This window comes from Pseudoxanthomonas sp. 22568, from assembly GCF_052044485.1.
GTDB classification, from domain to species: domain Bacteria; phylum Pseudomonadota; class Gammaproteobacteria; order Xanthomonadales; family Xanthomonadaceae; genus Pseudoxanthomonas_A; species Pseudoxanthomonas_A beigongshangi.
The window spans coordinates 1-57,671 of the sequence record NZ_JBQENC010000018.1 but is presented as its reverse complement, the minus strand read 5'-3'; the positions used below and the strand labels follow the sequence as shown (position 1 = coordinate 57,671).

At 68.4% G+C, this 57,671-nt stretch carries 43 protein-coding genes and 1 tRNA gene (1 of these 44 running past the window's edge); 21 read left to right on the top strand and 23 right to left on the bottom strand.

Annotation, left to right across the window (positions count from 1 at the left end; translation table 11 throughout):
* The 3 genes in view from ACTJI2_RS18190 to ACTJI2_RS18180 are tightly spaced (at most 25 nt apart) and all read right to left on the bottom strand, a layout consistent with a single transcriptional unit that may run on beyond the window.
* On the bottom strand, positions 1-828 hold the 5' portion of the coding sequence (locus tag ACTJI2_RS18190; RefSeq protein WP_440842945.1) for a D-tagatose-bisphosphate aldolase, class II, non-catalytic subunit. Its footprint begins 507 nt before the window's first position; 828 of the gene's 1,335 nt are visible here — the first part of the coding sequence; its start codon is at positions 826-828; the stop codon falls past the left edge of the window.
* Positions 829-853: 25 nt separating this feature from the next.
* Positions 854-1,780: an ROK family protein gene (locus ACTJI2_RS18185; RefSeq protein ID WP_440842944.1), complete on the bottom strand. Its 927-nt coding sequence runs from the start codon at positions 1,778-1,780 to the stop codon at positions 854-856.
* Positions 1,781-1,795: 15 nt separating this feature from the next.
* The gene (locus ACTJI2_RS18180; RefSeq protein WP_440842943.1) at positions 1,796-2,971 is read right to left on the bottom strand and encodes an SIS domain-containing protein; all 1,176 of its coding nucleotides are present in this window, start codon (positions 2,969-2,971) and stop codon (positions 1,796-1,798) included.
* A 378-nt stretch (positions 2,972-3,349) separates the two neighbouring features.
* Here ACTJI2_RS18180 and ACTJI2_RS18175 point away from each other — a divergent pair, with 378 nt between their 5' ends.
* The 3 genes from ACTJI2_RS18175 to ACTJI2_RS18165 all read left to right on the top strand — a co-directional run bounded on the left by ACTJI2_RS18175 (position 3,350) and on the right by ACTJI2_RS18165 (position 11,192).
* On the top strand, positions 3,350-6,658 hold the full coding sequence (locus ACTJI2_RS18175) for a TIM-barrel domain-containing protein (protein WP_440842942.1): 3,309 nt from the start codon (positions 3,350-3,352) through the stop codon (positions 6,656-6,658).
* Between the two features lie 146 nt (positions 6,659-6,804).
* A complete protein-coding gene (locus ACTJI2_RS18170) occupies positions 6,805-9,783 on the top strand; it encodes a TonB-dependent receptor plug domain-containing protein (protein ID WP_183640115.1) in 2,979 nt (992 codons plus the stop codon).
* 53 nt (positions 9,784-9,836) lie between these two features.
* A complete protein-coding gene (locus ACTJI2_RS18165; RefSeq protein ID WP_440842941.1) occupies positions 9,837-11,192 on the top strand; it encodes a Gfo/Idh/MocA family protein in 1,356 nt (451 codons plus the stop codon).
* 118 nt (positions 11,193-11,310) lie between these two features.
* On the opposite strand, the gene ACTJI2_RS18160 is transcribed toward ACTJI2_RS18165, so the two are convergent.
* Together ACTJI2_RS18160 and ACTJI2_RS18155 are read right to left on the bottom strand one after the other, a co-directional pair.
* On the bottom strand, positions 11,311-12,105 hold the full coding sequence (locus tag ACTJI2_RS18160; RefSeq protein WP_440842940.1) for a transporter: 795 nt from the start codon (positions 12,103-12,105) through the stop codon (positions 11,311-11,313).
* 77 nt (positions 12,106-12,182) lie between these two features.
* Positions 12,183-12,851 carry a TetR family transcriptional regulator gene (locus ACTJI2_RS18155; RefSeq protein ID WP_440842939.1) on the bottom strand — a complete coding sequence of 223 codons (669 nt, stop codon included), beginning with the start codon at positions 12,849-12,851 and terminating at the stop codon, positions 12,183-12,185.
* 225 nt (positions 12,852-13,076) lie between these two features.
* Between ACTJI2_RS18155 and smeD the strand changes: the two genes are divergently transcribed.
* Genes smeD through ACTJI2_RS18140 form a run of 3 tightly spaced genes read left to right on the top strand, consistent with a single transcriptional unit; the run spans position 13,077 to position 18,861 of the window.
* The gene (gene smeD, locus ACTJI2_RS18150) at positions 13,077-14,261 is read left to right on the top strand and encodes a multidrug efflux RND transporter periplasmic adaptor subunit SmeD (protein ID WP_203322221.1); all 1,185 of its coding nucleotides are present in this window, start codon (positions 13,077-13,079) and stop codon (positions 14,259-14,261) included.
* 12 nt (positions 14,262-14,273) lie between these two features.
* A complete protein-coding gene (gene smeE / locus ACTJI2_RS18145; RefSeq protein WP_440842938.1) occupies positions 14,274-17,438 on the top strand; it encodes a multidrug efflux RND transporter permease subunit SmeE in 3,165 nt (1,054 codons plus the stop codon).
* A complete protein-coding gene (locus ACTJI2_RS18140) occupies positions 17,431-18,861 on the top strand; it encodes an efflux transporter outer membrane subunit (RefSeq protein WP_440842937.1) in 1,431 nt (476 codons plus the stop codon). Before smeE ends, ACTJI2_RS18140 begins: the two co-directional genes overlap by 8 nt.
* Positions 18,862-18,910: 49 nt before the next feature.
* Here ACTJI2_RS18140 and ACTJI2_RS18135 read toward each other — a convergent pair whose 3' ends face one another.
* A complete protein-coding gene (locus ACTJI2_RS18135) occupies positions 18,911-20,587 on the bottom strand; it encodes a tetratricopeptide repeat protein (RefSeq protein WP_440842936.1) in 1,677 nt (558 codons plus the stop codon).
* A 192-nt stretch (positions 20,588-20,779) separates the two neighbouring features.
* A tRNA-Arg gene (locus tag ACTJI2_RS18130) sits at positions 20,780-20,856 on the bottom strand.
* A gap of 186 nt (positions 20,857-21,042) precedes the next feature.
* On the opposite strand from ACTJI2_RS18130, the gene ubiA reads away from it, so the two are divergent.
* The gene (ubiA, locus tag ACTJI2_RS18125; RefSeq protein WP_440842952.1) at positions 21,043-21,945 is read left to right on the top strand and encodes a 4-hydroxybenzoate octaprenyltransferase; all 903 of its coding nucleotides are present in this window, start codon (positions 21,043-21,045) and stop codon (positions 21,943-21,945) included.
* Between the two features lie 49 nt (positions 21,946-21,994).
* Here the strand turns inward: ubiA and ACTJI2_RS18120 are convergent, their stop codons facing one another.
* From ACTJI2_RS18120 to ACTJI2_RS18110, 3 genes are all read right to left on the bottom strand, one after another.
* A complete protein-coding gene (locus ACTJI2_RS18120) occupies positions 21,995-22,546 on the bottom strand; it encodes an HdeD family acid-resistance protein (RefSeq protein ID WP_318288201.1) in 552 nt (183 codons plus the stop codon).
* 106 nt (positions 22,547-22,652) lie between these two features.
* Entirely contained in the window at positions 22,653-23,117 is a 465-nt protein-coding gene (locus ACTJI2_RS18115; protein ID WP_440842935.1) for a nuclear transport factor 2 family protein, read from the bottom strand.
* Between the two features lie 73 nt (positions 23,118-23,190).
* Entirely contained in the window at positions 23,191-23,886 is a 696-nt protein-coding gene (locus tag ACTJI2_RS18110) for a ComF family protein (protein ID WP_440842934.1), read from the bottom strand.
* Positions 23,887-23,955: 69 nt separating this feature from the next.
* On the opposite strand from ACTJI2_RS18110, the gene bioB reads away from it, so the two are divergent.
* The 4 genes from bioB (at position 23,956) to bioC (ending at position 28,174) form a co-directional block, all read left to right on the top strand.
* Positions 23,956-25,026, top strand: coding sequence for a biotin synthase BioB (gene bioB, locus ACTJI2_RS18105; RefSeq protein ID WP_203322227.1), 1,071 nt, complete (start codon positions 23,956-23,958; stop codon positions 25,024-25,026).
* Positions 25,027-25,160: 134 nt separating this feature from the next.
* Positions 25,161-26,360 (top strand): 8-amino-7-oxononanoate synthase, encoded by a 1,200-nt coding sequence (gene bioF, locus ACTJI2_RS18100; RefSeq protein ID WP_440842933.1) that lies wholly within the window; start codon positions 25,161-25,163, stop codon positions 26,358-26,360.
* A 100-nt stretch (positions 26,361-26,460) separates the two neighbouring features.
* A complete protein-coding gene (gene bioH, locus ACTJI2_RS18095; protein ID WP_440842932.1) occupies positions 26,461-27,246 on the top strand; it encodes a pimeloyl-ACP methyl ester esterase BioH in 786 nt (261 codons plus the stop codon).
* A 40-nt stretch (positions 27,247-27,286) separates the two neighbouring features.
* Positions 27,287-28,174, top strand: a complete 888-nt coding sequence (bioC, locus tag ACTJI2_RS18090) for a malonyl-ACP O-methyltransferase BioC (RefSeq protein WP_440842931.1) — start codon at positions 27,287-27,289, stop codon at positions 28,172-28,174.
* Between the two features lie 274 nt (positions 28,175-28,448).
* Here bioC and ACTJI2_RS18085 read toward each other — a convergent pair whose 3' ends face one another.
* Genes ACTJI2_RS18085 through ACTJI2_RS18075 form a run of 3 tightly spaced genes read right to left on the bottom strand, consistent with a single transcriptional unit; the run spans position 28,449 to position 30,512 of the window.
* A complete protein-coding gene (locus ACTJI2_RS18085) occupies positions 28,449-28,877 on the bottom strand; it encodes a ketosteroid isomerase-related protein (RefSeq protein ID WP_440842930.1) in 429 nt (142 codons plus the stop codon).
* A 58-nt stretch (positions 28,878-28,935) separates the two neighbouring features.
* Complete coding sequence (locus ACTJI2_RS18080) at positions 28,936-29,550, bottom strand: YdcF family protein (RefSeq protein ID WP_440842951.1); 615 nt, start codon at positions 29,548-29,550, stop codon at positions 28,936-28,938.
* Between the two features lie 2 nt (positions 29,551-29,552).
* The gene (locus ACTJI2_RS18075) at positions 29,553-30,512 is read right to left on the bottom strand and encodes a pyridoxal-phosphate dependent enzyme (RefSeq protein WP_440842929.1); all 960 of its coding nucleotides are present in this window, start codon (positions 30,510-30,512) and stop codon (positions 29,553-29,555) included.
* Between the two features lie 149 nt (positions 30,513-30,661).
* On the opposite strand from ACTJI2_RS18075, the gene ACTJI2_RS18070 reads away from it, so the two are divergent.
* The 3 genes from ACTJI2_RS18070 (at position 30,662) to ACTJI2_RS18060 (ending at position 34,417) form a co-directional block, all read left to right on the top strand.
* Complete coding sequence (locus tag ACTJI2_RS18070; protein ID WP_181444180.1) at positions 30,662-31,237, top strand: hypothetical protein; 576 nt, start codon at positions 30,662-30,664, stop codon at positions 31,235-31,237.
* A 416-nt stretch (positions 31,238-31,653) separates the two neighbouring features.
* A complete protein-coding gene (mnmG, locus tag ACTJI2_RS18065) occupies positions 31,654-33,543 on the top strand; it encodes a tRNA uridine-5-carboxymethylaminomethyl(34) synthesis enzyme MnmG (RefSeq protein ID WP_440842928.1) in 1,890 nt (629 codons plus the stop codon).
* A gap of 43 nt (positions 33,544-33,586) precedes the next feature.
* The gene (locus ACTJI2_RS18060; RefSeq protein ID WP_183640163.1) at positions 33,587-34,417 is read left to right on the top strand and encodes a nucleotidyltransferase domain-containing protein; all 831 of its coding nucleotides are present in this window, start codon (positions 33,587-33,589) and stop codon (positions 34,415-34,417) included.
* Positions 34,418-34,454: 37 nt separating this feature from the next.
* Here the strand turns inward: ACTJI2_RS18060 and ACTJI2_RS18055 are convergent, their stop codons facing one another.
* The 7 genes from ACTJI2_RS18055 to glyQ form a co-directional block, all read right to left on the bottom strand.
* Positions 34,455-36,617: a S46 family peptidase gene (locus ACTJI2_RS18055; RefSeq protein ID WP_192198171.1), complete on the bottom strand. Its 2,163-nt coding sequence runs from the start codon at positions 36,615-36,617 to the stop codon at positions 34,455-34,457.
* An 82-nt stretch (positions 36,618-36,699) separates the two neighbouring features.
* Complete coding sequence (locus ACTJI2_RS18050) at positions 36,700-37,785, bottom strand: winged helix DNA-binding domain-containing protein (RefSeq protein ID WP_440842927.1); 1,086 nt, start codon at positions 37,783-37,785, stop codon at positions 36,700-36,702.
* Between the two features lies 1 nt (position 37,786).
* Positions 37,787-38,491, bottom strand: a complete 705-nt coding sequence (locus ACTJI2_RS18045) for an SIMPL domain-containing protein (RefSeq protein WP_440842926.1) — start codon at positions 38,489-38,491, stop codon at positions 37,787-37,789.
* A 36-nt stretch (positions 38,492-38,527) separates the two neighbouring features.
* Complete coding sequence (locus ACTJI2_RS18040; RefSeq protein WP_440842950.1) at positions 38,528-42,250, bottom strand: translocation/assembly module TamB domain-containing protein; 3,723 nt, start codon at positions 42,248-42,250, stop codon at positions 38,528-38,530.
* Positions 42,251-42,327: 77 nt separating this feature from the next.
* Entirely contained in the window at positions 42,328-44,112 is a 1,785-nt protein-coding gene (locus tag ACTJI2_RS18035) for an autotransporter assembly complex protein TamA (RefSeq protein WP_183640174.1), read from the bottom strand.
* A 220-nt stretch (positions 44,113-44,332) separates the two neighbouring features.
* Positions 44,333-46,408 (bottom strand): glycine--tRNA ligase subunit beta, encoded by a 2,076-nt coding sequence (gene glyS / locus ACTJI2_RS18030; RefSeq protein ID WP_440842925.1) that lies wholly within the window; start codon positions 46,406-46,408, stop codon positions 44,333-44,335.
* Between the two features lie 113 nt (positions 46,409-46,521).
* The gene (gene glyQ / locus ACTJI2_RS18025) at positions 46,522-47,436 is read right to left on the bottom strand and encodes a glycine--tRNA ligase subunit alpha (protein WP_183640179.1); all 915 of its coding nucleotides are present in this window, start codon (positions 47,434-47,436) and stop codon (positions 46,522-46,524) included.
* A gap of 84 nt (positions 47,437-47,520) precedes the next feature.
* On the opposite strand from glyQ, the gene ACTJI2_RS18020 reads away from it, so the two are divergent.
* On the top strand, positions 47,521-48,246 hold the full coding sequence (locus tag ACTJI2_RS18020; RefSeq protein WP_192198387.1) for a glutamine amidotransferase: 726 nt from the start codon (positions 47,521-47,523) through the stop codon (positions 48,244-48,246).
* A 22-nt stretch (positions 48,247-48,268) separates the two neighbouring features.
* Complete coding sequence (locus ACTJI2_RS18015; protein WP_318288213.1) at positions 48,269-49,159, top strand: BPSS1780 family membrane protein; 891 nt, start codon at positions 48,269-48,271, stop codon at positions 49,157-49,159.
* Positions 49,160-49,178: 19 nt separating this feature from the next.
* Here ACTJI2_RS18015 and zapE read toward each other — a convergent pair whose 3' ends face one another.
* Both zapE and ACTJI2_RS18005 read right to left on the bottom strand, forming a co-directional pair.
* Positions 49,179-50,324, bottom strand: a complete 1,146-nt coding sequence (gene zapE, locus ACTJI2_RS18010) for a cell division protein ZapE (protein ID WP_203322238.1) — start codon at positions 50,322-50,324, stop codon at positions 49,179-49,181.
* The gene (locus ACTJI2_RS18005; RefSeq protein WP_192198163.1) at positions 50,324-50,986 is read right to left on the bottom strand and encodes an alpha/beta hydrolase; all 663 of its coding nucleotides are present in this window, start codon (positions 50,984-50,986) and stop codon (positions 50,324-50,326) included. Before ACTJI2_RS18005 ends, zapE begins: the two co-directional genes overlap by 1 nt.
* Positions 50,987-51,158: 172 nt before the next feature.
* Here ACTJI2_RS18005 and ACTJI2_RS18000 point away from each other — a divergent pair, with 172 nt between their 5' ends.
* Positions 51,159-52,349 carry an MFS transporter gene (locus tag ACTJI2_RS18000; protein ID WP_440842924.1) on the top strand — a complete coding sequence of 397 codons (1,191 nt, stop codon included), beginning with the start codon at positions 51,159-51,161 and terminating at the stop codon, positions 52,347-52,349.
* Positions 52,350-52,403: 54 nt separating this feature from the next.
* Here the strand turns inward: ACTJI2_RS18000 and ACTJI2_RS17995 are convergent, their stop codons facing one another.
* Positions 52,404-53,882, bottom strand: a complete 1,479-nt coding sequence (locus tag ACTJI2_RS17995) for an AAA family ATPase (RefSeq protein ID WP_203322241.1) — start codon at positions 53,880-53,882, stop codon at positions 52,404-52,406.
* Between the two features lie 126 nt (positions 53,883-54,008).
* On the opposite strand from ACTJI2_RS17995, the gene ACTJI2_RS17990 reads away from it, so the two are divergent.
* The 4 genes from ACTJI2_RS17990 to ACTJI2_RS17975 all read left to right on the top strand — a co-directional run.
* The gene (locus tag ACTJI2_RS17990) at positions 54,009-54,641 is read left to right on the top strand and encodes a ParA family protein (RefSeq protein WP_183640194.1); all 633 of its coding nucleotides are present in this window, start codon (positions 54,009-54,011) and stop codon (positions 54,639-54,641) included.
* Positions 54,642-54,662: 21 nt separating this feature from the next.
* Entirely contained in the window at positions 54,663-55,139 is a 477-nt protein-coding gene (locus ACTJI2_RS17985; protein WP_141454659.1) for a SixA phosphatase family protein, read from the top strand.
* Positions 55,136-55,717, top strand: a complete 582-nt coding sequence (locus ACTJI2_RS17980; protein ID WP_183640196.1) for a YceI family protein — start codon at positions 55,136-55,138, stop codon at positions 55,715-55,717. Before ACTJI2_RS17985 ends, ACTJI2_RS17980 begins: the two co-directional genes overlap by 4 nt.
* Before the next feature lie 2 nt (positions 55,718-55,719).
* Positions 55,720-57,671 (top strand): phospholipase D family protein (locus ACTJI2_RS17975; protein WP_440842949.1); only part of this gene is annotated, 1,952 nt, incomplete at its 3' end.

The following is a 57,671-nucleotide window of genomic DNA, read 5'->3' as shown; positions in this document are numbered from 1 at the left end:
CCGCACCAGCGCATGCAGCGCGGCTTCGGTCTGGTAGTCGGTGGAGTGCGCCTCGAACACGATGCGTGGCTGGGTCTGGACGAAGTCCGACAGCGCGGTGGCGGCGACCGGGTCGTAACCATGCACCTGGCTGTGATCGAAATCCACGCCCGGCTGCACCACCATCGCGATGACCCGTTCCCAGGCCGGGGTCAGTTCCGGCGTGGAAAATGCCTGGCGATGGATTTCCAGCGTGCGCGCGGCGGCAGCCGGCGTGGTGACCGCCAGACCGCCTTCCAGCGAAGCCTCGCCGCCCGGCACCGGCACTTCCGTGCCGATCACGTAGACCGGCGGCGGCAGCCCGGCGTCGGCGGCGGTGCGCTCGGCGATGACGGCCAGCTCGGCCGAGCGCGCGGCGACGATTTCGTCCGGCAGCGGATGCGGATCGCCGGCGCAGGACATGCTGCAATCCAGGTGGATCTTGTGGAAGCCGGCGGCGACGTAGGCCGCGATCAGATCGCGCGCATGCGCCATCGCCTGTTCGGCCGGGAGCTTCTGCCAGGCGTTGGGCCCCAGGTGATCGCCGCCGAGGATCAGGCGATCGGCGGGAAAGCCCTGCTGGCGTGCCAGCGCTTCCACGTAGGCGCGGAACTGCACCGGATTCATGCCGGTGTAGCCGCCGAACTGATCAACCTGGTTGGAGGTGGCTTCGACCAGCAGCATCGTGTCGTACCGCCGCGCGACCTGCATCGACGCCAGCAAGACCTGCTCGTTGCTGGAGCAGATGCTGTACAGGCCGACGTTCTCGCCTTCGCGATGGGCGGCAATCAGGGATTGGACAGCGGACACGGAACGGCCTCCGGGAAAGGAAGAATCAGGAAATGGGGCAGTGCTGGCGAGCCAACAGCGCCGCGCCGCGCGCACCGCCCGCATCGCCGAACACCGGCGGCAGGATCGGTGGCACGCGCACGCCCTTGAACAGGTGCGTGGCGATCGCCTGCGGCAGATCGCGGTACAGGCGTTCGGCCTTGGACAAGCCGCCGCCGAGCACGATGACGTGCGGATCCACCGCCATGATCAGGCTGGCCAGGCTGTGGCCGAGCAGATCCCGATGCACGTCGAGCGCGCGGTTGGCGGTTTCATCCTGTTGCTGCGCACGCGCGATGATCGCGGCCGCGTCGAGATCGGCGCCGCCGAGCTGGCGATGGATCAGCGCCAGCCCGCCGCCGGACACGTAGCGTTCGATGCAGCCGCGCAGGCCGCAGGGACAGTCGAGCACCGGCAGCGCGTGTTTCACCAGCAGGTGCGCGGCGACGCTCCAGTGGCCCCACTCGCCGGCGATGCCGTTGTAGCCGCCCACCAGCCGGCCCTCGATGCAGTAACCGCCGCCCGCGCCGGTGCCGAGGATGGCGCCGAACATGCTGGGCTGGCCGTCTGCCGCGCCGCCATGCGCCTCGGACAGCGCGAAGCACTGCAGATCGTTGCCCAGGTGCAGCGGAGGCCCGATTCGCGCCCGCAGATCCTGTCCCACCGTCTGCCCGGTCAACGCGGGCACGTTGGCGCTGAGCTGGCGGCCGCTGACGCGATCGCGCACGCCGGGCAGGCCGATGCCGATCGCCTGCGCCGGCTGGCCGAGCGTCTCGTCCGCGTCACGGATCAGCGTGGTGACCGCTTCCAGGAACGCCGGATAGTCGCGCGTCGGGGTGTCGATGCGATGGCGATGCAGCACTTCCAGGCGCGCATCGCAGGCGACCAGTTCGATCTTGGTACCGCCGATGTCGATGCCGTAGTAGCGCTGCATGGCGTGGCTCCCGGCTCAGCCGTGGCGGTGGATGATCACGCCCTGCACGACCCGGTTGACAGTGCCGTCGGGGAAGGGATTGTCGGGGGTGAGGCCGAGTCCGGCGGAGCGCCGCAGCGCATAGCGCTGGGCCAGGGTCAGCCATACCGGCGCCAGCCATGGATCCGGCAGCGCCGGCACGTCCAGCGCGAGATCGTCCGGCGCATCGGCGCCGTCGCCGGCACCGGGGCCGGGGCCGGGGCCGATCGACAGCACGCGTCCGGCCACGCCGTCGCGGCGCAGTTCGTCCAGCAGATCCTGTTCGTAGCGGCGGGCGAGCGGCAACGCGCTGCGCAGCACCACCACCAGGGTGTCCGCATCCAGGGTGGACTTGGGACCATGACGGAAACCGAGCGGGGTGTTGGCCAGCGCCAGCACGCGGCCGGCGGTCAGTTCTAGCACCTTGAGCGCGGCTTCGCGCGCCAGCGCTTCCAGCGGACCGCTGCCCAGGTAGATCACGCGCGAGAACGCGGTTTCCGCCAGCGTGGCAGCGGCGCCTTCCCAGTCGGCGAGTGCGCGCCGGCCCAGCGCGGCGACCGTGCGCAGGCGCTCCAGCCGCTGTTCCCACGGCGCGCTGTCGAACACCGCCAGCGCCGCCAGTTGCATGCAGGTCAGGCTGCTGGTCATCGCGAAGGCGCGATCGCAGCTGGCCGGCGGCATCAGCAGCGTGAGGGTGTCGTCGCGGCCGCGGCCACGGCGCGCCAGTTCGCCTTCGCCATTGCAGGTGATGTCGAGGAAGCGCGATTTGGCCACGTATTCGCGCACCAGATCGACCGCGGCGACGCTCTCCGGACTGGAACCGCTGCGCCCGAACGACACCAGCAGGGTCGGCCGTTCGCGCTCCAGGTACAGCGAAGGATGGGTCAGCAGGCTGGTGGTGTGCACGGCGCGCGCTTCGGCGGGCCATTGCGAATTGATCGTGTCGGCGACCATCTCGGCGATGAAGCCGGAACTGCCGGCGCCGGTGAAGATCACCCGGTGGCCGGGCTGGCGCAGCCAATCGCCGAGGAATTCGTCGATGGCGGCATGGGTGTCCGCCAGCGCTTCCGCCAGCGCGTCCCACAGGGCGGGCTGCTGGGCGATTTCTTCGGCGGTGTATTGCCCGCCAAGGTGCTGCCAGGCGGACAAATCGGAAAGCGTAGGAGCGTCCATTCATTGTTCCTGTTGGGCCTGCGCACGATCTGTGTTTTCTTTCGAAATGTCAAATATCGAAAGATATTGGAAAGTTTGATGCGGCTTCCATTTTCCGACTTTCGGGATCGAAATCGCCCTACGGATGCGATCGGAGATCGGCCTGTTAAGCCTTTTGAAGGAGCTCTGGCGAAGATGAATAGCGGGTTCTGAAAGTATTGCTTCGCAGCAACTTTCGATATCGAGAAAATATCCTTCTTTTTTCTTTGCAATTTATTGACATATTTCGAGACGCTGTCCTAGAGTCGGCCGCAATGGTTTCGTATTCCCGCTCACGCGGGCTTGGGGAGCAAGTTGGAAACCCACGTTAGGCATCGCCGCAATCGCTACGCCGCGCTCATGGCCCTGGCATTGGCCGTGTCCGCGCCGGCGTTCGCCGAAAGCGTGGGCAACCTGCGCGAAGTCCGGGCCGCGCCTTCACGCGAAGGCGTCGCCGGCTGGGACATCACCACCGACAACGGCACCCGCGTGCGGGTGGAACTGCTGCGCGCCGATACGCTGCGCGTGCAGGCCGGCCGCAAGGGCAAGCTGGGTCCGTCCGGTGACAAGGCCGCACCGATCGTGTTGCCGCAGGTCGCGGGCAAGGTGGTCTCCAGCTTCGAGGAGGACGCGCAGGAAGTGCGCATCCGTACCGAGGCGCTGGTGCTGCGCATCCAGCGCCAGCCATTGCGCATGAGCCTGGAACGGGTGGAGGGCGATCGCACCAGCGTGCTGTGGCGCGAACTGCAACCGCTGGATCTGGACGCGCAGCAGAGCGTGCAGGTGCTGTCCAGCGATGCCGCCGAGCATTTCTACGGCGGCGGACAACAGAACGGCCGCTTCGAATTCAAGGGCCGCGAACTGGAAATCGCCTACTCCGGCGGCTGGGAGGAAGGCGACCGCCCCAGTCCCGCGCCGATGCTGCTGAGCTCGCGCGGCTGGGGCATGCTGCGCAACACCTGGAGCGACGGCAATTACGATCTGCGCCAGGCCGACCAGTCCACCCTGCTGCATCGCGAGGATCGCTTCGACGCCTACTACTTCGTCGGCGCCGGCCTGCGCGAACTGCTGGATCGCTACACCGCGCTGACCGGCCGTCCCGGCCTGCTGCCGCGCTGGGCGCTGTCCTACGGCGACGCCGATTGCTACAACGACGGCGACAACAAGAAGAAGCCCGGTACCGTGCCCGAAGGCTGGAGCGACGGCCCGACCGGCACCACGCCGGACGTGATCGACAGTGTCGCGCGCAAGTATCGCGAACACGACATGCCGGGCGGCTGGATCCTGCCCAACGACGGCTACGGCTGCGGCTACACCGATCTGCCCAAGGTCGTGCAGGGCCTGGCGCGCTACGGCTTCCGGACCGGGCTGTGGACCGAGAACGGCGTCGACAAGATTGCGTGGGAAGTCGGCAAGGCCGGCAGCCGCGTGCAGAAGCTGGACGTCGCCTGGACCGGCAAGGGCTACCAGTTCGCGATGGACGCCAACCAGTCCGCCTACAACGGCATCCTCGACAACTCCGACTCGCGCCCGTTCCTGTGGACGGTGATGGGCTGGGCCGGCATCCAGCGCTACGCCGTGGCCTGGACCGGCGACCAGAGCGCCAGCTGGGACTACATCCGCTGGCATATCCCGACCCTGATCGGTTCCGGCCTGTCGGGCATGGCCTACGCCACCGGCGATGTGGATGCGATCTTCGGCGGCAGCGCCGAGACCTACACCCGCGATCTGCAATGGAAGAGCTTCACCCCGGTGCTGATGGGCATGTCCGGCTGGTCGTCGGGCGCGCGCAAGCATCCGTGGTGGTTCGACGAGCCGTATCGCAGCATCAATCGCGACTACCTCAAGTTGAAGATGCGCCTGACCCCGTACATGTACGGGCTGGCGCGCGACGCGGAAACCACCGGCGCGCCGATCGTGCGCGGCCTGATGTGGGATTACCCGGCCGATCCGCAAGCGTGGACCGAGGCGCACAAGTACCAGTTCCTGCTCGGCCGCGAACTGCTGGTCGCGCCGGTCTATCGCAGCCAGGCCGCCAGCCGCGGCTGGCGCCGCGACATCCATCTGCCGCAAGGCCGCTGGATCGACTACTGGGATGGCCGCCAACTGCAAGCCGACGCGAACGGCCGACGCATCGATCGCCAGGTGGAACTGGCGACCCTGCCGCTGTTCGTGCGCGCCGGCGCGATCCTGCCGATGTATCCGGAGATGCTGTACGACGGCGAGAAGCCGCTGGACGAACTGACCCTGGATCTGTATCCGCAGGGCGAGTCGAGCTACACCTTGTACGAGGACGACGGCAACACCCGCCGCTACGCCAAGGGCGAGTTCAGCGAACAGGCCATCCGCATGCGCGCGCCCGCGCAGGGCAGCGGCGAGGTGCGCGTCGAAATCGATCCGGTGCGTGGCCAGTACGCCGGCCAGCTGCCGCAGCGCCGCTATGCGCTGCGCGTGCTGAGCCGGACGAAGCCGAACGCGGTGGAACTGGACGGCCGCGCGCTCCCGCCACTGGCCGATCGCGCCGCCTTCGACGTCGGCGCCGAAGGTTGGTACTTCGATGCGAAGGAGCGTCGCGGCACCGTGCATGTGCGTAGCGCGCCCACCGACATCCGCCGCGCGCTGGCGTTCCGGCTGGACATCCCGGTCGCCGCGGCGCCGGCCGACGATGCCTTCCCGGCCGCGCCGGAACTGGGCCGCGCGTTGCCGGCCGACAGCCTGCTGGTGGTCAATCGTCCCGCCGAGGAACCCGGGCATCCGCTGGAGAATGCCTTCGACGAGGATCCCGCCACCTGGTTCCGCACCGTGCGCAACCAGGCCGTGCGCACCGGCGCGCACGAATGGGTGATCGGCTTCGGCGAACGCCGCCTGGTTGATGGCATCGAACTGGCGCCGCGCACCGATCAGCACTGGAAGCATGGCCAGATCCGCGATTACGAAATCTACCTGGCCGACAGCAATGGCGAATGGGGCGAACCGATCGCGCGTGGTCGCCTGAAGCTGGAGCAGGGCACGCAGACGATCAGCTTCGCGCCGCGCGCCGGCCGCCTGCTGCGCTTCCGCGCGTTGAGCACACAGAACCCCGATGGCGATGGCGCCGCCGGCAACGATCCGATGGTGACGGCGACGCAGGCCGGCACCGCGCGCGCGTTCGATGCCTTGCAGCCGCGCGAAGTCGGGCCGATCACGCTGTCCACGTTCCGCGTGCTGGAACACCAGGCACCCGAGCGCCCGGCGCAGCAGCGCTATCTGTCCGAACTCGATCCGCCGGCCGGCGTCGCCCGGGATCGCGCGTTCGGCGGCCAGGCCGAGATGCGCATGAACGGCCTGCACTTCCGTCGTGGCCTGGGCGTGGGCGCGGACAGCCGCATCGATATCGAACTGAAGGGCGACTGGCGCCTGCTGCGTGCCGACCTCGGCATCGACGACAGCTGCCGCGAGGCCGGCGGCATGCAGTTCCAGGTCTGGGGCGACGACCGCCTGCTGTACGACAGCGGCATGGTGCGCGCGCCGGGCGTGGTCAAACCCGAACTCGACATCCGCGGCCTGCACCGCCTGAGCCTGCGCACCCTCGGCGCGCAGGGTGCGCGGCCGGCGCAGGTCTGCGGCAACTGGGCCAATGCTGTCCTGATGGGACAGGAGGGCGATACCGCCACCATTTCCCCGCCATAACCCGCTCCACAAAAAAGTTTCACGTCGTCTCCCCCGCCTAGTGACTGCGGCCCGTTGGCCGTGGCCCGGGACCGCTGTTGCCTCACGCAAGCCCATCCACCACAGCAGCGCCGCGCGCTGCACCCCCGAAACGAGGAGAGAACCCGATGTCGTCCGCAAGCCGCCGCCAACGCTGTATATCCATCACGCCACTGGCCCTAGCGCTGGGCACGGCGCTCGCCATGACCGGCACGGTCGCGGCGCAGACCGCCGAGACGCCGAAGGAAGACGGCAAGGCCACCGAACTGGCCCGCATCGAGGTCACCGGTTCCAACATCAAGCGCACCGACGTCGAGACCGCTTCGCCGGTGCAGATCATCAGCCGCCAGGACATCGAGAACATGGGTGCGCGCACCCTGTTGCAGGTGCTGGACAACCTGCCGGCCGCGCGCCCGGCGCAGCAGGACTTCAAGTCGCTGTTCACCGGCTCGGACGGCGCATCGCAGGCCAACCTGCGCGGCATGGGCGCGCAGGGCACGCTGGTGCTGCTCAATGGCCGCCGCCTGTCGTACTACGGCGCGCCGGCGGGTTTCCAGACCCAATTCGTCAACATCGACGCGATTCCCGCCGCGGCGATCGAGCGGATGGAAGTGCTGACCGACGGCGCCTCGGCCGTGTACGGCACCGATGCAATCGCCGGCGTGATCAACGTCATCACCAAGAAGTCCTACCAGGGCCTCGAGGTCAACCTGACCACCGACAGCTCCTCCCGCATCACCAGCTATGGCGAACACCAGGCCAGCATCACCGGCGGCTTCGGCAACCTCGACGAGGATCGCTACAACGTCTACGCCTCGCTGAACCTGTATCGGCGCGACCCGATCCCGCTGAGCGACTGGTACGACAAGAAGCCCGGCCAGTACTACGTCAATAATCCGAACTACATCAACAATTTCCGCCTGGGTACCGGCAGTGCGCCGGGCACGTTCAATCCCGGCAGCTACTTCGCCTTCGATCCGGTCACCGGCCGGCGCGTGCAGGAAGCCGCACCGGGTTGCCAGAACGTGGTCGTCGAGGCCGCCGGTCCCCGTTGCATCTGGCAGACCTGGATGAACAACGAGATTGACGCGGGCGCGAAGTCCGAGCGCATCACCGCCTACGTCAATGCCCACTTCCTGATCGGCGAAACCACCGAGGCCTTCGCCGAGGCGACCTACACCGACATCGATCTGCGCGCCAACGGCGGCACGCCGCGTGCATTCGGCACCACCACCGGCAATCCGACCAGCTGGTTCGCCCGCAATACCGGCACCAACGTCAACCAGTTCTTCTACCCCTACCTGGGCCCGAACAACGTCTACAACCACGCCAGTCCCGAACTGCGCGCGCTGATGGGCGGCGTGGTCGGCCTGCAGTACCTGATGCAGGACGTGGGCAAGAACCACTTCGGCCAGCGCAACACCGACAAGAGCTACCGAGGCCTGGCCGGCCTGCGCGGCAGCTTTGGTGACTGGAACTGGGAAACCGCGTTCGCCACCGCCGGCACGCATTCGGTCACCTACCAGACCGTCAACGTCAACCTGGACGGTTTCGCCCGGGCGTTCGGTCCGTTCACCGTCGATCCGGGCACCGGCCGCGTGATCATCTCGGACAATCCCGCCTACCGGTTCGGCGAGATCAGCGAGGCCAACGCGAAGCTGCTGCGCGAGGCCTACCCGACCTTCGACATCCAGTCCTGGACCCGCCTGCACACCCTGGACGGCAAGGTCGAAGGCCCGCTGTTCAACCTGCCCGCCGGCGAAGTACGCGCGGCCTTCGGCTTCAACGTCAGCCGCGAGACCTTCTATACGCCGGGCAATACGGATGCGGCCAACGGCAAGATCACCCAGCAGGGCGGTTCGTGGTTCGACGGCAAGCGCACCACCAGCGCGCTGTTCGCCGAAGTCGTGGCCCCGCTCACCGAGAAGCTGGAACTGGATGCGGCGCTGCGCGTGGACAAGTACCCGAACTTCGACGCCAACATCGCGCCGAAGATCGGCCTGAAGTACCAGGCGCTGCCGACGGTGATGCTGCGCGGCACCTACTCGGAAGGCTTCCGCGCACCGAGCCTGGCTGAAGCCGGCACCGGCGGCGTGTTCGCCCAGCTGGGCGGATTCGAGGACGACATCCGCTGCGACGAGACCAACGCGATCGCCAACCTGCTGTTGCAGTCGAATCGCCCGGGCGACGTCGATCTCGGCAATTCGCTGCTCAACGCCGACTGCAGCCGCACCGTGGCGCGCATGACCCAGCCGAACCAGAACCTGCAGCCGGAGAAAGCCAAGATCGCCACCCTGGGCGTGGTGCTGGAGCCGTTCGACTGGCTGTCGGTGTCGGCCGACTACTGGTTCATCTACCGCCGCAACCAGATCGCCGCGCCGGACTACAGCAAGGAAACCGACATCGTGTCGATGACCCGCAATCCGATCACCGACAGCGACCGCGCCGCGGAAGCCGCGGTGGCGGCGATGTGCGCGGATCCGGCCAGCGGCGTGACCTGCCCGGGCACGCTGCCCACCTACAGCGTGGGCAACGTGGCCAGCGTGGTAGGCCAGTACAAGAACCAGGGCCGCACCCTGATCGATGGTTTCGATGTCGATGCGCGCGGTCATTTCCCGCTGGGCCAGTGGGGCGAGCTGAACGTCGGCGTGGCCGCGACCATCGCGCGCCGCAACGAGGCTTACCTGGATGATGAAACCCGCTGGTACTACGGCAACACGATCGGCTACTACGGCAACCCGCGTCTTCGCGCCACCTTGAATGCCGACTGGACCTACGGCGAGGTGACCACCAGCTTCTTCGTCAACTACGTCGGCAAGACCAAGTGGGCATGGGACCGGGTCGACGCGCAGGACAACTCGCCGGAAACCTGCACCGCCGGATCGCTGCCGGTGGATCCGGACAACTGCAATGGCGTGCCGGCCTGGTGGACCGCCAACCTGGGCCTGTCCTGGCGGCCGGATGACCACTGGCACGCCGGCTTCACCATCAAGAACCTGTTCAACCGGATGCCGTTCTACGATCCGAACAGCTTCCTGGGTGATTCCAGCGACTATGCCAGCATCTTCGGCCGCAGCTACAGCTTTACCGTAGGCTACAAGTTCTGACGAAACAAACGCGCCGGTCCGCCGGCGCCCTGTCACAGGGAGTCCCACTGCAAATGAAACGTAGAGAGTTCATCCTCGCGGGAGCCGCGCTCGGCGCGGCCACCCTGCTGCCGAACACGCCGGCCTGGGCCAGCAAGCGCAAGATCCGGCTGGGCATGATCGGCACCGGCATGCGCGGCCAGGTCCTGCTGAAGGAGCTGCTGCGCCGCGAGGACGTGGAAGTGGCCGCGCTGTGCGACATCGAGCCGATCATGCTCAAGCAGGCGCTGGACATGGCCGCCAAGGCGGGCAAGCCGGCGCCGAAGGCATACGGACAGGACGGCGACACGCATGCCTACCGTCGCCTGCTCCAGCAGCGCGGCCTGGACGGCGTGATCATCGCCACGCCGTGGGAATGGCACGCGCCGATGGCGATCGAGGCGATGGAAGCCAAGGTGGCGGTCGGCTGCGAAGTCGTCGCCGGCATCACCCTGCAGGATCACTGGGACGTGCTGGCCGCGCAGCAGCGCACCGGCACGCCCTACATGCTGCTGGAAAACGTGTGCTACCGCCGCGATGTGATGGCGGCGCTGCAGATGGTGCGGGCCGGCCTGTTCGGCGAACTGGTCCACCTGCAGGGCGGCTACCAGCACGATCTGCGCGCGGTGAAATTCAACTCCGGCAATCCGGCCGAACCCTATGGCAGCGGCGTGGAATTCGGTCCCAAGGGCTGGTCGGAGGCACGCTGGCGCACCGAGCATTCGGTCCGCCGCAACGGCGAGCTGTATCCCAGCCATGGCATCGGCCCGTGCGCCATGTACACCGGCATCAACCGCGGCAACCGCTTCACCCACATCAACAGTTTCGCCACCAAGGCGCGTGGCCTGCACGAGTACACCGTGGCCAAGAGCGGCGGCACGATCCATCCCAGCACGCAGGCGAAATTCAAGCTCGGCGACGTGGTCACCACCACCCTGGCCTGCGAGAACGGCGAGACCATCCTCCTCCAGCACGACACCTCGCTGCCGCGTCCGTACTCGCTGGGGTTCCGCGTGCAGGGCACCAGGGGCTTGTGGATGGATCTCAACCAGTCCATCCACATCGAGGGCCGCAGTCCGGGGCACAAGTGGGAACCGTTCCAGGCCTACCAGGACGAGTTCGACCATCCGTTGTGGCGCAAGTACGCGCAGGATGCGGAAGGTGCCGGCCACGGCGGCATGGACTACTTCGTCATCCACGCCTTCGTCGAGGCGGTGAAGGCCGAGGCGCCGATGCCGATCGACATCTACGACGCGCTTGCCTGGAGCGCGATCACGCCGTTGTCGGAGCAGTCCATCGCCGAAGGCTTCAAGACCCTGGAATTCCCGGATTTCACCCAGGGCCTGTGGAAGTCCCGCAAGCCGATCTTCGCCTTCGACGCGAAGTATTGATGTAGAGCCGAGCTCGCTCGGCTCCACACAAGGATGGATCGCACCCAGGTAGAGCCGAGCTTGCTCGGCTCCCCGGGAAAGATGGATCGCGCGCAGCCGAGCAAGCTCGGCTCTACGATCAGCGGAAGCGCCGCGCGTAACCGACGTAGATTTGCACGTCGGGACTGTCGTCGTTGAGTCCGGTGTTGACGCCCGCGTCCCATTGGGTGTCTTCGCCGTGCTGCCAGCCGAACGACAACCCCGCCAGCGCCTCGGTAACGTGGCCTGCGCGATCGCGATCCCGGATCAGCGAGACTTCGAACGATCCGGACACCGTATCGCTCACCCCGAATCCCAGCCCGGCCACGGATCCATAGCTCAGGTGGCGGCCATCGCCGTCGCCGTCCACGGCGGCTTCGATCTGCGGGGTGAAACCCAGCGAGACCGCGCCCAGTTCGATGCTCATTGGCAGCCGCAGGCCGGCGCTCCAGTCTTCCGCGCCCACCGGCGTGCGGCCGCTGGGCAGGTTCACGTAGGGCATCAGCGCCAGCGAGAAGCCGCCGCCGTCGGGATTGCGCAGGTTCTGGCGCAGGGCGAGGCTGACATCGCCGAAACGCGAGGTCCGCGTGGTCGCGCCGGACAACGTGTCGCGTTCGCGCACACGGCCGTAGGCGGTCCAGCCCACCTGCGCCTCCAGCGTGTCGTTCAGGCCGAAGCGCAACAGCGCGTCGCCGATCAGGAATTGTTCGCTGCGCAGGCCGGGTGAACTGTCGCGGGTCCAGTCGGCCAGGCCGATCTCGAACACCGTGTCGCCGCGTTCCACCGTGCAGGCCGGCGTGCCAAGGCCCGGACGATCGGGACACAGGTCACGGGGTTCCGACGCCAGCACAGGCGCGGTCGCCAGCCATGCGGCGGCGAAAAGAAAACCACGCATCCTTTTCTCCCTCGATCTCCGGTCCAGGCATTGAACCGGGGCGGGCGACGAGAATCAATGCCGCGGCGATCGCGCCATCACTCGTCGTCGTGATCGGGCAACGGCGATGCAGGAGCGCCTGGCGTGAACTCGCCTGGTTTGACGTAGGCGGCGAAGACGATGTCGATGACTTCGGCGCCATCGCGCATCAGATCGAACAGCTCCGGTTCCAGCATCGCGCTGTAGAGCACGCCGGACAGGCTGGCGTGCAGGACGCGCGATGCCGTGGCCGCATCCGCGTCGTCGCGGAGCTGGCCCAGATCCCGGGCGCGCTGGAAGGCGAGGGTGATGATCTCCAGTTCCTCGAGCGTGCTTTCGTGCTGCAGGTCCTGCATGGCCTGGCTTTCGGCCGACAGGTCATTGCGCAACATGATCTCCATCATGTTGCGTGCGCGCTCGTCCTCCGCCAATTCCTGGATGGACACCAGCAATGCCGAACGCAGATCCAGCACCGGCGTGGTGCGCTTGGGAGAGTAGGTGCGGCGCAGGCGCTGGATGAAGGTGACGCGCTCGCGGTTGATCATCGCCTCGAGCACCTCGGTCTTGTTCTTGAAATGCCAGTAGACCGCGCCGCGGGTATAGCCCGCGCGGGCGCCGATCATCGCCAGGGTGGTGCCGGCGACCCCGTGTTCGTGGAAACAGGCCTGGGCGGCGTCGAGGATGCCTTCCCGCGTCGCCTGCGCTTCTTCTTTGGTTTTTCTGGCCATCTGCCTTGCGCATTCGCTGGGTGAAACCGGGCTGAATTGTACCGGTTTACAAACAAACATTCATGCATGTATATTTCTCGCCCTGCACTGGACCCAGCCGGATGCCGCGCTCCGCGAGTAGCCAGGCCGGTGCTTCGTTTCCCGCTTTTTGACAGCCACTTGGCGCCGATAAGGCGCCTTTTAGCCGCCAATTGGCGCCCGAATCCCTACTTCGACCCCACCGCCATGTCCCGAATCCCGCTCCCCTTCCTCGCCCTGTCGCTGGCGATCGGCCTGTCCCTGTCCGCCTGTGGCGGTGGTGAACCGGAGGCGCCCCAGGGCGGCCCCGGCCAGGTCACCGTGACCACCTTGAAGACCGAACAGGTCGGCCTGACCCGGGAACTCCCCGGCCGCACCCAGGCGTTCCTGGTCGCCGAAGTCCGCCCGCAGGTCAACGGCATCGTTGCCCGCCGGCTGTTCACCGAAGGCGGCGTGGTCAAGGCCGGGCAGGCGCTGTACCAGCTCGACGACGCCAGCTATCGCGCCCAGGCCAACACCGCCCGCGCGCAGCTGGCGCGCGCCGAGGCCACCGCCCACGCAGCCCGCCTGAGCGCGCGCCGCATCGGCGAGCTGGCGAAGATCGACGCGGTCAGCCAGCAGGATCTGGAGAACGCGGTCGCCGCGCAGCAGCAGGCCGACGCCGACGTCGGCGCTGCCCGCGCCTCGCTGGACGCGGCCAACGTGACCCTGGGCTATGCGCGGATCACCGCGCCCATCAGCGGCCGCATCGGCAAGTCCACGGTCACCCAGGGCGCGCTGGTCAATGCCGGCCAGGCCGAAGCGCTGGCCACGGTGCAGCAACTGGATCCGATCTACGTCGACCTCAGCCAGTCCTCGGCCGAATTGCTGCAACTGCGCCGCGAACTGGCGGCCGGGCGATTGCAGGACAACCAGCAACTGCCGGTGAGCATCCTGCTCGAAGACGGCAGCACCTTCGATCACAAGGGCACGCTGGAGTTTTCCGAAGTCAGCGTCGACCCCGGCACCGGCAGCTTCGGCCTGCGGGTGAAGGTCGACAATCCCGAGGGCGTGCTGATGCCCGGCATGTATGTGCGCGCGGTGATCGGCGGTGGCGTGCGCAATGACGCGCTGCTGGTGCCGATGCAGGGTATCGCCCGCGACCCGAAGGGCGATACCACCGCGATGGTGGTCGGCAAGGACGGCAAGGTCGAAGTGCGGCCGGTCAAGGTCAGTCGCGCGCTGGGCGACAAGTGGCTGGTCGAGGACGGCCTCAAGGCCGGGGACAAGGTCATCGTCGAAGGCCTGCAGAAGATCGGTCCCGGCATGCCCGTGCAAGCCACCGAGCGGGATGCCAAGCCGGCAAGGACCGCGACGTCCACGGCGCCGGCCGCCGCCCACGGCGCGCGGTAAGCGGAGAATCCCATGGCACGCTTCTTCATCGACCGACCCATCTTCGCGTGGGTCATCGCCATCATCATCATGCTCGCCGGCGGCCTGGCCCTGTTCAAGCTGCCGGTCTCGATGTATCCCAACGTCGCGCCGCCGGCGGTGGAAATCAGCGCGACCTATCCGGGCGCCTCGGCCAAGGTGGTCGAGGATTCGGTGACCCAGATCATCGAGCAGAACATGAAGGGCCTGGACGGGCTGATCTATTTCTCGTCCAACAGCTCCGCCAACGGCATGGCGACGATTACCCTGACCTTCGAGAGCGGGACCAACCCGGACATCGCCCAGGTGCAGGTGCAGAACAAGCTGCAGCTGGCGATGCCGCTGCTGCCGCAGGAAGTGCAGCGGCAGGGCATCAACGTGGCCAAGTCCAGCTCGGGCTTCCTCAACGTGCTGGCCTTCGTCTCCGAAGACGGCAGCATGGACGAGAACGACATCGCCGACTATGTCGGCTCCAATGTCGTCGACCAGCTCAGCCGCGTGCCGGGCGTCGGCAACATCCAGGTGTTCGGCGGCAAGTACGCCATGCGCATCTGGCTGGACCCGAACAAGCTGCACACCTACAACCTCTCGGTACCGGAGGTGGTCGCCGCGATCCGGGCGCAGAACGCACAGGTCGCCATCGGCCAGCTCGGCGGCGCGCCGGCGGTGAAGGGCCAGCAGCTCAACGCCACCATCAACGCGCAGTCGCGCCTGCAGACGCCCGAACAGTTCCGCGACATCGTCGTGCGCAGCGCGCAGGATGGCTCGGAACTGCGCCTGAGCGACGTGGCCCGGGTCGAGCTGGGCGCCGAGTCCTACGACTTCATCACCCGCTACAACGGCCAGCCGGCCAGCGGTCTGGCGATCACCCTGGCCACCGGCGCCAACGCGCTGGACACCGCCGCCGGCGTGCAGAAGACCCTCGACGAACTCACCCCGTTCTTCCCGGCGGGCCTGAAGGCCGAGACGCCGTACGACACCACGCCGTTCGTGCGGGTGTCCATCAAGGGCGTGGTGAAGACCCTGCTCGAAGCGATCGTGCTGGTGTTCGTGGTGATGTACCTGTTCCTGCAGAACTTCCGCGCCACCCTGATTCCCACCATCGCCGTGCCGGTGGTGCTGCTGGGTACCTTCGGCGTGCTGGCCGCGCTGGGCTTCTCGGTGAACATGCTGACGATGTTCGCGATGGTGCTGGCAATCGGCCTGCTGGTCGACGATGCCATCGTGGTGGTGGAGAACGTCGAGCGCATCATGTCCGAGGAGGGACTGTCGCCGCTGGAGGCCACCCGCAAGTCGATGGGCCAGATCACCGGCGCGCTGGTCGGCATCGGCCTGGTGCTGTCGGCGGTGTTCGTGCCGATGGCGTTCATGAGCGGCTCCACCGGCGTGATCTACCGCCAGTTCTCCGCCACCATCGTGTCGGCGATGGCATTGTCGGTGCTGGTCGCGATCGTGCTGACCCCGGCGCTGTGCGCGACCCTGCTCAAGCCGCTGAAGAAGGGCGAGCATCATGTCGCCCACCGCGGACCGGCCGGTCGCTTCTTCAACGCATTCAACCGCGGCTTCGATCGTTCCAGCGAAAGCTACCAGCGCGGCGTGCGTGGCATCCTGGCGCGGCCGTGGCGCTTCATGGGCATCGTGCTGGGCATGTTCGTGCTGATGGGCGTGCTGTTCGTGCGACTGCCCAGCGCATTCCTGCCCAACGAGGACCAGGGCGTGCTGATGGCGCTGGTGCAGGCGCCGGTCGGCGCCACCCAGGAACGCACGATGGAATCGATCCAGGCGCTGGAGAACCACTTCCTGGAAAACGAGAAGGGCGCGGTGGAGTCGGTGTTCTCGGTGCAGGGCTTCAGCTTCGCCGGCATGGGCCAGAACGCGGGCATGGCCTTCGTCAAGCTCAAGGATTGGGGCGAGCGCGGCACCGAGGAGGGCGTGATGCCGGTGACCGGCCGTGCGATGGCCGCGCTCGGCGGGATCAAGGACGCCTTCATCTTCGCGTTCCCGCCGCCGGCGATTCCGGAACTGGGCACCGCCTCGGGTTACACCTTCTTCCTGAAGGACAACGGCGGGCAGGGCCACGAAGCCCTGCTGGCCGCGCGCAACCAATTGCTCGGCATGGCCGCCGAAAGCGGCAAGCTGGCCAACGTGCGTCCGAACGGACAGGAGGACACGCCGCAGTTCCGCATCGACATCGATGTGGCCAAGGCCAGCGCGCAGGGCCTGTCGATCGAGCAGATCAACAGCACCCTGGCGACCGCCTGGGGCAGCCAGTACATCGACGACTTCGTCGACCGCGGCCGGGTCAAGCGCGTGTTCGTGCAGGCCGACCAGCCGTTCCGCATGGTGCCGGAGGATTTCGATCTGTGGTCGGTGAAGAATGCAGAGGGCCGGATGGTGCCGTTCAGCGCGTTCGCCTCCAAGCACTGGGACTACGGCTCGCCGCGCCTGGAACGCTACAACGGCGTGTCGGCGATGGAAATCCAGGGTGAACCGGCGCCCGGCGTGGCCTCGGGCGACGCGATGGCCGAAATAGAACGCCTGGCCGCGCAATTGCCACCGGGCTTCGGCATCGAATGGACCGCGCTGTCGTACCAGGAGCGCCAGGCCGGCGCGCAGACGCCGCTGCTGTACACGCTGTCGCTGATGATCGTGTTCCTGTGCCTGGCCGCCATGTACGAGAGCTGGAGCGTGCCGACCGCGGTGTTGCTGGTCGCCCCGCTGGGCATCCTCGGCGCGGTGCTGGCCAACACCTTCCGTGGTATGGAGCGCGACGTCTACTTCCAGGTGGCGATGCTGACCACGGTGGGCCTGACCAGCAAGAACGCCATCCTGATCGTGGAGTTCGCCAAGGAGAACCTGGAGCGGGGCATCGGCCTCATCGAAGCCACCATGAACGCGGTCCGCGATCGCCTGCGCCCGATCATCATGACTTCGCTGGCGTTCGGCCTTGGCGTGCTGCCGCTGGCCATCGCGGCGGGCGCGGGCTCCGGCGCACAGCGGGCGATCGGCACCGGTGTGCTCGGCGGCATGATCGTGGGCACCGTGCTGGGCGTGTTCTTCGTGCCGCTGTTCTTCGTGGTGGTGCAGCGCGTCTTCAGTCGCAGGAAGGCCGCCGCGAATGTCGGAAACGGGGAGATCCAGGGAGAAACCCATGCATAAGCATTCGACCGCCGGCCTGGCGCTGGCGATGATCCTGGTGCTGTCCGGCTGCGCGACGCTCGCGCCGCGCGGCAGCGAAGTGACCCCGTCGATTCCGTCGCAATGGCCGGCGTCGCTCGCGGCCGGCGATGCCTCGCCGGCCCGGGCCGTGGCCGATGTCGCCGACATCGGCTGGCGCGAGTTCTTCCCGGACCCGCGCCTGCAAACGCTGATCACCCAGTCGCTGGACAACAACCGCGACCTGCGCGTGGCCGCGTTGAACGTGGTGCGCGCCCGCGCGCAGTACCGCATCCAGCGCGCCGACCGCCTGCCTTCGTTCAACGTGCAGGGACAGATGACCCGCAGCGGCGGCGACGTCCCGGTCAGCGAACAGTTCAGCGCCAATCTCGGCGTGGCCGAGTTCGAGCTGGATCTGTTCGGCCGCGTGCGCAACCTGAGCGACGCCGCGCTGCAGAAGTATTTCGCCGAGACCGAGAACCGGCGCGGGGCGCAGCTGACGCTGGTGGCGGAAGTCGCCAACGCCTGGCTGACCCTGGGCGCGGATCGGGAACAACTGCGGATCGCCCGGGCCACCCTGGCCGCGCATGAGGACTCGTTGCGCCTGATCGAGGCACGCCACCAGCGCGGCGGTTCGTCCGCGCTCGACGTGAGCCAGGCCCGCACCCTGGTCGAAACCGCGCGCACCGACGTGGCGCGCTTCACCGGCCAGGTCGCGCAGGATCGCAACGCGCTGGTGCTGCTGGCGGGTGGCCCGGTCGAGGAAGATCTGCTCCCGCAGGACAATCTCGCCGACATCGCCGCACTGCGGCCGCTGCCGGCCGGCCTGCCGGGCGACGTGCTGCTGCGGCGCCCGGACGTGATGGCCGCCGAGCATGTGTTGCTGTCGGCGAACGCGAATGTCGGCGCCGCGCGTGCGGCGTTCTTTCCTTCCATCCAGCTGACCGGCGCCATCGGCTCGGCCTCGACCGAATTGTCCGGCCTGTTCGATGGCGGCACCCGCGCGTGGAGTTTCATCCCCCGGATCACCCTGCCGATCTTCCAGGGCGGGCGGCTGCGCGCGAACCTGGGCATGGCCACGGCCGATCAGGACATCGCGCTGGCCCAGTACGAAAAGGCGATCCAGTCCGGTTTCCGCGAAGTCGCCGACGCGCTGGCGCTGAGCGACAGCCTGGACGGGCAACTGGCCTCGCAGCGTGCGCTGGTGTCCGCCACCGAACAGGCCGAACGCCTGTCGCAGGCCCGCTACGACGCCGGCCTGGACAGCTTCCTCACCCTGCTCGACGCGCGCCGCGCCGCCTACGGTGCCCGCCAGACGCTGGTGAACACCCGGCTGGCCCAGCAATCCAATCAGGTCGCGCTGTACAAGGTGCTGGGTGGTGGCTGGCGCGAGGGCGGCCTGGCGCACATCCGACCGCAGCAGTGAGTCGAAAGCGGCCTGACAGGCGCCAGCCTGATCCTCCCGCGGAAGGCGTTCAGTAGCGCGCCGCGCTCAGCGGCGCATCCGCCCACTGCCAGGCCGCGGCTTGCCGGCGCGAAGTCTCGCGCGCGGCATCGGCCTGGCCGAGTTTGGCCTGCGCCTGTGCCAGGCCGAACAGCGACCAGCCATTATCGGGATAGGTCTTCAGATCCTGGCCGAAGGCTTCCGCGGCACCTTGGGCGTCGCCGGTTTCGAGCAGTGCGGCGCCCAGATAGAGCCGTGCCGGCAGTGGCCAGTCGGCAGGTTCGTTGTAGGCCAGGGCGTCCTCGGCGGCGACAGCCTCGCGCAACGCGGCGATGCCATCCGCCGTCTTGCCCTGTGCACGCAGCAGCTCCCCGCGCAGCAGGGCGTCAGCGACCCGCAACACGCCATCGGCGTGGTTGATGTCGAAGAAGCTCACCTTCGTCATTGCCGGATCGATGGCGAGCGCGTGCAGGGCATCGGCCTCGCGCACGGCATCGGCCGGCGCGCCCTTGCGCAGGTGCGCCATGCCGCGCGCGAAGTGCCGGATGGCGGCCAGGTAGGGTGGCTCCGGCGATGCGCTGGTGTCGGCCAGGATTGCATCCCAGTCACCGAAACGGACCCGGGTGAGCAAGGGCGTGGCCACGAACTGCTGCATGAACTCCATCGGCGCCTGTCCCATCGCGGCGCGATCCGCGCGACTGGCGGTCTGTTCCGCCGCCTGCAGCGCCAGGGTGCGGGATCCGGTCAGGCCCGTGGTCATGGTGGCGAAATGCCAGTTGTGCGGCACATAGCCCAACGGGTAGACGCCGTTGCTGCCGCGGCACACCGCCAGGAAATCCTTGTCCGCGGTGGTCGCGGCGAAATTGGTCAGGGTCGCATCGTGGTAGCGGCCGACGCGGATGTAGATGTGCGCGGGCATGTGCACCAGGTGGCCCGATCCGGGCGCCAGCGCGGCCAGCGCATCGGCGTAGCGTTCGGCGCGCTGCGGCGCGGGCGAGGCCTCGACGGCGTGGATGTAGTAGTGCATCGCGCCGATGTGGCGTGGATTGCGCGCCAGTACCCGTTCCAGTTCGCCGAGCAGGCGCGGGGTGAATTCCGCGGGTGTGCCGTCGGTGTTCCAGTATGCCCAGGGCGACAGATCCATCAGCGCTTCCGCGTACAGGGTCGCCGCGTCGTCGTCATCGGGAAACTGCGCGACCACGCGCGCCATCGCGTCGGCATAGGCGCGATCCAGCGGCTTGCGGTCCTCCGGCGCCGGATCGGCATAGCGTGCCTGCAAGGCCTGGATCAGCGCGCGGTCGACCGGGCGCGCCGATTGCACGAGACTCGCGGCACGCGTGGCCAGGGCGGTGGCGTCTCTCGCCTGCGCCGGATCCATCGGCAGGTTGATGTTCGGTCCCAGCACCAGCGCCTGGCCCCACACGCACATCGCGCATTGCGGATCGAGCCGCGCCGCTTCGGCGAATGCACGTCCGGCCGCTTCGTGGTTGAAGCCGTAGGCCATGCGCAGACCCTGGTCGAAGTAGCGTTGCGCCGCGGGCACGCGGGTGGCCACGTCGCGATGCAGGTCGCCGAAGGTGTCGAACAGGGGCAGGGCTGCGGAGGCGCGGGGCGCGGGCGCGGCCTCGGTGGCCGCCTTGCGGGTTGAATCGCAGCCGGCCAGCAACAGCGTCGCCAGCAGCGGCAGGAGCAAGGAACGACGGATCATCGCGGTCTCCCTGGGCGGTGTACTCGTCACCAACGGCGTCAGCGAGCCGAAAGCGGACAGGACAGCCATGCAGGTCGAGGGAACCAGGAGAAGATGGGTTGCGCCAAGGGTGCTGCCAGAGTCCGCAGGCATTGCCACAGGCTGGGCGTTTGCGTCCGGTCGGCGTCCCTGCCGCCGAGGGCTGGGAGAAAATGGCGCGCCCGGAGGGATTCGAACCCCCGACCAATGGCTTCGGAAGCCACTACTCTATCCGGCTGAGCTACGGGCGCGCGGACGGCATAGCTTACCCGAAGCCGGCGCGCAGCCCAATGGGCGTTCTCAGAGCGCGTGAAATCCGGGGGATGGCATGGGCGGCGTGCGACTGCCCGCTGTCGCCGGGGCGGTAAGATCGGCCGGTGGTGCCGCCGGGTGGGATGCAGGCGGGCGCCATCGCCTCCACCCGATATGCGCCGAAGATGGGCTACGAACGTTTTGAAGCTTCCCCGACGCCGCGCTGGCGCGAGCGTCTGGGCCAATACTGGAAACTGACCCGCGGCGATCGGCCGATCGGCGTGCTGTTGCTGCTGTGGCCGACCTGGTGGGCGCTGTGGCTGGCGGCCGGCGGCACGCCGCCGTGGTGGATCCTGTTCGTGTTCACCGCCGGCGTCTGGCTCACCCGTTCGGCCGGTTGCGTGATCAACGACTACGCCGACCGCTGGCTGGATCCGCATGTCGAGCGCACCAAGGGGCGACCGCTGGCGACCGGTGCGGTGAGCGGTCGCGAGGCGCTGATGGTGTTCGCGGTGCTGATGATCGCCGCATTCGCGCTGGTGCTGACGATGAACGCGCTGACCATCGGCATGAGCGTCGTCGGGCTGTTCCTGGCGGCCAGCTATCCCTATCTCAAGCGCTACACGCATCTGCCGCAGGTGTACCTGGGCATGGCGTTCGGCTGGGGCATCCCGATGGCGTTCGCGGCCGTACAGGGGGAAGTGCCGCCGATTGGCTGGGTGCTGTATGGCGCGAACATCCTGTGGTCCACCGCCTACGACACCTGGTACGCGATGGTCGATCGCGACGACGACATCCGCATGGGTTCCAGATCCACCGCGATCCTGTTCGGCGATCTGGATCTGGTCATCCAGGGCGTGCTGTACGCGCTGGTGTTCCTGGCATTGGCGCTGGTCGGCCGACAGGCGGATCTGGGACTCTGGTACTGGGCCGGGCTGGGCGTGGCGGTCTTGCTGGTGGCCTACGAATTCCTCATCGCGCGCCACCGCGAGCGCGGGCCGTGTTTCCGCGCGTTCCTGCACAACAATTGGGTGGGCGCGGCGGTGTTCGCGGGCATCGCGCTGCACTTCGCGCTAGGCAGCGGCTAGGGCGACGCGTCGAAGGTGGGGTCACCGCCTCCAGCGCGCGCGGTCGGGATCAGCCCACGGATTGGAGGCGCTTGAGCCGGAACGCGACGATCAGCTGCAATACGCCGTAGATCAACGCACCCACGGCGATCCACACCGCGATGGTGATCATTCCGATGCCCGGGCGCGCCAGGAAAAGCACGCCCAGCAGCATCGCCAGCACGCCGCTGAGCGCCAGCAACCACTCGCCATTGATCAGCTTGCGTACCTGGATGGCGAACACGATGCGGGCGATGCCGGCGATGATCAGCCAGATGGCCAGCAGCCACAGCATCGCTTCGGCCATCTGCGCCGGCTGGGTGAGGGCCAGCACGCCGAAGCCGATGGATACCAGTGCATAGAGAATCAGCAGCCAGTTCGGCAATGCGATGTCCTTGCGGAAAATGCTGAGCAGGCTGACGATGCCATCGGCCAGCGACAGCACGCCGAACGCCAGCACCAATGCCAGCACCGAGCGGCCGGGCCACAACAAGGTGACCACGCCGAATACCAGCGCCAGCACGCCATAGAGCAGGAACACCCACCAGCCACGTGCGGCATTCGCCAACAGATTGCTGCCCATTTCCTTCTCCTTTCCGGGAAAGCCGGGCCACGAATACGCCCGGTGCGGGAAGGCGTCAAGTCGTGGCTTCCGTCCCGCAGGGAAACTGTGGGCGGCCCGGTCCGGATCAGGGCTTGGCGCGATACGGCACGTAGGTTGCGCTGGCGAGCTTCCAGTGGCCGCCGTCGCGGCGGAATTCGAATACCGTGCGCAACTGCTTCTGCTGCTCGGCGCCCTGGATGCGCAGCTTCGCGGTGTTCAAGGCGATGAGTCGCGCGTGATCGCCGTCAACGTGGACCTGTGGTTCGCCCAGGCTCGCCGACACCGGCTCCACGCCCTTGGCCAGCATCTGTTCGCGGGCCTGCGGCGCATAGAAGCCAAGTACCTCGTCGCGCGTATCGACATCGCCCACCGGCGAGATCTCGATGTAGTCCGATGCCAGCACCCTGTCCAGCGCGGGAACGTCGAAACGAATCTGGGCATCGAGCACCGACTGGGCCAATGCGCGCAACGTGGCGTCGTCATCGGCGGCGAAGGCGGCGGTGGATATCACGCACAGCGACAGGCCAAGCAACAGCGGGCGAACCTTCATGGAGGGAAACTCCCGGGGATATCCCGCGGAATGTGCGCCACCGCGTGCGTCCGCGCACCTGCCGGAAGTCCGGTCACGGCACGCGCGCGCAGACCCAGGCATCGACCCGCGCGACCCCGGCTCGCCGCAGCGCGGTGGCGGCGGCATGCAGGGTCTGTCCGGTCGTCATCACGTCATCGACCAGGGCCACGTGGTCCGGCAGCTTCGCGGCGTCTGCCGCGTGGAAGGCCCCGCGCAGGTTACGGCAACGCCCGTGGACATCCAATTCGGACTGCGGCGCGGTATTGCGAACCCGCCGCAGCGCCCCGGGCAGCAGCGGCAGATCCAGCCGCCGCGCCAGCGGCCGGGCCAACTCCAGCGCCTGGTCATAGCCCCGTTGGCGCAGGCGATCGCGGTGCAGTGGCACCGGCACCAGCGCGTCCGGCCTGGGCTGTGCGGCCAGCGACGCGGCCATCAGCCCGGCCAGCAGTCGCCCCGCCGCCAGATCGCGGTGGAATTTCAGCCGGGGCAGCAGCCGGTCGAGCGGAGCCGCGTACAGGAATACCGCGTGGGTCGCTTCCAGCGGCAGTGGCCGACGCAGGCATTGGCCGCACCGGCCGGGTGTCGGCAACGGCAGCGCGCAACGGTCGCATGCGGCTTGGTTCCAGGGAAGGGAATCGAGGCAGATGGGGCACAAATCCATGCCGTTGCCGCCATTTTCGCGGCAAACGAGGCAGCGAGGAGGAAGCAGGGCATGGCCCAGCGAGGTCAGCCAGTTGTCAACTTTCATCGCGTCCTTGCGGTTGACAGGGTGGGGCGGGATTTCCAGACTGACCGACTTTATCCCCGCGAGCCTGCGATGTCCGCTCACATTGAAACGCCCGAACTCCGCCATGACTGGCAGCGCGAAGAGCTGCTGGCCCTGTTCGACCTGCCCTTCCCGGAACTGTTGTTCCGGGCGGCGACGGTGCATCGCGCCCATTTCGACCCGGCCGAGGTGCAGGTCTCGACCCTGCTGTCGGTGAAGACCGGCGGTTGCCCGGAGGATTGCGCCTACTGTCCGCAGGCGCAGCGCTACGATACCGGCGTGAACGCGCAGAAGCTGATGGAAACCGATGAGGTGCTCGCCAGGGCGCGCCAGGCCAAGGCCGCCGGCGCCTCGCGGTTCTGCATGGGCGCGGCCTGGCGTTCGCCGAAGGATCGCGACATCCCGAAGGTCGCCGAGATGATCCGCGAGGTGAAAGCGCTGGGACTGGAGACCTGCGCGACCCTGGGCATGCTCAGCGGCCCGCAGGCCAGCGCGCTGAGGGACGCCGGGCTGGACTACTACAACCACAACCTGGATACCGCGCCGGAGTTCTACGGCGACATCATCCGCACCCGCGAATACCAGGATCGCCTGGACACCCTGGCGCACGTGCGCGATGCCGGCATGAAGACCTGCTGCGGCGGCATCGTCGGCATGGGCGAATCGCGCGACCAGCGCGCCGGCCTGCTGCAGGCGCTGGCCAACCTGCCGGCGCATCCGGATTCGGTGCCTATCAACCGGCTGGTGCAGGTGGCAGGTACGCCGCTGCACGGCACGGCGGAACTGGACCCGTTCGAGTTCGTGCGCACGATCGCGGTCGCGCGCATCGTGATGCCGCGTTCGATGGTGCGGCTGTCGGCGGGTCGCGAGGCGATGAGCGACGAGTTGCAGGCGCTGTGCTTCAGCGCTGGCGCCAACTCGATCTTCTATGGCGAGAAACTGCTGACCACCGGCAACCCCGATACGGAGCGCGACCTTGCCCTGTTTGCCCGGCTGGGCCTGCGGCCGATGGCGGTACAGGTGGAAAATTTTGACGACAGTCACAGAAGTAATGTTACCGGCGGCGCTACGGTGCACGCCGACATCACCGCGCCGGCCGCCTGCTGCGACCACGCGGCGTAGTCGGTTGTGCTCAGGGGGAATCTGGCAGACAGGCACGGCGCCGCAACGGCGTCGTCGGCGTGCGTCGTGTTTCCGGCCGTGCGGCGCAATTGAGGAAATCCCTTCGCCGTTCCGATGCCAGGCTGCCGTCCGCCATGACCCGTCCCGATCTGCTTGAACGCGTCCAGAACCAGCGCAAGCTCCGCGCCGCGCAGGGACGCTCGCGCGTGCGCCGTACCGTCACCCGCCGCGACGGCGTGCGGGTGGAGGTCAATGGCCGCTGGCTGACCGAATTCGCCGGCAACGACTATCTGGGCCTGTCGCGGCAGTTCGAGGTGCAGAGCGCACTGCAGGATGCGGCCGGCCGCGAAGGCGCGGGCGCCGGTGCTTCCCATCTGATCACCGGGCATCACCTCGCCCACGAGGCACTGGAACAGGACGTCGCCGATTGGCTGGGCTATCCGCGCGGATTGCTGTTCGGCAGCGGCTTCCTGGCCAACCTCGCCGTCCAGCAGGCCTTGTTGGAGGATGGTGACGTGTGCGTGCAGGACCGGCTCAACCACGCCAGCCTGATCGACGCGACCCGCCTGGCGGGCTGCAAGCTGCGCCGCTACCCGCACCTGGATCCGGAAGGCGCGATGCGCCAGCTGCGGCAGGCGCCGGAAGGCGCGGCGATGCTGGTTACCGATGGCGTCTTCAGCATGGATGGCGATGTCGCACCGCTGCGCGCATTGAGTTTGGTGGCGCGGATGCAGCAGGCCCTGCTGTACGTGGACGACGCGCACGGCGTGGGCGTGCGCGGCCCGGATGGGCGCGGCAGCGTCGCCGAGGCGCGGATGGGCGTGGACGAGGTGCCGCTGCAACTGGTGACGCTGGGCAAGGCGCTGGGCGGCTACGGCGCGGTGGTGGTGGGCAGCGACACGTTGATCCAGCACCTCGCGGAAACCGCGCGACCGTACATCTACACCACGGCGCTGCCGCCGGCGCTGGCCGTCGCCGCCCGGGTGGCGGTGCGGCATGCGCGCCGGGATCACTGGCGCCGGGAGAAGCTGCAAGGCCTGGTGGACCGTTTCCGCACCGCCGCGCAGGGGCGCGGACTGGAGCTGATGGCTTCGGACACGCCGATCCAGCCGGTGCTGTGCGGCAACGAGGCCAATGCGCTGGCACTGTCCTCGGCGCTGGAAAGCGCCGGCTTCTGGGTGCCGGCGATCCGGCCGCCGACCGTGCCGGAAGGCAAGGCGCGCTTGCGTGTCACCCTGTCGGCGCTGCACGCGCCGCAGGACGTGGACCAACTGGTCGATGTGCTGGCGCGTTCGTGGGAAGCGGTGCGCCGCATCCGCAACGTCGGCACCTGAACCCGCGGTGGCCGCCCGCGCGGCCGCCGTTCCCGAATCGGCGACAATGGGCGCCGTCTTTTCCCGTCGGTTGCGCCGGCGGCTTCCAGCTCCGTAACGCATGCATATCGAAGTCGTGGGCCACGGCCCTTCGCTGGTTCTGATTCATGGCTGGGCCCTGCACGGCGGCGTGTTCGCGCCGCTGGTCGAACGCTTGGCGGATCGCTGCACCCTGCATCTGGTCGATCTGCCGGGCCACGGCCACAGTCGCGAGTCGGCCACGCCGCTGGAACTGCAGGCATGCGCGACGGAAATCCTCGCGCGCACGCCGCCGGCGATCTGGCTGGGCTGGTCGCTGGGTGGCCTGTTCGCGATGCAGGCGGCGGTATCGTCGCCGCAGGTGCTGGGGCTGGCGCTGATTGCCGCGACCCCGCGCTTCGTGCGCGGCGCGGACTGGCCGCACGCGGTCGAGTCCACGGTGTTCCACCAGTTCGGCGAGGAACTGCGGCGCGACTATCGCGGCACGCTGGAACGCTTCCTGGCGCTGGACACGATCGGTTCCGAACATGCGCGCGAGGAACTGCGCACGCTCAAGCAGACCTTGTACGCGCGCGGCGAGCCCGCGCCGGAAGCGTTGCAGCAGGGCCTGCGGTTGCTCGAACAGGTTGATCTGCGCGACGCGCTCGCCGGCCTGGCGGTGCCCAGCCTGTGGATCTCCGGCCGCCGCGACCGGCTGGTGCCTGCGGCGGGCATGCGCGACGCCGCGGCGCTGGCGCCGTGGAGCCTGCACGTGGACATCGCCGGTGGCGGGCATGCGCCCTTCCTCGGCCATGCCGATCAGGTCGCCCGCGAGTTGATCGACTTCCTCTCCGCCGTCGGCCACGCGTCCGCCGGCTCCAGGACATGACCCGTCCAGGTCATTCCCCGCACCCGATTACAATCCGAAGATGAGTTCCCAGTTCGATCACCGCCACATCCGTCGCGCCTTCTCGCGCTCGGCCGCCGGCTACGACGCCGTCGCCGTGCTCCAGCACGAAGTCGAGAAACGCCTGCTGGAATCGCTGGACTATCTGGGCGATCGCGCGCCGAAGCTGGCGGTTGACGTGGGCAGCGGGCCGGGCCATGCCGCCGCGGCGATGCACAAGCGCTGGCCGAAGGCGCAGGTGGTGGCACTGGACCTGGCGCTGCCGATGCTGCGCGAGGCGAAGAAACAGGCGGGCTGGTGGAAACCTTTCGCGCGCGTATGCGCCGACGCGCGCGCGCTGCCGCTGGCCGAGGGCAGCGTCGACGTGCTGTTCTCCAACCTGTGCCTGCAATGGGTGGAGGATCTGCCGGCGGTGTTCGCCGGGTTCCGCCGCGTGCTCAGGCCGGGCGGGTTGCTGCTGTGCTCGACCTTCGGTCCGGATACGTTGCAGGAACTGCGCGACGCTTTCGCCCACGCCGACGACACGCCGCACGTCAGCCGCTTCACCCCGATCGCGCAGTTCGGTGACGCCTTGATGATGTCGGGCTTCCGCGATCCGGTGCTGGATCGGGATCGCTTCACCCTGACCTACGCGGACCTGCCGGCGTTGATGCGCGAGTTGCGCGCGATGGGCGCGACCAACGCGATGAGTGCGCGCCGCCACACCCTGACCGGCCGCCGCCGCTTCGCCGCCGCCAGCGCGGCGTACGAACCGCTGCGTGGCGCCGACGGCAAGCTGCCCAGCACCTGGGAAGTCATCTATGCCCACGCCTGGGCACCGGAGCCGGGCGCGCCGATTCGCGGCCAGGGCGGCGAGGAGATCGCCAGCGTGCCGCTGTCGCGGATTCCGATCCGCCGTCGTGGGGAGTAGCGCTGGCGGATTGCGCCATACCTGTGTGGTGGGGTGCGTGGCGGATGCCGGCTTTGTCGTCATGCACCGCATGGAGATGCGGAGCCTGCCCTCATCCCGCGCAAATCCCCCGTCGCCCGCTGGCGCGGGCGCCCACCCCCTTTTTCGCTTTCAACAGCCGAATGGCTGATCAAGGGGGCTCATCTTCGAACCGAAGCGACCGCCGTTCCCCCCCTTCGCAGAAGGGGGACCGAGGGGGATTTGCTGTTCGCTCTCGCCGAAACCAGCCGCCGTACTACTGGCTCACCTGCGCAATCCAGTCCTGCAGGTTGTAGTAGTTGGTCACCCGGGCAATCCGATCGTCGCGGATATCGAAGAACGCGCCGCCGGGCAGCACATAGGCCTGCCCGTGGGCCGGCGGCAGGCCTTCGTCGGTATTGAGATATTCGCCGTGCACCACGTACTCGGCGGCCGCGCGATCGCCATCCAGCGAAGCAAGTACCACGATGTCGCGCAACTTCTCGCGGTAGCTGGCGTTCATCCGGCCCAGGAACGCCGCGAAGGCTTCGCGTCCGGTTTCGCGCGCGCCCTGGTTGAGATCGTGCACGACATCGTCGGCAAGCAGCGCCAGCATGCCGTCCCAGTCGCCCCGGTTGAAGGCCGCGTAGTAAGTCAGCACCAGTTCGGTGGCGCGATCCTGCCTGCGGTTGCCGTCGATCTTCATGGGCGTGGCCTCGTCCGGAGCAAACCCGGATGATACTCCCGGCATGCGTCCACGGCGCTCATCGTGATTGCGGCAGCCGATCGCGGTGGAAGAAGTACACCTCGGCCAGCAGGAAACGCCAGCGGGTGGTGAAGCTGCGGAAGCGGGTGGTCGGCGTGGGCGATCCCAGCGCGTCGATGCCCTGTTCGTGGCTGATGCGCAAAGCGCGCGCCATGTGCAGCGGATCGCTGACCACGATCGCGCTGCGCAGATCATGGGTCTGCATCAGCGCCGCGGCCTGGCGCAGGTTCTCGTGGGTATTGCGGGACACCGATTCGATCAGGATGGCCCTGGCCGGCACGCCCTGGCGGATGGCGTAGCGGCGACCGACCTGCGATTCGGAAAAACGCGCACCGGAGCCGCCGTAGCCACCGGTGAAGATCAGGGTCCTGGCCATGCCCCGCTTGTACAGATCGATGCCGTGGCGGATGCGCTCTTCGAACACCGGAGAAGGCTTGGCGTCGTAGGCGGCCGCGCCCAGCACGATGATGGCGTCGGCCGGGGCGGCCTGATCGCGCTGGCCCACCCAGCTGATGTAGCCGGCCACGCCGGCCAGCCACAGCAGCAGCAACATCAGCAGGCGCCATATCCAGCCCCAGAATCCCCTGCGCCGCTTGCGGCGCGCCCCGCCCATGCTCACGCCGGCCCCCAGGGCAGGGCGTCGAGATCGACATTGCCGCCGGACAACACCAGCCCGACCCGTTGCCCGGCGAAGCGTCCGCGATGTTTCAGCAGCGCCGCCAAGACCAGCGCCGAGGAGGGTTCGACGACCAGCTTGAGACACTGCCAGAGCAGGCGCATCGCCGAGATGGTTTCCGCATCGTCGGCCACCAGCACCTGTACCCCGTGCTGGCGCAGGGCGGCGAAATTGGGTTCGCCGACGAGGGTGCGCAGGCCGTCGCAGATGGTGTCCGGCGTGAAAGCGTCCACGCGCCGACCGGCCACCAGCGAGCGCGCGGTGTCGTCGGCGCCGGTCGGTTCGGCCGCATAGATCCGGCAATCCGGTGCGACCCGCGCGGTGGCGATCGCGGTGCCGGTGCTCAGGCCGCCGCCGCCCACCGGGGTCATCACCGCGTCGAACGCGCCGTGGCTGTTGTGCAATTCCAGGATGGCGGTGCCCTGCCCCGCAATCACCGCCGGATGGGTGAACGGATGGATCAGCTGTGCGCCGGTTTCGGCCTGCACCCGCGCGCAGGCCGCCTCGCGCGCGGCCTGGGTGGGCGCGCAGCGATGGATGGTCGCGCCATAGCGCTGGATGGAAGCCAGCTTGGCGGCCACGGCTCCCTCGGGCACGACCACGTGGCAGGGGATGCCGCGGGTGCGCGCGGCCAGCGCGAGGGCGCCGCCGTGGTTGCCGGAAGAATGGGTGACCACACCGCGCCGGGCGTCGGCTTCGGGCAGCGACCACACGGCATTGCAGGCGCCGCGGAACTTGAACGCGCCGCTGCGCTGCAACGGTTCGGCCTTGAAGAACAGGGAGCAGCCGGCCAGTTCGTCGAGTTCGCGCGAGTGCAGGACCGGCGTGGTGTGGGCGTGGGGCGCGATGCGCGCGGCGGCGGCCAGGATGTCGTCGAACGAGGGCAGGGTGTGCGGCATGGCAACAGGTTAACGCACCGCCCGGCCCGGCTGGATGGAGGGAACGGGCAACGGCAGGTAAAGCCCCCGGCCCGTGATGGCCAGGGTTAAGCACGGATTCAATCCGCCGGCCCGATGCTGGCAGTCGCTGGAAAAGTCAGGGGCCGCACATGAAACCAAGACTGCTGATCATCGCTGCGCTCGCCGCGGCCGCGCTGAGCGGTTGCGCGACGTACGACCATGTCGGCGCCAGCGCGGCCGGAGGCTATTACCAGGGCCGCCCGGTGGTCCGTTATTACGACGCCTACGGCTATCCGGTGTACGGCGGCTATTACGGCGGTTACTACAACCGGCCCTCCTACTACGGCCGTCAGCCGTATTACGGCTACTACGGTCCGTACTACCCCTATTACCCGCCGCCGGTGCATCGTCCGCGTCCGGGCCATGACCACGGCGGCTACCGGCCGCCGCCGGGCAGCGGTCCGGGCGGCAACCGTCCGGCGCCCTGGCGCGATCCGACCCGGGGCGCCTGGCGCGAGCACGGCCAGCAGCCGGCGGTCCCGGGCCAGCCGCCCCGACGGGTGAGTCCCGGCATGCCGCCGAGGGTCTCGCCAGGGGCTCCGCCCCGGGTCTCGCCGGGCGCGCCGTCGCGGCCGCAGTCGATGCCGCGCAGCATCAACGAGCGTCCGGCCGGGGCGCCGCGAATCCAGCCCCGCGGCGGACGGGTCCGGGTCATCGAGAACTGATCCAGGGGGGGCAGGCCGCCGGCCGTCGGGCCGTTGGAACCGAAGTTGACCGGTTGCGTCGCTTTCTGACGTCACAGGCGATAAAGGTTCCATGTCGACGTCCGGTGGGGAGTTCTGGATCCCCCCTGTTCCGGTCCCTGCCGGGCGTCGGCGCCCCTTCAAACCCGGCTCCGGCCGGGTTTTTCATTGGCCGACGCGGTATCCTTCGCGCACAAAAAAGGGCCGGCAGTCCCCCGACTACCGGCCCCCGGCATCCCCGCTGTGCGCATGGCTGGCCCCTGTTCCAATCCCAGCCCACGCCCCTGTCGCTTGCCACATCGGGTGCCACGGGTATTTCGCAGGAAGCGTGCCAATCCGGCACTACCCGGCCCGGCGACTCCACCGCGAACGCCGGCCTCCCAGGCTGAACACGAACCATGAACCACGATTTCTACCGCTACGACGTCATCATCATCGGCGGCGGCCACGCCGGCACCGAGGCCGCGCTTGCCGCGGCCCGCGCCGGCGCGCGCGCGCTGTTGCTGACCCACAACGTCGAGACCGTCGGCGCGATGAGCTGCAATCCGGCCATCGGCGGCATCGGCAAGGGTCACCTGGTCAAGGAAATCGACGCGCTGGGCGGGGTGATGGCATGGGCCGCCGACCGTGCCGGCATCCAGTGGCGCACCCTCAACGCGTCCAAGGGTCCGGCGGTGCGGGCGACCCGCTGCCAGGCCGACCGCGCGCTGTACCGTCGCGCCATCCGCAGCGCGGTGGAGGCCCAGCCCAACCTGACCGTGTTCCAGGCGGCGGTGGATGATTTGATCATCGAGAACGAAAGCGTGCGGGGTGCGGTCACCCAGACCGGGCTGCGTTTCCATGCACCCGCGGTGGTGCTGACCGCCGGCACCTTCCTGGCCGGCAAGATCCACGTCGGCGAGACCCAGTACGCCGCCGGCCGCGCCGGCGACCCGCCGGCCACCGCGCTGGCGCACAAGCTGCGCGAAGGCCGCTTCGTCGTCGATCGGCTGAAGACCGGCACGCCGCCGCGCATCGATGGCCGCACGCTGGACTACGCGGTGATGGAGGAACAGCCGGGTGACGATCCGATGCCGGTGATGTCCTTCATCGGCGACGTCGCCGATCATCCCGCGCAGGTGTCGTGCTGGATCACCCACACCAGCGAGCGCACCCACGAGATCATCCGCAACGCGCTGCACCGCTCGCCGCTGTACACCGGCCAGATCGAGGGCATCGGTCCGCGCTACTGCCCGTCCATCGAAGACAAGGTGGTGCGTTTCGCCGAGAAGGCCAGCCACCAGATCTTCGTCGAGCCGGAGGGCCTGGACGTCGTGGAGATCTACCCCAACGGTATTTCCACCTCGCTGCCGTTCGACGTGCAGCTGGATCTGGTGCGCAGCATCCGCGGCTTCGAGCAGGCCCACATCACCCGTGCCGGTTATGCCATCGAATACGACTTCTTCGACCCGCGCGGGCTGAAGTCCTCGCTGGAGACCAAGGCCGTCGCCGGCCTGTTCTTCGCCGGCCAGATCAACGGCACCACCGGTTACGAGGAAGCCGCCGCGCAGGGCCTGATCGCCGGCCTCAATGCCGCCCGTTTCGTGCAGCAGCGGGAGGCGTGGTCGCCGCGCCGCGACGAAGCCTATATCGGCGTGCTGATCGACGATCTGATCACCCACGGCACCAACGAGCCCTACCGCATGTTCACCAGCCGCGCCGAATACCGGCTGCAGCTGCGCGAGGACAACGCCGACCAGCGGCTGACCGGCGTCGGCCGCGAACTGGGCCTGGTCGACGACGCGCGCTGGGCGCGCTTCAGCGCCAAGCAGGAAGCGGTCGAGCGCGAGACCGCGCGCCTGCGCGCGCTGTGGGCCACGCCGAACAACGCGCTGGGGCGCGAGCTGGAAGCGGTGCTGGGCGTGGCGGTGAGCCGCGAGACCAACGCGCTGGATCTGATCAAGCGTCCCGAACTGGACTACGCCAAGCTGATGCGGGTACCCGCGCTGGGACCGGCGGTCGACGACGCCAAGGTCGCCGAGCAAGTGGAAATCGGCGTCAAGTACGCCGGATACCTGGACCGCCAGCGCGAGGAAATCGAACGCCAGCAGCGCAACGAGTCCACCCCGATTCCGGCCGGTTTCGACTTCGCCGGCGTGCACGGCCTGTCGGCCGAGGTGCAGCAGAAACTGGCGCGCGTGCAGCCGCAGACCGTCGGCCAGGCCCAGCGCATCCCCGGCATGACCCCCGCCGCGATCTCGCTGCTGCTGGTGCATCTCACCCGCGCGCGGCGCGCGCAGGTGGCGTGAAGCACGAGGCTTGAACGCAAGCCGATATCGAACAGGAAACCACGTGACGCAAACGGAAACGGACATCCACCCCATTGCGCCGGAGAAACGGGCCGCCATCCTCGCAGCCCTGGCGGACATCGAACGAGAACACGATGTCCGGGTCGTGTTCGCCTGCGAATCCGGCAGCCGTGGCTGGGGGTTTTCGTCGCCGGACAGCGACTACGACGCGCGTTTCATCTATGTGCATCGCGCGGAGTGGTACCTGACCGTGAACGAGCGGACGCGTCCGGGGGCTCCCCAGCGGGATGTGATCGAGCTTCCGATTGACGGTGAACTGGACGTCAGCGGCTGGGATCTGCGCAAGGCACTGCGCCTGCTGTCCAAATGCAATCCCACGCTGTCCGAATGGCTGCGTTCGCCGATCGTCTATCTTGAGGACGGAAAGATCGTCGGAGGACTCCGCGAACTGGCGCAGAGCCACTATTCACGGCTTGCGGCGTGGCATCACTATCACAGCATGGCGAAGACCACTTTCCGTAGCCATTTGAGCGGCGATCGCATCCGCACGAAGAAGTATCTGTACGTCCTGCGCCCGATCCTGGCCTGCCTGTGGATCGAGAAGTCGGAGCAACCGCCGCCGATGGCCTTCGAGACCTTGCTGGATCAGCTGTTGCCGCATGGGCCGGTACGCGAGGCCATTGATGCGCTGTTGGTGGTGAAGCGGACCAGCGGCGAGATTGCCGATGGGCCGCGCGTTCCGGCGATCAGCGACTTCATCGAAATGCAACTGGAACGAATGGGGCGGGATGCTGTGCACCTGCCCGTGCGCGAGGCGGATGAAGAGCCACTCGACAGGTTTTTCCGCCAGGCAATCGGCTTCTCCGCGCGCTAGTGGCGGGCCGGCCGGGGCCGAACCCGCCATTGCCGGCTTACTCCGCCGGCAGCCCCATTTCCTTCAGCAGGTGCGGGGCCGCGTAGACCTTGGACATCAGCCAGCGCATGTAGCGCATGTCCACGTGCACGGCGCGCTTGTAGCGCGGATCGAACATCCAGCTGGCGCTGACCGACTCCCAGTTGCTGTCGAAGTTCAGGCCGATCAGCTGGCCGCGCGCGTTGAGCACGGGTGAGCCCGAATTGCCGCCGGTGGTGTCCAGGTTGGTCAGGAAGTTGACCGTCTGGGTCTTCAGCGCGGGATCGGCGGTGCTGCCGAAGTCGCCCTTGGCGATCGCCGCCAGCAGCGGTTTGGGCGCATCGAACGGTACCGTGTCGGTGTTCTTCTCGACGATGCCGGCCACGGTGGTCACCGGCGAGTAGGTGACGCTGTCGCGCGGATGCAGCGATTCCACCTTGCCGTAGCTGACCCGCAGGGTGCTGTTGGCGTCCGGGTAGACCGAACGTCCCTGGCTGCGGTACCAGCCGGTCAGCGCCTGCATGTAGGCCGGGCGCAGGCGCAGCAGATCGCCGTCGCGCTGCTTGCGCTCGTTCTCGATGCGCAGCAGCGCCGGCTGCAACTGCGCGGCGAGCGCCAGCAACGGATCGGTCGAGCCGGTGATCGCGGCCGGTTCGGCTTTCAGCAGGCCGACGCGGGTCGCTTCCTCACCCAGCGCGGTGCCGCCGTAGACACGCGCGAGGGTGGCTTCCAGGCTGGCGGCGTCGCGACCGAAGGCCGCGTCGAATTCCGGCAGGCGCTGCGCATCGGGCAGCTTCTGATAGCGGCCGACCAGCTCGGTCAGGAAGGCGCGCTCCATGCCGGCGTCGTAGCGGCGCTGGACCTGCTTCAACTGGCCCTCGATGAGGGCGAGGTCGCGATCCTGGTAGCCGCCTTCGCGATCCGCGTCGGCCTTGCCGCGTTCCAGCGCCAGCCGCTGCAGGGTAATCGCGCTGCGCAGCAGCTGGGTGCGGCCGTCGATCATGCCGACCAGCATGTCGCGCTCGCGCATGGCGCTGGCCTGGTCGAGCAGCGCCTGCGCCTGATCGATGCGCGCGCGCGTCGACGTGGCGTCGCCGCCCGACTTCGCCAGCCACGCATACATCGCCTTCTCGGCGTCGGCGCGGACCTGGATGGCGTTGCTGCGGCGCAGGCCTTCCAGTTCACCGCTGAAGCGCTTGCTGCTGTTCTTCAGGCCGGACAGCTGGCTGGCGTACTTCACGCCGGCTTCCGGATCCGCCTTGCCGCGCTGCTGGACGATGCCGATCAGCGCGTCCAGCACTTCGACGTTGGCCGGCAGGCCCCATTCGATGCGCTCCTTGAACTCGCTGGCGAAGCGGTGGCGGTAGGTGATGCCGGGATAGCCGGCGAGCATCGCGAAATCGCCTTCCTTCGGGCCATCGAGCGCGACCTGCAGGTGCGCGGGTGCGCGGTAGGGCACGTTGTCCGGGCTGTACGCCGCCGGCTTGCCATCCTTGCCGACGTAGGCGCGCAGCAGGGTGAAGTCGCCGGTATGGCGCGGCCACATGAAGTTGTCGATCTCGTCGCCGTAGTTGCCGATCGCGCGTGGCGGTGCGTACACGAGGCGGATATCGCGCAGTTCCAGCTGCTTGATACGGTAGAAATCGGCGCCGTAGTACATGGTGGCGACGCTGCAGCGCATGCCCGCCTCGCGCTCGCACTCGCTGACGATGCGCTTGTTGGCGCGATCCACCGCGTCGTAGTACTCGCGACCGGTCTTGCCGGCGGCATCGCGCATCACGTCATCGGTCACGCGATCGAAACCGACGGTCACCAACACCCGGTAGTCGGGATTGGCCGGAAGCTCGGCGGCGCGATCGCCGGCGATGTAGCCCTGATCGATCAGGTTCTTCTCCGGCCTGGAGTTGTACTGGATCACGCCGTAGGCGACGTGGTGGTTGGTCAGCACCAGGCCATCGGCGGAGACGAACGCGCCGGTGGCGCCGCCGACCTTGACCACCGCGTTGAGCGGCGGCCGGGTCAGGTCGGCCAGCGCGGCCGGATCGCCCTCGAAACCCGCCTGGCGCAGCGGCGCGGCCAGCTGCGGCAGCTGCGAGGGCATCCACATGCCCTCGTTGGCCTGCGCGGGCAGGGCCAGGGCGATGCCCAGGGCCAGGGCGGTGAAGGGCGTGCGTGCGCTCATGGGCGGGAATCCTCGGAAAAGACAGCCTGCGACGATAGCGGCCCGCGCCGCGCGGGGCAATTGCGAATGCCGCATGGGCGCCTCAGTCCGCGGCGAGCACCACCGGCTGGCCGATGAACTCCCCGTAGCGTCTGGCGGCCCGCGCGAGCGCAGGCCGGTCCGCCTTGCGCAGGGGCCGCAACGGCGTCAGCGAGAGCGTGGCGCCCTGCCGGTCCAGCGTGCGCTTCCACAGTGCGTTGACGCGGCCGTCGACGATCAGGCTGGGGTTGACCAGCCCGTTGATGCCGACCACCTGCCGGTTGTGCGCGGCGTCCAGCGCGGCGCTGCGGTCCTTGTAGCCGACCAGATATTCGTCGAACGGCGGCAGCAGGTGCACCGCCGGGACCGCTCGCGCGGGCGCCGACGGCGATTCGGTGAACCAATGCCGGACGCCGTCGTAATCATGGTGCGAAAGGGTCGGCTTTGCGCCATCCACCGCCGCCTGTGCATCGCGCACGGTCAGGCCCGACCACCAGGCCAGATCGTGCACGGTGGCCGGACCGTGTCCGGCGAAGTAGCGCCGCGCCAGTTCCGCCAGCGCCGCATCGCGGTCGAGGATCGCGGTGCGTGGAATCCATTCGTCCAGCAGCACGAACGTCGGCTGCTTGCCCTCGCGTGGCCCCTGGCAGATCAGGCCTTCATGGGCGAGTCGACCCAGGATGTGCAGGCCGCGTTGCCCTTCGGTGTCGACTTTCCGTTCGGCCAATGCTTCGTAGAGCGCGCCACGGGTCAACTGCCTGCCGCCTTCGAGCAGTCGCGTGACCACCTCGGCACAGCGGCCCGTCGTGTGCGCATCCAGGCCGAACTCGCGCTCCTGGCGCGCACGGTCGCGGTCGAGTGCACGAACCGCCATGAGCGACAGCATCCAGCGTGCATCCTCCGGCGCCACCAGGTGCAGCGTCCCGCGCATCGGCCAGGTGCGCACGATGCGGCGCTCGGCGATGGCCCGTTCGACATCGACCTCGCGCGCACCCTTGGTGCGCAGGCCCACCGCCCACAACGACCCATAATAATCCTGCGCCTGCACCGCCAGCAGGTGGCGGACCGTGTCGGCGGGATCGTCGCCCAGCGGCGTGCTGATGCCTTGCCGGTGAAGCCGCCATCCGGCAACCGAGGGAGGGCCTTCCATCTCAGCGCTTGAGCTCGAAGACCGCCCGGACGTTCTCGCGGTATTCCACGGTGGGCTGGACGTAGCGCCCGGATGCGCTGCTTCCGGTGACCACGACCGTGTCCAGCGTTCCTCCCTGGTATCCGAATTCCACCTGTGAAGTGATGCTGTCGATACTGTAGATGGGGCCGAGTGCAGCACCGAACGCTACGGAAGTGTCGCGTGCCTGCGCGTGCGCATTCTGGATGGCCTTGCGCTTGGCCTCGGCGCGAAACTCGGCCGCACGCGAGGACTCGAACTGAAGGTTGCGGAAATTCGTGGCACCCGCAGCGAGTCCCGTGTCAATCAGATCATTGAGCTGGTCGATCCGCGTCAGCAGCACGGTGACGGTCCGGCTGGCCTCGTAACCATTGGAAACCCGCTTTCCGGAGTCGGTGTAGTCCACATCCTCGGAAGCCTGCAGGCTTCCCGCCTCGATGTCCCCGTCCGCGATGCCGAAACGGGAAAGCGCTTCAAGCAACCGGTTGACCCCCTGGTCCACGGCCTTCTTGGCGGGGAGCGGCTGCGCGGCACGGGATTCGAATTGGAAACTCAGGCGAGCGCTGTCGGGTTTGGCGGTGACCTCGCCCGCGCCCGACACCACGATGTGCGGCGCGTCGGGCAGCGGAGTACCGGCGAAGGTGGGAGCGGCGAGGACGAACAACAGGGCAAGAAAAACCTGACGCATGAAATCTCCCTTTCCAGCGAAGTGGATGAACCCGTTCTATTTTTCCTTGCGCCAGTTGATCGAGCCACGGCTCTCGATCGTGCTGGACTCGATTTCGATGTCGAAGCCCTTGCGCAGCAGGTACTTCAGCGTCACCGCGGAACCCGAGCCGACCATCGAAACGCCGTAGCTGACATACAGCCGCGGCGACAGGTACTTGCCGACGCCGAACACCGAACCGCCCAGCGTGCGCGATTCCAGCACGCCGGCGTCGTCCAGGCCAATCTTGGCGCCCAGCTGCGAGGCCAGCAGGCCGGCGCCCGCCGACAGCGCCGAGGAGGCGGCGTTGATGCGCTGGCTTTCGTCGCTGCTGGCGCTGTTGAGCGAGCGACCCAGCACCAGGTAAGACAGTGCCTCGGATTCGGAGCTGGCCGGATCCGACCACACCTTCGCACGCGGTTGGCTGGCGCGGCCGGTGACGTCGATACCGGCGGTGACACCCGCGCTGATCACCTCGCGCTGGGCGCGGATGTTGATGCGCGGATCACTCACCGCATTGTTGCTCCAGGTCAACTCGCCGCGGGTGATCTGGAGTTTCTGCCCGTAGGCTTCGTAGCGTCCGTCCACGTCCAGCCGGCCCGTCGCGACCATCTCGCGGCCCAGTCTCGAGCGCACCCGCATATTGCCGCCCAGCGTGCCTTCCAGCCCGTAACCCTTCAGCGCGACCTTGTCGCCGAGGGTGATGCCCAGATCCAGATCCAGCCGCGAACTCGGCGTGCGTTCCGGATCCGCCGGATCCAGCACCACCACGTCCTCGGATGCGGAAACGCCATCGTCGAGTTTTTCGACGTCGATGCTTGCCGACGGCACGGTGACATCACCGCGTACCTGGATGGTGTTGTCGGCGAAGCCGACCTGGATATCGGGCGAGGCGATGGCGCGCAGATCGGTGGTGTCGGACACCAGCACGTTGTCGCCACGCACGTTGAATTGCAGCGGCGTGGTGTCGTTGTTCCAGCCCAGGCTGCCGTCGACCCGCAGCACGCCTTCGCCGGACTTCACGCTGCCGTCGATGCGCGCGCTGCCGTCGGCCAGCGCGACCAGGCGGGCGGTGCCGTCGGTGAGGGTGATGCCCAGCGCGGGCAGTTCGCCGGTGAACTCGGTCAAATCCGCTTCGCCGGTGAGCGCCGGGCGGCCACGGGTGCCGGCCAGGCCGATGTGGCCGGCCAGCTTGCCGCGCGGGCGTACCAGGTCCGGCGAGAACAGTTCCAGCCAGAACAGCCGCGAGTTGTGGAAATACAGATCGCCACGCAGCGGCGAGAACTCGTCCCAGCCGGTGTTGACGGTCGCGTCGACGTAACCGTTGCCCTTGAAGCCGCTGCCCAGCCGTGCCTGGATGCGCTGCGGGTTGAAGTCGGCGTCGAAGGTGAAGTTGTCGTAGCTGATCAGCTCGCCGCGCGCGTTGTTGCCCAGCTTCATGCCGCCTTCCAGCGAAGCCAGGTGGACCTTGCCTTCCCAGGCGTTGCCGCGTGGCCGCAGGCTGGCGTCGAGGGCCAGGTTGCCGCGCAGGACCAGCGGGCGGCCGCTGTTCTGCGGCAGCCACGGATGCACCAGCGTGAGCGGCAGCGAATCCGAATGCAGGCTCAATCCCTGGCGCGGCCAGTCGGCCTCGGCGCACAGCGCGCCACCGTCGTTCGAAACCAGGCAGGTACTGCCCAGCGTCCAGTTGGCGCCGCGCTGGGCGAACCGGGCCGGCTGCTGCAACTGCCATGCGCTGCCCTTGGACGGAGCGATGCGCAAGGCATCCAGTCCGCCCTGCCAGTTTTCGCCGCGCCGCTGCGCGCTGCCCGTCAGGGCGATCGCGCCCATCGGATTGCGGGCATCGGCGTCCACCCGCAGGTCCTCCACCGCGCCGCGCGCATCCAGGCGCAGCTCGTCCAGCACCATGCCGACGTTCACCGCGTTCGCGCGCACCGCCAGTTCGCCGTTGCCGCTGCGCCAGGGCAGACGTCCGCGCAGGCTGACGGTATCGGCGCTCCAGTCGTTCCAGCGCAGCTGGTTGCCGGACAGATCGGCCTCGATGTCCGGCGCCGTGCGTGCGCCGGTCAGCTTGACCGTGCCCTGCAGGGTACCGCTGCCGGTGGGCAGCAGATCGGCCAGGTGCAGCGGCGACAGCGAAGCATCCACCGCGAGCCGATCGCCGACCTTGCCCTTGGCCTGCACGCGGCTGCCGCCCAGCGTCATCGCCAACTGGCCCTCGCCGTCCTCGCCGTGCAGCGCGAACTTGCCACGCGCATCCAGCGGCCGCCCACGCAGCCGGCCCGCCAGTTTGGGCAGATCCAGGGTGGCGTCGAAGCCGCCGGCCTCGCGCGCCTGGCCCTGGCTGCTGAATTCACCGGACAGGTTGCCGTCCCAGTCGGCCAGGAAATAGCCGGGATCGAAGCCGGCCAGCTTCGCTTTCATGTCCCACTTCAGGACCGGCGTCCACGCCACTTCGCCATCGGCATCCAATTGGCCGGTCGGCATCTTCGCGCGCAGCGTCTTCACCGTGGCGCGCTCGCCGTTGCCGGCCGCATCGAATTCGACCTGCGCCTTCTCGCCGGCGCGGGTGAAGCCGGCCTTGCCGACCGCCGCCCAGTTCTCCAGTTGGCCGGCCACGCCCAGATCGGCGTTGGCGCCGATGGCGGTCTCGGCGCTGTCGCCCCAGCGCAGGCCACGCGCGTTGACCGCGAACCGGAACTGCGGATTGGCCGGATCCTTGAAGTCGGCGCGCCCGCGCAGAGTGGTGATGCCTTCGAACGCGCGCACGACCAGCGGTTCCACCGTCAGTACCTCGTCGGCGATGGCCACCTGCGAGGGATCGATCACCAGCGTGGTCTGATCCTGGACCACGCGGCCCTGCAGCGTTGCCTTGCCGCCCGCGCCATCGGCTTTCAGATCGAAGGCGAGCGGCAGGCTGTCCTCGGTGACGGCCAACGACGCCAGATCCAGCAGATCGGTCTTGCCGGTGAAATGCCAGGTCGGATTCTCGGCGCCCTGCAGGGTGAGCAGCACCCGCACCGGCGCGGGTGCGTTGCCGGCGAGCGCCATCTCCATCTTGTTGATGTCGCCGCGCGCGACCAGGCCCAATCGAGCCGGGGCCTTGCCGGCCGGTGCGGGGAACACGCCGGTCGCGATCAGGTCGGTGCGGTAGCCCTTGCCCGGTGCATAGCTGCCATTCGCGTTGAAGCGGCCGCGGTCGGTGTCGAGCGCGAGCTTCTCGGCGGTGAAGTAGCCGTTGCCGATATCGATGCCGCCACGCCCGCGACGGATGTCGATTACCGGTTCGCCGGCCTGGGAAATCCTGAACCCGTCGATGACCAGGGTGTCGGCCTGGATCGCCAGCGGCATCTGGATCTGCGGCAGCGATTCGGGCCAGCGAGGCAGTTCGAACGGCTCGTCGCTTTCCGGCACGTCCAGGGTCGCATTGCGGATCTCCAGCGCGTCCAGCCGCAGGCGCTTGCCCAGCAGCGGACGCAGATCCGGATCCAGGTACACGCGCTCGGCGGTGAAATGGATCTTGTCCCAGCGGAAGTCGACACCGTGCAGGGTCAGCGGTCCGGCCAGCGGACCTTCGACCTTCTTCCAGGTCAGCGAGGAGTTGGCCGGCAGCCGCGCCACCACCTGCGCCAGCAGCACATCGCGGCCGGCCACGGTCTGCAGCAACCAGTACAGGCCGAAGCACAGCAGCAGGACCAGCACGCCGGTGCCGATCGCGCTGCGGATGGCGAGCACGCGCATGCGCGCCCGGCGTCGCGCCCGCAGTTCGGCGATGCGGGCTTCGCGCTCTTCCGGGGTGATGTCGTCGGCGGGCCGGCTCACAGGTCGGTTCCGATGTTGAGGTAGATCTGGAATTGCGAATCCGGGTCGTTCAGGCCGTGCGCCAGATCCAGCCGCACCGGGCCGATCGGCGAACGCCAGCGGAAGCCGACGCCCACGCCGGTGCTCAGGTCCGGCATGCCGCCGTCGAAGGCGCTGCCGGTATCGACGAACACCGCGCCGCCCCACGGACCGCCGCCGGGGTAGTACTCGTACTCGGCGCTGGCGGTGACCACGTTCTTGGCGCCCAGCGCGTACTTGCCGATGCGCGGGCCGACTTCGCGCCAGGCATAGCCGCGGATGCTGCGGTCGCCACCGGCGAAGAAGCGCAGCGAGGGCGGCATCCCGACCAGGCTGCTGGTGAAAGTGTGGCCATACTCGCCACGGAAAATCAGCGCGCTGTTGCGGCCGAACTCGCGCGACCAGCGCGCGCGGATGTGCGCCTGCAGGAAGCTGGCATCGGAGCCGGCGCCTTCCACGCCGCCGCGCAGCAGGACCGAGCCGGCCAGACGGTCGGGGCGGTTGGAACCCACCGGCGCGTTGAGGTAGTCGGCCTGCAGCGAGGGATAGGTGAAGGTGGCGTAGCGGTACTCCGGCGATTCAAGATCGTTGCCGTCCTCGTCCTCGTAATACGCCCAGCGCTCGCGCAGCGCGTGGATCGAGGCGACCGCGGTCCAGTCCTCGTTGATCTGGCCGCTGCGGCTGCCGATGAATTCGATGTGGCGCAGATCGATGTAGTCGGTCTGCTCGTCGCTGGCCTGCACCGCGAGGGTGTACCAGCCGTCGAGCCACTTGAAGGCGGGAATGCGGTACTGGGTGAGCAGGGTCTTGCGGTTCTGCGCGTAGTCCAGCTGGGTGGACAGCTTGTGTCCGCGCGAGTTGAGGTAGCGCCGATCCACGCCCATGCGGATACCGGCGCCGCTCTCCGAACCATAGCTCACGCCGGCGGTGTAGATGGTGCGCTTGGCCAGGCTGAGGTTGACGTCGATCGGCACGCGGCCGTTTTCCGCCTTGTCCGGATTGGCCTGGATATCGATGTTGCTGAAGTAGTCGAGCCCCACCAGCGACTCGCGCAGGCGATCCAGCTTGCCCTGGTGGAAATAGCTGCCTTCCTCCCAGTACACCAGCTTGTCCAGCAGTCCGGGTTCGAACTTGCTCTGGTGGAAGGTGGTCGGGCCCATGTCGTAGCGGATGCCGCTGACCCAGGCAAGATCGATGTCGGCCGCATGCTCGGCGCGGGTGACTTCCACCCGGCGCTGGGTGAAGTCGGCGTCGAAGTAGCCGCGATCGGCCAGGCGCCGCACGATCTTGAGCTTGCTGGCTTCGTAGGTGGTGTGATCGAAAATCTCGCCCGTGCGCGGCGCGAACGCGGCCAGATCCTCCTTCAGGTAGCGATCGTCGCCGCCTTCGCCGTCGATGCTCAGGCTCGAACGCCGGACCCGCACCGGCTCGCCCTTGGATACGCGGATGACCACCTCGACCCGTTCGTTTTCTCCATCGCCGGTACGGTTGGCCTGCACCTGGATGTCGGGCGAGTAGTAGCCGAAGGGTTCCAGCGCCTCGCGCGTCTGCGCCACGGCTTCGTTCAGCAGGTACTCCAGCCGCGATTCGCCCAGGCGCTTGCCGATCGTGTCGTTCAGCGACAGGGCGACGTTGATGTTCTCGACCATCGCCTCGTCCTCGACCCCTTCGATGCGGACCTTGTCGATGGTGGCCGCGGCCCAGGCGGAGCCACTGGCGGCAAGCAAGGCGATCAGGGTGGCGAGGGGGACGATTCGTCGCATGCGGGCAGGATAACCGGCGAAGGGATTTTCGGGTTAAAGGAACATGAGGGGCTCGTTCGGACCTCGATGCGATGGTCCGGGCCGATGCTGAATGATGGAGCCCGTCGCGAAGGGCGATGGCCGTGGATTAGGGAAGCTTCGCCACCGGCGGTTGCATCGAGGGCCGCGCGTGCATGGCGGCGATGCCAGGCCTCCCCGCGGGCGCGGGGAGGCCGTCGGATCAGACCGAGAGATGTTCGATCGCGGCGACCGCGCGGAAACGATCGGCCAGGCGCTTGAGCAGGGCCAGGCGATTGGCGCGGATGGCCGGATCGTCCGCGTTGACCATCACGTTGTCGAAGAATGCGTCCACCTGCGGACGCAGGCGCGCCAGCCGGTTCAGCACGCTGACGTAGTCGTGATGGTGCAGGGCGTCGTCGGTGTCGCCCAGCGCGGCCTCCACCGCTTCGGCCAGCGCGCTTTCCGCCGGCTCCTTCAACAGCGCGCGATCCTCCATCGCCGGAATCGCGATGTCGGCCTTCTTCAGGATGTTGTTGATGCGCTTGTTGGCGGCGGCCAGCGCTTCGGCTTCCGGCAGGCTGGCGAAGGTGCCGATCGCATCCAGGCGGGTGTCGAAGTCGTACAGCGAGGCAGGCTTCAGTTCGGCGACCGCGTTGAAGTGCGCGGCCGGCACGCCCTTGTCGGCGTAGTAGCCGCGCAGGCGATCGAGGATGAAGTCATAGAGTTCGGACGTGTCGGCCTGCACGCCGCGCGCGGCCAATGCCTGGTTGGCATGGGTGAGCAGTCTGGGCAGATCCAGATTGAAGCCGGATTCGATCACCGTGCGCGCCAGGCCCAGCGCATTACGCCGCAGGGCGAACGGATCCTTGTTGCCGGTCGGCTTCAGGCCCGCGGCGAAACCGCCGGCCAGGGTGTCCAGGCGCTCGGCGATGGCCAGCACCTTGCCCAGCGGCGAGAGCGCGATGTCGTCGCCGGCGAAGCGCGGCTGGTAGGCCTCGTCGATCGCCAGCGCGATCTCCTTCGGTTCACCCGCCGCCAGCGCATAGTGGCGGCCGGCGATGCCCTGCAGTTCCGGGAATTCGTTGACCATGCGCGACTGCAGATCGTTCTTGCACAGTCCGGCGGCGCGACGCGCCTCGGCCGGATCGGCGCCCACCTGCGGGGCAATCGCCTCGGCCAGCGCCGCCACGCGCGCGGCCTTGTCCGCCACGCTGCCCAGCTTGGCCTGGTAGGTGACCGTCTTCAGGCCCTCGCCCATCGACGCCAGGCCCTGCTTGAGATCCTCGTCGAAGAAGAACTTGGCATCGGAGAAGCGCGGACGGATCACGCGTTCGTAGCCCTTGCGGACTTCGGCGGGATTGCGCGATTCGATGTTGGCGATGCCGATGAAGTGTTCGGTCAGCTTGCCGGTCTCGCTGAGCACCGGGAAGAACTTCTGGTTGATCTCCATGGTTTCGATCAGCGCTTCCTGCGGCACCGCCAGGAACGCCGGTTCGAAGCTGCACAGCACCGCGGTCGGCCATTCGGTCAGGCAGACCACCTGTTCCAGGTTGTCGTCGGTGACGCGGGCCACGCCACCGGCCTGGTGCGCCGCCGCTTCCACCTCGGCGACGATGCGCTGGCGGCGCTCGCCGGCGTCGACCAGCACCCGCGCCGCGCGCAGCGCGTCCACGTAGTCGCCCGGCTGGCCGATCCAGACCGGCTTGTCATGCTCGAAGCGGTGGCCGCGGCTCATGCGGTCGGCCTTCACGCCCAGCACTTCGGCGTCAACCACGTCGCCCCCGAGCAGCAGCACCAGCCAGTGCACCGGGCGGGCGAAGGCGTAGTCGTGATCGCCCCAGCGCATCGGCTTGGGGATGGGCATGGCGGCGATGGCTTCGCGCACGATGTCCGGCAGCAGGCCGGCGGTCTTCACGCCCGGCTTGATCGCGCGGTGGACGAAGCGCTCGCCCTTGCCGTCGGTGGTGCGTTCCAGTTGGGTCCAGTCGAGCCCGGCCTTGGCGGCGAAGCCCTGCAGCGCCTTGGTGGGTTCGCCGTTGGCGTCCAGCGCGATGTTGAGATACGGCCCCAGCACTTCCGATTTCTGTTCCGGCTGCTCCACCGCCACGCCCGGCAGCAGCACGGCCAGGCGGCGCGGCGTGTACAGCGGCTTGGCGTCGCCGCGCTGGAAGTCGATGCCGCGCTTTTCCAGCGCGCCGAGCACGCCGTCGAAGAAGGCCTGCGCCAGTCCGGGCAGCGCCTTGACCGGCAGTTCCTCGGTACCGAGTTCGATCAGCAGGGATTTTTGTTCGCTCATGTTGTGCAACCTGGTGTCTTGCCTGTCCCGCTTCGAAGCGGTGGGTAGGGCACGGGGCTTGCCCCCATCCGCCCTTCGGGCACCTTCCCCCGCGGGCGGGGGAAGGACGTGTGTCATGGAGTCCGGTTTTTCAGTCCGGGAAAGCCCAGTTTCTCGCGTTGCGCGTGGTAGGCCTCGGCGACCGCCTGGGCCAGCTTGCGCACGCGCAGGATGTAGCGCTGGCGTTCGGTCACCGAGATCGCGCGGCGGGCGTCCAGCAGGTTGAAGCTGTGCGAGGCCTTGCAGACCTGCTCGTACGCCGGCAGCGGCAAGCCCGCCTCGACCAGCTTCATCGCCTCGGCCTCGCAGGCGTCGAAGCGGTGGAACAGCTCGGCGACGTCGGCGTACTCGAAGTTGTAGGTGCTCTGCTCGACTTCGTTCTGGTGGTAGACATCGCCGTAGGTGACGATGCCCTGCGGACCCTCGGTCCACACCAGGTCGTACACGTTGTCGCAGTTCTGCAGGTACATGCACAACCGCTCCAGGCCGTAGGTGATCTCGCCCAGCACCGGCCGGCATTCCAGGCCGCCGGCCTGCTGGAAGTAGGTGAACTGGGTGACCTCCATGCCATTGAGCCAGACTTCCCAGCCCAGACCCCAGGCGCCGAGGGTCGGCGACTCCCAGTTGTCCTCGACGAAGCGCAGATCGTGCACGCGCGGGTCGATGCCCAGCGCCTTCAGCGACTCCAGGTACAACTCCTGGATGTTGTCCGGATTGGGCTTCATCACCACCTGGTACTGGTAGTAACGCTGCAGGCGGTTGGGGTTCTCGCCGTAGCGGCCGTCGGTGGGACGGCGGCTGGGCTGCACGTAGGCGGCGTTCCACGGCTCCGGGCCGAGCGCGCGCAGGAAAGTGGCGGGATGGAAGGTGCCGGCGCCGACCTCCAGGTCCAGCGGCTGGATCAGCACGCAGCCCTGCGCGGCCCAGTACTGGTTCAGGGTCTGGATGAGGCCCTGGAAGGTGACGGCGGGGGTTGAAGTGGCGGCCATCGGCTTATCGTGCACTGCGGAAAAGCGGGCTAGTATACGGGGGAACCCCCGCCCCACCTTCGTTTGCCCGCCGTGGACGTTCCCCTGAAAGCGCCTTTCCTCATCGTCGAAACCGGCCAGCCGGTGCCGTCGATGCGACGCTATGGCGGCTTTCCGCACTGGATCCGGGTGGCGGCCGGACTGGAGGCGGACGAGGCGGTGGTGAGCAACGTCGAGCGTGGCGATGCGCTGCCGCGCCGCGAGGGTTTCGCCGGGGTCATCGTCAGTGGCTCGGCGGCGATGGTCACCGACCGCGCCGACTGGAGCGAGCGCAGCGCCGACTGGCTGCGCGAGGCCGCCCACGAAGGCGTGCCGGTGCTGGGGATCTGCTACGGCCACCAGTTGCTGGCGCACGCGCTGGGCGGCGAGGTCGCCTACAACCCGGCCGGGCGCGAGTCCGGCACGGTGACCATCGATCTGCATCCGCACGCCGACGCCGATCCGCTGTTCGCCGGGCTGCCGGCCAGCTTCGCCGCCCACGCGACCCATGTGCAGACGGTGCTGCGGGCGCCGGACGGCGCCACCGTGCTGGCCCGCTCCGAGCAGGACCAATGTCATGCCTTTCGCTGGCGGGACCGGGCCTGGGGCGTGCAGTTCCACCCCGAATTCGCCACCCACCACATGCGCGGCTACGTCCACGCGCGCGCCGAACACCTGCGCAACGAGGGCCGCTGCCCCGGCAGCATCGCCCGCGGCGTGACGGCGGCGCCGCAAGCCCGCAAACTATTGCGGCGCTTCGTCGCGCACGCGCGCGGGCTGCACGCCCGCTGAGCTTCCCTTCCACGGATTACCGATGAGCACGATCAACAAGGTGCCGGCCAGCGCCGGCGCGGAATGGCTGCTGGGTGGATTCGCGCTGCTGCGCCGCGCGCCGGTCGCGCTGGGCACCCTCGCGATCCTGTGGGGCCTGGGCTCCACGGTGCTGATGGCGCTGGCGGGCGCGACCGGCCTGACCGTGTTGCTGTACGCCGCGCAGTTCCTGTTGATCCTCGCCGGTCCGTTGTTCTTCGGCGCGATGATCTGGGCGGCGCGGGAAGTGGATCAGGGCCGCCCGGCCCAGCCCGCCCATCTGCTGCAGCCGATCCGCGACGGCCACGGCCCCGCGCTGCTCGCCACCCTGCTGCCGCAGGTAATCGCCTCGTTCGCGCTGGGCCTGCTGCTGCTGGCGATGATCGGCCCGGATCAGCTCAAGCACCTGGGCGAGGTGTGGGTGCAGATGCAGACCGTCGCCGCCGAGGGCGGGCAGCCGGATCCGTCGTTGGTCAAGGATCTGCCGGCCGGCCGCCTGCTGCTGTGGCTGCTGCTGGTGGCCATCACCTTCGTGGTCATCAAGTGGATGACCTTCATCGCCGCGCCGCAGATCCTGTTCACCGGCACCGACGCGATCGGCGCGATGCGCAACAGCCTGCGCGCCTGTCTGCACAACTGGACCGCGATGCTGGTGTTCTACCTGCTGGCGGGCATCGCGATTTTCGCCATCACCTTCGGATCGCTGCTGCTGATGGCGATCCTGCAACTGATCACCGGTCCGGTCATCGCGGTGCTGCTGTGGCAACTGGTACTGCTGGCGGTGCTGACCCCGGTGCTGGCTGGCGCCATGTATACGGCGTGGCGGCAGATGATGACGACGGCGGGTTCGGCCGCACCCTCCACGGCCCCCGCCACCACGCACATCGAAGTCTGATTCCGGGTAGACCGCGCCATCAGGCGCGGTGCCCGGTTCCCAGGTATTCGGCGCTCTGCATTTCGATCAGGCGCGAGGCGGTGCGCTCGAATGCGCCCTGCAGGCGCTCGCCCGTATACAGATCGGTCGGCACGGCGTCGGCGGTGCAGACCAGGTTGACCTGGCGGTCGTAGAGTTCGTCGATCAGGTTGACGAAACGGCGCGCGGCGTCCTCGTTGAGCCGATCGAAGCGCGGGATCCCGCCCAGCAGCACGGTGTGGAACTCGCGCGCCACCTCGATGTAGTCGGTGGTGCCGCGCGGGCCTTCGCAGATCGCGGCGAAGTCGAACCAGACAATGCCCTTGCCGCGCCCGCGCACCGGAATCCGGCGATCGTCAATGACGATGTTGCCGTCGCGGGTCGCGCTGCCGGCGCTCAGTTCCTTCCAGCGTTCGCACAGCCAGGCATCCGACTGCGCGTCCAGCGGGGCGCGGTAGACCGGCGAGCGGGTCAGCGCGCGCAGGCGATAGTCCTCCGCGCCGATGGCATGCACTTCCACGCAGTACTTCTGCAGGAGGGCGATCGCCGGCAGGAAGCTGTCGCGCTGCAGGCCATCCTTGTAGAGATTCGCGGGTGCGGTGTTGGAACTGGTCACCAGGGTCACGCCCTCGGCGATCAGGCGTTCCAGCAGGCGTCCCAGCAGCATCGCGTCGCCGATGTCGGTGACGAAGAACTCGTCCAGCACCAGCACGCGCAGGCGATCCCGCCATTCCTGCGCGATCTTCGCCAGCGGGTCGCTCTGCCCGGCGTGTTCGCGCAGGCGTTCGTGCACGCCGCGCATGAAACGGTGGAAGTGGGTGCGGTACTTGCCGCCTTCCGCGCGCGTCGAATCCGGATGGAACGGTTCCAGCGGCAGGCCGTCGTAGAACAGGTCGATCAGGAATGTCTTGCCGCGGCCGACGCCGCCCCACAGGTACAGGCCGCGCACCGGCTCGGGTTTCTTCCAGAACGAGGACAGGCGATCCAGCCAGCCATCCTGCGCATCTTCGAGCAGGGCCAGGTGGATCCGATCCAGTTCGCGCAACGCGTCGTACTGCGCCGGATCGTCGCGCCAGCGGCCTTCGGCGACGCCGCGCGCATAGGCCTGCGACGGCGTCGGGGGCACCGGGGTATCGCCGTCCGCCATCACGCCTCCGGCAGCCAGGCCTTCATCGCGTGCTTGATCGCCCCGCGCAGGTCCATCAGCTTGCGGTGGAAGAAATGGCTGGTCTCGGGCATGCGGATCAGCTCCGGCGGATTCCTGAGCTTGTCGATCCAGTCGTAGACCGCTTGCGGCTCGACGATCTCGTCCTGCTCGCCCTGGATCACCAGCCACGGACAGGATGGCGGTTCGATGGCGGCGAAATCCCAGCGGCCCGCCGGTGGCGCGATCGAAATCAGCGCGTCGGCCTTGAGCGCTTCCGCGCTGCGCAGCGAGACGTACGCGCCAAAGCTGAAACCGGCCAGCCACAGCCGCGTCCCCGGTCGATGCGCGCGCACCCATTCGACCACCGCCTGCAGATCCTCGGACTCGCCGTCGCCATGGTCGAAGTTGCCGGCCGAGCCGCCGGTGCCGCGGAAGTTGAAACGCACCGTCACCGCGCCCAGCTCTCGCAGGCTGCGCGCGGTCATCACCACCACCTTGTTGTGCATGGTGCCGCCCTCGGTGGGCAGCGGGTGGCAGACGATCGCGGTCAGCGGCAGCGCGGTGACGTCATCGTCCGGCCACTCGACGGCGACCTCCAGCGGACCGACCGGGCCGGGCAGTTCGAGATTGGCGGTCTGGCGGGGGAAATCGGGTGTCGACATGGCTACATGATAAGGCTTCGCCCCGTCCGCGCCGGTCCGCATGCGGGCGCGCGGGCCGGCGCGCGTGCGACGCTACGTTCGATGATTCCGTCTTGCGGTCGTCATTGTTGCGGCGCACAATCGCTGGTCCCTCCCGCCCGCGATGCCCGGTTTTGCCGGGATTTCCGCCCGCATGCGCCTTCCCCTCGTCGCGCTCGCCGTGAGCGCCTTCGCCATCGGCACCACCGAATTCGTGGTGATGGGCCTGTTGCCGCAGATGGCGCAGGACCTCGATGTCTCGATTCCCTCCGCCGGCATGCTGGTGTCCGGCTACGCGCTGGGCGTGGTGTTCGGCGGACCGTTGCTGGCGATGGCGACCGCGCGGCTGCCGCGCAAGGCGGTGCTGCTGGTGCTGATGGGCGTGTTCGTGCTCGGCAACCTGCTGTGCGCGCTGGCTCCCAACTATCCGACCCTGATGGCGGCGCGGGTGATCGCCGCGCTCGCGCATGGCTCCTTCTTCGGCGCCGGCGCGGTGGTGGCCGGCCACATCGCCCCGCCGGGCAAGCGCGCGCAGGCCATCGCGCTGATGTTCACCGGCCTGACCGTCGCCAACATCCTCGGCGTGCCCGCGGGGACCTGGCTGGGGCAGGCGCTGGGCTGGCGGGCCACCTTCTGGGCGGTGGTGGCGCTGGGCGCGGCGGCCCTGATCGCCATCGCCCGCTACGTCCCCGTGCTGCATGATCTGGCGCCGCCGCGGCTGGGTCGCGAACTGCGGGTGCTGCGCGAGCCGCAGGTGCTGCTGGCGTTGGGCATGACGGTGTTCGGCTTCGGCGGCGTGTTCGCGGTGTTCACCTACATCGTGCCGATCCTCACCGACGAAGCCGGTATCGCCAGCCACTCGGTGGGCGCGGTGCTGGTGCTGTTCGGCCTGGGGGCGACCCTGGGTACGCTGCTGGGCGGGCGCCTGGCCGACTGGAAACTGATGCGCGCGCTGATGATCGCCCTGTCGACGCTGTGCGTGTTCTTCCTGCTGTTCGCCGCGACCATGCACCTCAAGCCATTCGCGATCGCCGGCGTGTTCCTGATCGGCTTCATCGGCTTCATTGGCGGTCCCGGCCTGCAGGCGCGCTCGGTGCAACAGGCGAAGGACGCGCCGCTGCTGGCGTCCACCCTCAACCAGAGCGCCTTCAACCTCGGCAACGCCGGTGGCGCCTGGATTGGCGCCAGCCTGCTGGCGAACGGCGCCGCCTATCCGTGGCTGGGCGTGGCCGCGGCGATGGTGACCGCGGTGGGGCTGGGCCTGACCGCGCTCAGCGCGGCGCTGGAACAGCGCGCCTTGCGTCCGGCGCTGGCGGCCTGCGAGTGCGGCGACAGCGGCATGTGAGGCGATGGCGCCGGGCGCCGCGGGGCGCCTGGCGGATGCCGCCTGTCCGAGGCATCAATCGGCCGGCACGGTCCGCTCGCGCGCCCACTCGCGCAGCGCGCCGACCTGTTCGGCCATCAGCACCGACAGCGGGCGGGTGTTGCGGATCTCGTCCATCAACAGTTCGGTGTCCAGCATGCGCTGGTCGCCGTGCGCCGTATACAGCGCGGAGACGATGACCTGCTCCAGTTCGGCGCCGGAGAAGCCGTTCGCCGCCGCCGCCAGCGCCGGCAATTGCAACTCGTCCAGCGGCAGCTGGCGGCGCTGCAGGTGCACGCGCAGGATCTCCACGCGGGTATCGGCGTCGGGCAGGTCGACGAAGAAGATTTCGTCGAAGCGGCCCTTGCGCAGCAGTTCTGCCGGCAAATCCTGGACCTGGTTGGCGGTGGCGACCAGGAACACCGGCGCCTTGCGTTCGGCCATCCAGGTCAGCAGGTAGCCCAGCACCCGCCGCGAGACGCCGCCGTCCTCGCCGCCGCTGGCCAGGCCCTTCTCGACCTCGTCGATCCACAGCACGCAGGGCGCCAATTGCTCGGCCGAGGCGAGCGCGGCGCGCAGGTTCTTCTCGGTCTCGCCGTGGTACTTGTCGTACAGGGTGCCGAAATCCAGCCGCAGCAGCGGCACGCCGAAGCCGGCGGCGGTGGCCTTGGCCAGCATCGACTTGCCGCAGCCCTGCACGCCCAGCAGCAGCACGCCGCGCGGCGGATCCAGCCCGGGCGGGACGTTGCCGGTGAAGGCGGCCCGGCGCTGCTCGATCCAGCGCTTGAGCCGGCGCGCCCCGGCCACGTCGGCGAAGCGCGCGGTGTCGTATTCGTAGTGCAGGTGGCCGCTGCGGTTGAGCAGTTCGAACTTGAGCCGGGTCAGCTGCGGCAGGTCGTCGGCGTTGAGGGCGCCGTCGGCATGAATCAGCTGGCGGGCGATGCGGCGGGCGTCGGACAGGCTCAGTCCCTGCAGGTTGCGCAGGACCTGGCGGGCCGCGTCGCCGTCCACCTCGACCCGGCGGCCGCCGTTCTCGCGGGCGTATCCATCGGCTTCCTCGCCCAGCATCTTCTGCAGGGCGGTGGCATCGGGCAGGCGCGGGCTGAACCGCACCGCCATCGATTCCAGTTCCGGCGGCAGCTCGACCTTGTGGCCGATCAGCACGATCACGTGCGGCAGGCAGTGGCGGCGCTGGATCAGGTCGCGCAGCGCGCGCTGGCTGCTGGCGTAGCCCAGGTAGGGATGGAAATCCAGCAGCAGGTAGACGCCACGCTGGCTGGCCTGGCGCATGGCCTGCAACGCGGCGCTGGCGTCGGGCGGCCCTTCCGGCTCGTCCTCGCGGTCCATGTCGATGCGGCGCAGGCCCTCGGTGATCGTCCACCGGTACAGGGCCCGCCAGACCTGGGAGAGGGTCTGCCGGAACAGGTCGACCGCGCGGGCTTCATCCTGGGTCTCGATCACGATCAGCGGGGTGTTGGCCCGGATCAGCGCGGTCAAATCCTGGAGTTCGTTCATGAAAGCGGTCGTTCCCTCGGGGGACGAAAGATAACAAAGCGATTCACGCCGCGTGGACAAGCCCGGCGATTCCCGCCCGCCGGCCGCCGGTGTACCCTGCGGCTTCCCGGGCAACGAGGTGAGCGCATGAAGACGATTCTGGTCGCCAGCTCCAAGGGCGGCGCAGGCAAGAGCACCATCGCCACGAACCTGGCGGCGACCTTCGCCCTCGACGGCAAGCGCACGGTGCTGGTGGACGCCGACCCGCAGGGGTCCTCGACCCGCTGGGCCGAACGCCGCGCGGAGCTGGAGAGCGCGGTGCTGCCGGTGGACGGCACCGGGCGGCGCGCATGGCGCGACGCGGTGCCCGACGACGCCGACCGGGTGGTCATCGACGCGGCCGCCGGCGCGATGGCGGCGGATCTGGAATCGTTCCTGGATAAGGCCGACGCGGTGGTGGTGCCGGTGCTGCCGTCGGCGATGGACATCGAGGCCACGGTCGGCTTCCTCAACACCTTGGCCAAGGTGCCGCGCGTGCACAAGCGCAAACTGCCGGTGGGACTGGTGGTCAACCGCAGCAAACCCTGGACCAACGCCTCGCAGCAGGCGGTCGAAATGCTGTCCACCTGGCCCTATCCGGTGGTGGCGCAGCTGCGCGACACCCAGGCCTATGTGGTGCTGGCGGGACTGGGGCGCAGCCTGTTCGACTACCGTTCGGCACAGGTCCGCGATCATCAGTCCGATTGGGATCCGCTGCTGAAGTGGATCAAGAAAGCCTGACCAGGAAGGAGTCCCTGCCCGATGCGTCAACTGATCCTGCTGCGCCACGCGCATGCCGAGCCCGCCATCGCCGGGCAGTCCGACTTCGATCGGCCGTTGTCCCCGCAAGGCCTGGCCGAGGCGGAGGCCGCCGGTCGCTGGCTGGCCGAGCACGGGCTGGTGCCGGACCGGGTGCTGTGCTCGCCCGCGCGCCGCGCACGCGAAACCCTCGAAGCGGTGCTGGAGGCCATCGGCTACGTCGAGCAGCGTCTTGAGGACGCCATCTACGAGGCGACCGCCGGCACGCTGGCCGAAGTGGCCGACGGCCACCGCGAGGTCGAGCGCCTGATGCTGGTCGGGCACAACCCCGGCTTCGAGCGGCTGGCGGCGCTGATGCACAGCGGCCAGTCCGGCGACTATCGCGGCATGCCCACCTCGGCGGTGGTGGTGCTGAGCCTGCCCGTCGACGCCACCATCGAACCCGGTGTCGCCACCCTGTCCTCGTTCTGGTGGCCATGACGCTGCTGTCCGGAAAGAGTTGGCTGGGTGTCTGTGGACTCGGCCTGTTGTGCGCCTGGCCGGTCTGGGCGGGCGGAGACAAGAATTTCGACCCGGCGCACACGCGGCTGGGTTTCGAACTGCGCACGCGCTGGGGACAGCGGCTGGACGGACTGTTTCCGCAATACGAAGGACAGGTGCGGGTGCTGGCGGATGGTCGCCAGCAGGTCCACCTGCGCATGTATACCCGCAACGTCGAGATTGTCGGCTACCCGCGCTACACCCAGTGGGCGCGCAGCGAGAAGTTCTTCGAGGCCGACCGTTATCCCGTGGTGACCTTCATCTCCAAGCCCTATGTGCCGCAACTGCTGCGCGACGGCGGCCTGCTGGAAGGCGACCTGAGCATCCGCGGCATCAGCCGCCCGCGCAGCCTGACGGTGGAACCGGCCACCTGCGCGCGCCCGGCGGTGGACTGCGACGTGGTCGCCACCGGCGCGGTGCGTCGCAGCGACTACGACATGGACGACTGGAAGCTGGCCGTGAATGACCGCGTGGTGTTCGTGCTGCGCGCCCGGGTCAGGGACGGGGCCCCGCAGTGAACCTGTCCCTGCTACGCGACGCCGCGCGCTGCGCGGCGATTCTGCTGTCGCTGGCGTGCACCGCCTGCGCCGGCCTGAGCGATGCCCAGCGCGATCGCGCGGCGGGAATCGCCGCCGCCGCGCGATCGGAGATCGTGGACTGCCGCCAGCCCGATGCCTGCGCGCTGCCTTCGCCGCTGCATGATCTGGGACCGCGCGCGCTGTCGGCGTCCACACCGCAGTCGCCGCGGCACTACGCGCTGATCCTGGATCGCGGCGAGGACTCGCTGCTGGCGCGGCTCAACCTGATCCGCAGCGCCCGCCGCAACATCGACTTGCAGACCTACATCTTCGACAAGGACGACAGCGCGCGGCTGGTCATCGACGAACTGCTGGCCGCGGCACGGCGCGGGGTCAAGGTGCGGCTGCTGATCGATCAGCTCTCGGCGATTGCCGATCTGCAGATCCTCGGCGCCCTGGCCGGCGCCCACCAGAACTTCGCCATCCACATCTACAACCCCAGTTTCGGCAAGGCCAAGCTCAACTACTTCGACTACGCCGGCAGCGTGCTGTGCTGCTTCCGCCGCTTCAACCAGCGCATGCACACCAAGCTGCTGCTGGTGGACGGGGAAATCGGCATCACCGGCGGGCGCAACTACCAGGACGATTATTACGACTGGGACGCGGAGTACAACTTCCGCGATCGCGACGTGCTGGTGGCCGGGCCGGCCGCACGCGACATGGCGGTCAATTTCCAGGCGTTCTGGGATGCGCGCAGGAGCATCCCGGCCGAGCGGCTGAACGACGTTGGCCGGACCCTGCTGCGCGGAGGCGTGCCGGAGATGCCGCCGGCGCGCTTCCTGCGACCGGAACGGGTGGCGGCGATGGCGCAGGACGCCGCCGATCCGGCGGTGATCCAGGAGCGGCTGCTGGAATCGGTGCTGCCGGTCGGCGAGGTCAAGTACGTGGCCGATCTGCCGCAGAAGCATCGCCGCGAGCATGGCAGCGATGCGGCGCCTTCCGCACCGGAGCTGGAAACCCTGATCGGCAATGCCAGCCAGGAAGTGCTGCTGCAGACGCCCTACCTGGTGATGTCCAAGCAGGCGCAGGAGATCTTCCGCGACATGCGCAAGCGCCAGCCGCCGCCGAAGGTGATCGTGTCCACCAACAGCCTGGCGGCGACCGACAACCCGGTCGTCTACTCGATGTCGTTCAAGTACAAGCGCCGCTACCTGCGCGAGTTCGGCTTCGAGATCCACGAGTACAAGCCGTTTCCCGAGGACGCGCCGGTCGACTACGCCACGCTGATGCCGGAGGGGCCGCCGGTGGCGCCCGCCGATCCTTCCTCGCGCAGTCGTCCGCGCGGACCGTCGGGCTCGATCGGACCGTCGTCGTCGTCCGGGGAGCGGCGCGAATCGGCGGGCGAGACCACCCGCAAGCTGCAGCGCACCGAGGCGCGGCCGTCGTTCCTCAGCAGCGGCGCGGCGACCGGGCCGGTGCCGCTCAAGCGCGCCGGCGTGCGCATGGGCCTGCATGCCAAATCGATGGTCATCGACGGGCGCATCGGCGTGATCGGCACGCACAACTTCGATCCGCGCTCGGAGACCTACAATACCGAGAGCGTGGTGATCATCGAGGACGAGGCGTTCGCACAGGCGCTTGCCGACAGCATCCGCCGCGACATGAAGCCGGAGAATTCCTGGCTGGTGGCGCGCAAGGTCAAGCCGCCGGTGTTCTCCGGGCTGGACTACAGCCTGGGCAAGGTGTCGGAAGCCTTGCCGCTGTTCGACCTGTGGCCCTGGCGCTATGCCACCAGCTACGAATACGTGCCGGGGCCCGATTGCCCGGAACCGTTGCCGCCGGGAGATCCACGCTTCCACCAGTGCTATCGCTCGGTGGGCGATTTTCCGGAAGTGAACATCGGTCCGAAGTGGCTGTACACGCGCATCCTGACCGCCTTCGGCGCCGGCCTGGT

Excerpts from the sequence above, each read along its gene's own strand:
- ACTJI2_RS18045 (WP_440842926.1), bottom strand. The coding sequence starts at position 38,491 with ATGCGTCAGGTTTTTCTTGCCCTGTTGTTCGTCCTCGCCGCTCCCACC.
- bioC (WP_440842931.1), top strand. The coding sequence starts at position 27,287 with ATGAGTTCCCAGTTCGATCACCGCCACATCCGTCGCGCCTTCTCGCGC.
- ACTJI2_RS18140 (WP_440842937.1), top strand. The coding sequence starts at position 17,431 with ATGCATAAGCATTCGACCGCCGGCCTGGCGCTGGCGATGATCCTGGTG.
- ACTJI2_RS18155 (WP_440842939.1), bottom strand. The coding sequence starts at position 12,851 with ATGGCCAGAAAAACCAAAGAAGAAGCGCAGGCGACGCGGGAAGGCATC.
- ACTJI2_RS18085 (WP_440842930.1), bottom strand. The coding sequence starts at position 28,877 with ATGAAGATCGACGGCAACCGCAGGCAGGATCGCGCCACCGAACTGGTG.
- glyS (WP_440842925.1), bottom strand. The coding sequence starts at position 46,408 with ATGAGCGAACAAAAATCCCTGCTGATCGAACTCGGTACCGAGGAACTG.
- ACTJI2_RS18015 (WP_318288213.1), top strand. The coding sequence starts at position 48,269 with ATGAGCACGATCAACAAGGTGCCGGCCAGCGCCGGCGCGGAATGGCTG.
- ACTJI2_RS18070 (WP_181444180.1), top strand. The coding sequence starts at position 30,662 with ATGAAACCAAGACTGCTGATCATCGCTGCGCTCGCCGCGGCCGCGCTG.
- ACTJI2_RS18180 (WP_440842943.1), bottom strand. The coding sequence starts at position 2,971 with ATGGACGCTCCTACGCTTTCCGATTTGTCCGCCTGGCAGCACCTTGGC.
- ACTJI2_RS18040 (WP_440842950.1), bottom strand. The coding sequence starts at position 42,250 with ATGCGCGTGCTCGCCATCCGCAGCGCGATCGGCACCGGCGTGCTGGTC.
- glyQ (WP_183640179.1), bottom strand. The coding sequence starts at position 47,436 with ATGGCCGCCACTTCAACCCCCGCCGTCACCTTCCAGGGCCTCATCCAG.
- ACTJI2_RS18170 (WP_183640115.1), top strand. The coding sequence starts at position 6,805 with ATGTCGTCCGCAAGCCGCCGCCAACGCTGTATATCCATCACGCCACTG.
- smeD (WP_203322221.1), top strand. The coding sequence starts at position 13,077 with ATGTCCCGAATCCCGCTCCCCTTCCTCGCCCTGTCGCTGGCGATCGGC.
- bioH (WP_440842932.1), top strand. The coding sequence starts at position 26,461 with ATGCATATCGAAGTCGTGGGCCACGGCCCTTCGCTGGTTCTGATTCAT.
- ACTJI2_RS18000 (WP_440842924.1), top strand. The coding sequence starts at position 51,159 with ATGCGCCTTCCCCTCGTCGCGCTCGCCGTGAGCGCCTTCGCCATCGGC.
- ACTJI2_RS17985 (WP_141454659.1), top strand. The coding sequence starts at position 54,663 with ATGCGTCAACTGATCCTGCTGCGCCACGCGCATGCCGAGCCCGCCATC.
- ACTJI2_RS18110 (WP_440842934.1), bottom strand. The coding sequence starts at position 23,886 with ATGAAAGTTGACAACTGGCTGACCTCGCTGGGCCATGCCCTGCTTCCT.
- ACTJI2_RS18035 (WP_183640174.1), bottom strand. The coding sequence starts at position 44,112 with ATGCGACGAATCGTCCCCCTCGCCACCCTGATCGCCTTGCTTGCCGCC.
- ACTJI2_RS18115 (WP_440842935.1), bottom strand. The coding sequence starts at position 23,117 with ATGAAGGTTCGCCCGCTGTTGCTTGGCCTGTCGCTGTGCGTGATATCC.
- ACTJI2_RS18080 (WP_440842951.1), bottom strand. The coding sequence starts at position 29,550 with ATGGGCGGGGCGCGCCGCAAGCGGCGCAGGGGATTCTGGGGCTGGATA.
- ACTJI2_RS18075 (WP_440842929.1), bottom strand. The coding sequence starts at position 30,512 with ATGCCGCACACCCTGCCCTCGTTCGACGACATCCTGGCCGCCGCCGCG.
- ACTJI2_RS18055 (WP_192198171.1), bottom strand. The coding sequence starts at position 36,617 with ATGAGCGCACGCACGCCCTTCACCGCCCTGGCCCTGGGCATCGCCCTG.
- ACTJI2_RS18005 (WP_192198163.1), bottom strand. The coding sequence starts at position 50,986 with ATGTCGACACCCGATTTCCCCCGCCAGACCGCCAATCTCGAACTGCCC.
- ACTJI2_RS17990 (WP_183640194.1), top strand. The coding sequence starts at position 54,009 with ATGAAGACGATTCTGGTCGCCAGCTCCAAGGGCGGCGCAGGCAAGAGC.
- ACTJI2_RS17995 (WP_203322241.1), bottom strand. The coding sequence starts at position 53,882 with ATGAACGAACTCCAGGATTTGACCGCGCTGATCCGGGCCAACACCCCG.
- mnmG (WP_440842928.1), top strand. The coding sequence starts at position 31,654 with ATGAACCACGATTTCTACCGCTACGACGTCATCATCATCGGCGGCGGC.
- bioB (WP_203322227.1), top strand. The coding sequence starts at position 23,956 with ATGTCCGCTCACATTGAAACGCCCGAACTCCGCCATGACTGGCAGCGC.
- ACTJI2_RS18185 (WP_440842944.1), bottom strand. The coding sequence starts at position 1,780 with ATGCAGCGCTACTACGGCATCGACATCGGCGGTACCAAGATCGAACTG.
- ACTJI2_RS18160 (WP_440842940.1), bottom strand. The coding sequence starts at position 12,105 with ATGCGTGGTTTTCTTTTCGCCGCCGCATGGCTGGCGACCGCGCCTGTG.
- ACTJI2_RS17980 (WP_183640196.1), top strand. The coding sequence starts at position 55,136 with ATGACGCTGCTGTCCGGAAAGAGTTGGCTGGGTGTCTGTGGACTCGGC.
- zapE (WP_203322238.1), bottom strand. The coding sequence starts at position 50,324 with ATGGCGGACGGCGATACCCCGGTGCCCCCGACGCCGTCGCAGGCCTAT.
- ACTJI2_RS18165 (WP_440842941.1), top strand. The coding sequence starts at position 9,837 with ATGAAACGTAGAGAGTTCATCCTCGCGGGAGCCGCGCTCGGCGCGGCC.
- ACTJI2_RS18120 (WP_318288201.1), bottom strand. The coding sequence starts at position 22,546 with ATGGGCAGCAATCTGTTGGCGAATGCCGCACGTGGCTGGTGGGTGTTC.
- ubiA (WP_440842952.1), top strand. The coding sequence starts at position 21,043 with ATGGGCTACGAACGTTTTGAAGCTTCCCCGACGCCGCGCTGGCGCGAG.
- ACTJI2_RS18050 (WP_440842927.1), bottom strand. The coding sequence starts at position 37,785 with ATGGAAGGCCCTCCCTCGGTTGCCGGATGGCGGCTTCACCGGCAAGGC.
- ACTJI2_RS18175 (WP_440842942.1), top strand. The coding sequence starts at position 3,350 with ATGGCCCTGGCATTGGCCGTGTCCGCGCCGGCGTTCGCCGAAAGCGTG.
- ACTJI2_RS18135 (WP_440842936.1), bottom strand. The coding sequence starts at position 20,587 with ATGATCCGTCGTTCCTTGCTCCTGCCGCTGCTGGCGACGCTGTTGCTG.
- bioF (WP_440842933.1), top strand. The coding sequence starts at position 25,161 with ATGACCCGTCCCGATCTGCTTGAACGCGTCCAGAACCAGCGCAAGCTC.
- smeE (WP_440842938.1), top strand. The coding sequence starts at position 14,274 with ATGGCACGCTTCTTCATCGACCGACCCATCTTCGCGTGGGTCATCGCC.